Genomic DNA, 46,050 nt, shown 5'->3' on the forward strand with positions numbered 1-46,050 from the left:
CGTCGAGGAAACCGTACGGATCTTGGTCCACTCGGAGGTCAGGACCGCGGGTACCGATGCCATCGCCGTCACACCCCCGTTCCGGTGCCGGAACCGCCGGAAGCCCCCGGGGCGGAGCCGGGCGGCTGGTTCCACTGATCGCCCCAGTGCGGCCCCACCGGCGGCACGGCGCCGCGCTCCGAGTGCGCGTGGTACTCCACCGAGTCCGCCGTCATCTGCATGAACGCCTCCTCCAGAGAGGCCCGCTGGGAGCTCAGCTCGTGCAGCACGATCGTGTGCCGGGCGGCGAGCTCGCCCAGGTCCTCGGTGGTGGCGCCGTCGATCTCCAGCGTGCCGTTGCCCGACTCGACCGCGATGATGCCCTCCGCGTGCAGGACGTCACGCAGCCGCTCCTGCTGCGGGGAGCGCAGCCGCACGTAGCTGCGGGAGTTCTGATGGATGAAGTCGGCCATCGAGGTGTCGGCGAGCAGCCGGCCCTGACCGATCACGATCAGATGGTCGGCGGTCAGGGCCATTTCGCTCATCAGATGGGAGGAGACGAAGATCGTCCGGCCTTCCGCGGCCAGCGCTTTCATCAGATTGCGGATCCAGTGAATTCCCTCGGGGTCCAGACCATTGACGGGTTCGTCGAACATCAGAATCTCGGGATCGCCGAGCAGTGCCGACGCGATTCCCAGCCGCTGGCCCATCCCGAGGGAGAAGCCCTTGGATTTCTTCTTCGCCACCGCGGTCAGGCCCACGGTGTCCAGAACCTCCGCCACTCGGCTCTCCGGAATCCGGTTGCTCTGGGCCAGGCAGAGGAGGTTGTTGTACGCGCTGCGGCCGCCGTGCATCGATTTGGCGTCCAGGAGCGCACCGATGTGCTTCAGGGGCTCCGACAGATCGCGGTAGTGCTTGCCGTCGATGCGCACCGATCCGCTGGTGGGATTGTCGAGATCGAGCATCATCCGCATCGTGGTGGACTTGCCCGCCCCGTTGGGTCCCAGAAAGCCCGTCACCATCCCTGGCCTGATCCGGCACGACAACTGGTCGACGGCAACCTTGTTGCCGAAGCGCTTGGTGAGGCCATCGAGCTCGATCATGCGTTCACGCTAGAACGGCCGCGCGCCCGGCGCCACCACAAAGGCGGAACCGGGCGCGCAAAGGCTGGGCCGAACAGGTGATCAGCGGGTCTGCTGCGCCGGCACACCGCGGGTGGCGGGCTCCTCGTCGGCGGGCGAGCCGGCGGCTGCCACCGCGGCACCCGTCAGCGTCGCCAGCATCTCGCGGACGTTGGTCAGCTGCGCGTTGATCGAGTCGCGGCGGTTGGTGAGCGCCGCCAGCTCGCGCTCCGACTCGCTGCGGATCCGGTCGGCCTTCGCGTTGGCGTCGGCCACGATGTCCTCGGCCTGGCGCTGAGCGGTCTCCACCGTCTGACGGGCGCGGCGCTCGGCGTCCGTGCGGAGCTTCTCGGCCTCCAGGCGGAGCTGCTCGGCGCGGTGCTCGATCTCGGCCAGACGCTTCTCGGCCTTGGCCTGACGGGACGCGAGGTCGCGCTCCGACTGGTCGCGGCGCTTGGCCAGGTTGGTCTCGAAGTCCGCGGCGGCCTGGGCGGCCTTGGCGCGGGTCTCCTCGAAGAGGGCGTCGGCCTCCTCGCGCTTCTGGGCCGCGTCCTTCTGCGCGTCCGAACGCAGCGTGGTGGCCTCACCCTTGGCCTTCTCGACGATGCGGACGCCGTCGTCCTCGGCCTTGGCCTTGCGCTCGGCGGCGAAGGTCTCGGCGTCGTTGCGCACCTGCTGGGCGGCGGACTCGGCGAGCTCACGGTGCTGCTCGGCGGCGCGACGGGCCTCCTCACGCAGGTCCTTGGCCTCCTCCTCGGCAAGGCGGAGAATCTTCTCCACACGCGCGCCGAGACCCGCGTACGACGGCTCGGCGTCGTTCACCTGGGCCTGGGCGTTCTGCGTTTCGAGGTGGAGCTCCTCGATGCGCTTTTCCAGAGACGTGATGCGGGCGAGAGCACTATCACGGTCGGCGACGAGCTTGGTAATGCGGTCATCCACCTGACCGCGGTCGTAACCACGCCGCACGAGCTCGAAGCCGAAGGGGGAGGAAGGGTCACTCATGGGGTTCCTGTCGAAGTGAGACCGGTGAGGTGATAGAGGGAATCCTAGGGGCCAGAACGGCGTGTCATCGAGCGGATGCCCGTTTGATCTGGAGAATGACACCCCTTTTGAGTGGCTAACCCCCGTAACCCTTGCCACTCGGAGGGCTGAACGTCCTTGCCGAACCACGGAAGAGCGCCGGGTGGCTACCCATCCGACTGCTTGCCACCCGCACGAGTGCCCGCCGCCGCTGTGGCCTTGACACTGCCCGGCGGACCGGCACCCGCGCCCTTACCGCCCGCCCCGGGGGTCTCGAAAGACTCCAACGCCTCCAGGACGTCCTGGACACGGGAGATCTCCGTGTTGATGTCCGCACGCCGGCGCACCAGGACATCGAGCTCGCGCCGGCCCTCGTCCACCGTCCGCTTGGCCTCGGCCTCGGCGTCGGCCCGCAGCTTCTCGGCCTCGCGCACCAGGCTGGCCTTCTTCTGCTCGGCCTCCTTGAGCAGCGACTCGGCCCGCTTCACGGCGGCGATGCGGACCTTGCTCGCCTCGGAGTTGGCGTCGGACAGCAGTTCCTTGGCCTTCGCGGCGGCTTCCTCGCGCTGCTCGGTCGCCGCCTTCATCAGGTTGTCGACGCGCTCGCCCACCGTCTTGACCTGTTCGGCCGTCTCCCGCCGCGCACGGTCGTGCAGCTCCTGGACCTCGGCCTCCACCCGGTTCCTGAGCTCCTCGGCCCGCTCCCGGATCTGCGTGGCGTCCCGCCGGGCGCCGACCAGCAGCTCGTCCGCGTCCGCCCGGGCCCGCTCCACCAGGGAGTTGCCCTCGACCGTCGCCTCGGAGGTGATCCGCACGGCCTCCTTGCGGGCCGCCCCGACCATCGTGTCGGCCTGTTCCTCGGCCTCGGTGGCGGCGCGCAGCGCCTCCTCCTGGGCCTTGTTGATCAGCTGGTCCGCCTGCTCGGCCGCGTCCGCCCGCCGCTTCGAGGCCGACTCGCGCGCCTCGTCCAGCAGCCGGTCCGCCTCCTGGCGCGCCTCGGCCCGCATCTGCTCGGCCGCCGCCTCGGCGTCGCCCCGCAGCCGCTCCGACTCCTCGCGGGTACGGGCCGCGTGCTCCTGCGCGGAACCGACGGCCGCCGCCGCCTCCGCCCGCAGCCGCTCCGCCTCGCCCGCCGCCTCGTCACCGAGCCGGGCCGCCTGCTGCGCCGCCTCGGTGCGCACCCGCTCGGCCTCGGCCACGGCCTCGTTACGGACCCGTTCGGCCTCGGCCACGGTCTCGTTGCGCAGCCGCTCCGCCTCGGCCGTGGCCTCGGACACCAGGCTGTCTGCCTGCTCCGCGGCCTGGGACCGCATCCGGTTGGCGTCCTCGCGGGCCTCGGCCCGGCTGCGCGACGCGTCCTGCTCGGCCGAGGCCAGGGCGTCGGACGCCTCGGTACGCATCCGCTGGCTGTACTCCGCGGTGTCGGCCCGCAGCTTCTCGGACTCCGCGATCGCCTCGGACACGGTCCGCTCGGCCATCGCCTTCGCGGCGTCGGTCTCCTCCTGCGCCACCCGGCGCACCCGGGCGGCGTCCTCGCCGGCCCGCTCCCGCTCCGCGTACGCGTCGGAACGGACCCGGTCCGCCTCCTCCTGCGCCTCGGACTTCGTCCGCTCCGCGACATGCTCGGCGGTGGAGCGCAGCCCGGCGATCTCCGCCTCGGCCTGCTCCTGGAGCCCGTTGACCGAATCCCGTACCTGCTGGGCGGTCTGCTCGGCCGCGGCGACCATCTCGGTCGCCCGCGCGTCCGCCTCCTCGACCAGGCGCTGGGCCTCGGCCTGCGCCTCCTCGACCCGCTTGCGGGCCGACGCCAGGAGCTCCTCGCTCTGCTCGCGAGCCCGCTCGCGCTCCTGGTTGGCCTCGGTACGTGCCGCGTCGAGGGTCTCCTCGGCCTCGCGGCGGCGCCGGTTCGCCTCCTCCTGGGCGGCGGCCAGCGCCTCGGCGGCCTCCGTGCCCACCCGCTCGGCGGCGGCCGCGGCCTCCGACCGCACCCGGTCGGCACTCTCCTGCGCCTCGGTCTTCAGCCGCTCGGCCTCGGCGGCCGCCTCGCCGCGCAGCCGTACGGCGACGGACTCGCCCTCCGCACGCGACTGCGCGGCATCGGCCGCGGCCTCGTCGCGCAGCCGCTGGGCCTCGGCCTCGGACTGCTCCCGCAGCGTGCGCAGCCGCTCGGCGGCCTCCGCGCGCAGCCGCTCGGACTCCTCGCTCGTCTCGCGCCGGATCCGCTCGGCGTCGGAACGCGCCTCGCCCAGCGTCTGCTCGGCGGTGGCGACCCGGTTCTCGGCCTCGCCGTGCAGGCGGGTCAGCTCGTCGGCCGCCTCCGCCTGCCGGGCCGCGACCGCCCGCTCGGTCTCCTCGCGCAGCTCGGCCGCCGCCTGCTCGGCCGCGGCGGTCACCGACGCCGCCTGCTCCTCGGCCTCGGTACGCAGCTGCTCGGCCTCGGCGCGGGCCCGCTCCAGGGCCTCCTCCGCCTGCTTGCGCAGCGCCGCCGCCCGCTCGGTGGCCTCGCTGCGGACCCGCTCGCTCTCGGTGCCCGCGGCGCCGCGCAGCTCCTCCGCGTCCGCCTTCGCCTTGGCCAGCAGCTCCTCGGCGGTCCGCGCGCCCTCCTCGATCTGCTGGAGGGCCTCGCGCCGGGCCTCGCCACGGATCCGCTCGCCCTCGGCGACCGCCTCGGAACGCAGCTGCTCGGCCTCGCCCCGCAGCCGGCGCGCCTCCTCCTGGAGCTCGACTGTCTTGGCCCGGTACTCCTTGGTGTCGTCCTTGGCCGCGCCCTTGAGCTGGTCGGCCTGCTCGGCGGCCTCGCCGCGCAGCCGGTCCGCCTCGGCCTCCGCCTCACGGCGGATCCGGTCGGCCTCCTCGCTCGCCGCCCTGGTGGTCGACTTCGCGTCGTCGGAGGCCTTGGTCAGCACCTCCTCGGCGGCCCGGGCCGCCTTGGCGAGCTGGGCGGCGGCGTCCTCCGCCGCGGCGGTGCGCGCGGTGTCGGCCGCCTCGGAACGGAGCCGGTCGGCCTCGGCCCGGGCGTCGGCGAGCGCCTGCTCGGCCTCCGCCTTGAGGGACTCGGCGTCCTTGGTGGCCTCGCCGACCAGCCGGGCGATCTCCGACTTGGCGGTACGGGTGCGCTGCTCGTTCTGCGACTCGGCGCCGGCCAGCCGCTTGACCGCGGCCTCCTTCGCCTCGGACAGCACCTTCTCCGCCTCGACGCGGGCCTCGCGCAGCTGCGTCTCGGCCTCCTGCATGCGCTGCTCGGCGGCCCGGTTCAGCTCGGTCGTCCGCTGCCGTGTCTGCTCGGTCTCCGCCGTCGTCGACGTACGCAGCTGCTCGGCGTGGGTGGTGGCCTCCTGCGCCTGGCTGGAGGCGGCGTTGAGCAGCCGCTCGGCGTCCTTGCGGGCGCGCAGCAGGATCGACTCGGCCTCGGAGCGGGCGGACTCGGCCTCGGCGCCCAGGCGCTGGCGCGTCTCGTCGGCCAGCCGGGAGGCCTCGGCACGGGCGGCGCCCAGCGCCTGCTCGGCCTCGGCACGCGACTCCTCCAGCAGCCTGCGGGCCTGGGACTCGGTCCGGGCGCGCAGCTGCTCGGCCCACGCCACGTTCTCGTTGACATGGGACTCGACGGTCTGGCGGCGCTCCGCCAGTTCCTGGTCGAGCTGCTGGCGGCGCTGCACGGCCTCGTTGTGCAGTTCGGCCTGGAGCCGGGCCTGGTGCTCGGCGTGCTCCTGAAGGATCCGCTGCGTCTGGGCACGGGCGTCGCGCAGCTCGCGCTCGGCGTCGTTGCGCAGCTGGTCGGCCTGGATCTGGGCGTTACGGAGCAGCTGCTCCGCCTGGTAGCCGATATCCGCGCTGTCGTAGGCGGGACGGGTCGCCAGACTGCGTCGGGCCTCGTGCAGCTTGGCACGCAAGACCTCGACCTGGTAACCGAGGTCCTCGGCGTGCTGGACGGCCTTCTCCCGGTCGGTCTTCAGCCGGTCCATCTCGGCTTCGAACCGCGAGAGATGGTCGTCTTCAGCTCGGTGGCTCTCCTGGCGTTCGTAGCCCCGCACTGCGCGGTCCCATCCGTCCCCTGGTCGCAAACTCCAAACGAGTACCGTTCGCCGGCGAACGGTCCCCCGGGGAATGGTGACAGATCAACGGCTGGGGACGCGGCGCGGCCCCGACCCGGCCCCGGCCCGGAACAGCCCACTCTACCGGGCCGGGTATCCCTGAGAAGCTGTTGTCCGGCTCCCGCCGGATCGGCCGGGGTCAGTGCTCCGTCCGCGACGTGACCAGTTCGGTCAGCACACCGTGGCAGTCCTTGGGGTGCAGGAAGGTGATCCGGGACCCCATCGAACCCGTCCTGGGCTCGTCGTACAACACCCTGACCCCCTTCTCCCGGATGTCCGCGGCGTCCGCGTCCACGTCCGCCGTACCGAAGGCGATGTGGTGCACGCCCTCCCCATTCTTGGCCAGCCATTTGCCCACGGCGGAGTCCTCGCGGGTCGGTTCCAGCAGCTGGAGGTACGAGGCGCCGCCGTCGGACGTCTCGTTGATCTTGAGCATGGCCTCCCGCACGCCCTGCTCCTCGTTGATCTCGGAGTGGAACACCTCGAACCCGTAGGTCGAGCGGTAGAACTCGACGGTCTTGTCGAGGTCGAAACAGGCGATTCCGATGTGGTCGATTCGCGTCAGCATGGAACCAGTGCAGCGCCCGGCGGATGGTTACGCAACGTGCGCGCGATCACACCCGTTGCCGGATGACGGGCGGGGTACCGCTCAGTACATTCATGTAAACCCTCGTTCACAATCGATCCCAAGGGGCTGCGCCTCATGTCAGGAACGACCGGAACCACCTCAGTGATCGTCGCGGGCGCCCGTACGCCCATGGGCCGCCTCCTGGGCTCCCTGAAGAGCTTCTCCGGAGCCGACCTCGGCGGCTTCGCCATCAAGGCGGCGCTGGAACGGGCCGGCATCGGCGGCGACCAGGTCGAGTACGTGATCATGGGCCAGGTGCTCCAGGCCGGGGCAGGGCAGATCCCGGCACGCCAGGCAGCGGTCAAGGCCGGCATCCCCATGAGCGTCCCCGCGCTCACCGTCAACAAGGTGTGCCTCTCCGGGCTCGACGCCATCGCCCTGGCCGACCAGCTGATCCGCGCCGGTGAGTTCGACGTGGTCGTGGCCGGCGGCCAGGAGTCCATGACGAACGCCCCCCACCTGCTCCCGAAGTCCCGCGAGGGCCACAAGTACGGCGCGATCGAGATGCTCGACTCGATGGCGTACGACGGCCTGACCGACGCCTACGAGAACATTCCGATGGGCGAGTCCACCGAGAAGCACAACACCCGTCTCGGCCTGGCGCGTGCGGCCCAGGACGAGATCGGCGCCCTGTCCCACCAGCGCGCCGCCGCGGCGCAGAAGAACGGTCTCTTCGAGGCCGAGATCACCCCGGTCGAGATCCCGCAGCGCAAGGGCGACCCGGTCCTCTTCTCCAAGGACGAGGGCATCCGCCCCGAGACGACCGTCGAGTCCCTCGGCAAGCTGCGCCCGGCCTTCGCGAAGGACGGCACGATCACGGCCGGCACCTCCTCGCAGATCTCCGACGGCGCCGCGGCCGTCGTCGTCATGAGCAAGGCCAAGGCCGAGGCGCTGGGCCTGGACTGGATCGCCGAGATCGGCGCCCACGGCAACGTGGCCGGTCCGGACAACTCGCTCCAGTCGCAGCCTTCGGGCGCCATCCGCCACGCCCTCAAGAAGGAGGGCATCGGTGTCGAGGACCTCGACCTGATCGAGATCAACGAGGCGTTCGCGGCCGTCGCCGTCCAGTCCATGAAGGACCTCGGCGTCACCACGGACAAGGTCAACGTCAACGGCGGCGCCATCGCGCTCGGCCACCCCATCGGGATGTCCGGCGCCCGGGTGGTGCTGCACCTGGCGCTGGAGCTCAAGCGGCGCGGCGGCGGCACCGGCGCGGCGGCGCTGTGCGGCGGCGGCGGCCAGGGCGATGCGTTGATCATCCGCGTTCCGGGCAAGTAGTAGTACGCAGAACAGGCAGCGAGGAGGCCGAGCGTGAAGGTGGACGTCCCCACCCTGGTCGAGCAGGCACGGGAGGGCAGGCCACGGGCCGTGGCCCGGCTCATCTCCCTGGTGGAGGGCGCGTCGCCGCAACTGCGCGAGGTGATGGCGGCGCTGGCACCCCTGGCGGGGAACGCCTGCGTCGTCGGCCTGACCGGATCCCCGGGTGTCGGCAAGTCGACATCGACATCGGCGCTCGTCTCCGCCTACCGGCGCCGCGGCAAGCGGGTCGCCGTACTCGCCGTCGACCCGTCGTCGCCGTTCTCCGGCGGCGCGCTCCTCGGGGACCGGATCCGGATGTCGGACCATGCCTCGGACCCGGGCGTCTACATCCGTTCCATGGCCACGCGCGGTCATCTGGGCGGTCTCGCCTGGTCGGCCCCGCAGGCGATCCGGGTACTGGACGCGGCGGGATTCGACGTGATCCTGGTGGAGACGGTCGGCGTCGGCCAGTCGGAGGTGGAGATCGCCTCGCAGGCCGACACCTCCGTCGTCCTCCTCGCCCCCGGCATGGGCGACGGCATCCAGGCGGCGAAGGCCGGAATCCTGGAGATCGGCGACGTGTACGTGGTGAACAAGGCCGATCGGGACGGTGCCGACGCCACCGCCCGCGAGCTCAACCACATGCTGGGCCTCGGGGAGTCCCGGGGTCCCGGCGACTGGCGCCCGCCGATCGTGAAGACGGTCGCCGCCCGGGGCGAGGGCATCGACGAGCTCGTGGAGGCCCTGGAGAAGCACCGGGCGTGGATGGAGGAGCACGGCGTCCTGGCCGAGCGGCGCACCGCCCGTGCCGCCCGCGAGGTCGAGACGATCGCCGTCACCCGCCTCCGCGAACGCATCGGGGACCTGCACGGCGACCGCCGTCTGGACGCCCTCGCCGCACGCATCGTGGCCGGCCGCCTCGATCCGTACGCGGCGGCGGACGAACTGGTGGCGGGACTCACCGGCGAGGCCTGACCGGACTGTTCCCCGGCCCCGGTGCGGCGTGCGGCCGCACCGGGGCCGGGGCTTCTCGGTCGTCGTGTGCGGCCGCACGGGCCGGGGCTACTCAGTCGTCGTCGGAATCGCGGTCGTCGTCCGACCGGTCCACGGTGACCGCGCCCGACTTCGCGTCCACGTGCAGCTCGCGCGCCGTGCCGTCCTTGCCCCGGACGTCCACCTCCCAGCGCACCGCCTTGCCCGCGTGACCCTCCAGCTCGACCGAGGTCACCGTGCCCGGGGCCGTCCTCAGCGCGGCGGCGGCCGCCGCGTCGAGTGTGACGGGGGCCGACCGCGGGGCGTGGCGGTCGCGGTCGTCGTCGTCGGACGTGTGCTTCCCGAGCACCTCGCCGTTGCCCGCGTCCACCGTCACGTCGTGCCAGACCCGGTCGGAGCCGTACACGTCCAGCTCCCAGACCGGCCCACCGTCCTCGTCGTCGAGCTCCGCCTCGGTCACCGTGCCCGGGACGGCCCGGACGGCGGACGCGGCCGCCTCGCCGGCGGAGACACGGGCCGTGGCGCCGCCCGCCGTCCGGCTGTCGTCGTCCGCGAAGGCCACGGCCGTCGCGGCCGTGCCGCCGACGAGTACGGCCGCGGTGACGGCGGCGATGACGATCTTTCGGTTCATGAGGGTTCCTCCCCGATCGGATGGGTCCGTTGCGATGCGGTCCACCCTGCCGGGACGAGGCTGAACGCAGCCTGAAGCCACCTGAAGCCTTCTTCAGCTTCCGTTTGCGACGCTGTGCACATGCGCCTGTTGATCGTGGAGGACGAGAAGCGGCTGGCGATCTCCCTGGCCCGGGGGCTCACCGCCGAAGGCTTCGCCGTGGACGTGGTCCACGACGGCCTCGAAGGGCTGCACCGGGCCTCCGACGGCGCCTACGACCTCGTCGTCCTCGACATCATGCTGCCGGGCATGAACGGCTACCGGGTCTGCGCCGCCCTGCGCGCCGCGGGCCATGAGGTGCCCATCCTCATGCTGACCGCGAAGGACGGGGAGTACGACGAGGCGGAGGGCCTCGACACCGGCGCCGACGACTACCTGACCAAGCCGTTCAGCTACGTGGTGCTGGTCGCCCGGGTCCGGGCGCTGCTGCGCCGCCGGGCGGGGGCCGGCTCCCCGGTGGTCACGGTCGGCTCCCTGCGCATGGACACCGCGGCCCGCCGGGTCCAGCGCGGCGAGGAGGAGATCGCCCTCACGGCCAAGGAGTTCGCCGTGCTGGAACAGCTCGTGCTGCGGGCCGGACAGGTGGTGAGCAAGGCGGAGATCCTGGAGCACGTCTGGGACTTCGCCTATGACGGCGACCCGAACATCGTCGAGGTCTACGTCAGCACCCTGCGCCGCAAGCTCGGCCCGGCGTCCATCCGCACCATGCGCGGCGCCGGCTACCGGCTGGAGGCGCTGTGAGGTCCGTGCGGGCCAGGGCCGCGCTCGGCGCCACCGTGGTGGTCGCGCTCGCGCTGGCCGCCGCCGGGCTCGCCGTCCTCCTGGTCCTGCGCGCCAACCTTACCGACCAGGCCGGGCTCCAGGCCGAGGTCGCGGCCCGGGAGGTCGCGGGGCAGCTGGCCCTGGGCGTGCCGTACGACCGGCTGGACATGGGCGACGAGGAGGACCACCCCGTTCAGGTGACCGACGAGGACGGCCGGGTGGTGGCCGTCTCCAAGGACCTGGAGGCGATCTCCGGCACCGGCACGGACCGGGTCACACCCGCGCCCGCACCCACGCCCTCCGCCTCCGCCTCCGCCTCGGCCGAGGACGACGACGGCGATGACGACGACGACCACGGGACGGACAGCCCCGACCCCGCCCGCCGTGAGGTCTCCACCGACGACCCGGACTTCGCCAACGGCACCGCCACGGTCGACGGCGACCCCGCCGACTACCGCTTCGCCTCCGTCGAGGCCACGAACGCGGCCGGGCTGACCCTGACCGTGCACGCGGGCGCCCCGCTCGCCGCCGAGCAGCGGGCCGTCGGCAGTGTGCGCGGGGCGATGCTGACGGGACTGCCCGTCGTGCTCCTCGTCGTCGCCGGCGTCACCTGGCTGGTGACGCGGCGGGCGCTGCGCCCGGTCGAGGGCATCCGGCGCGAGATGGCCGCGATCACCGCGTCGGAGGATCTGAGCAGGCGGGTGCCGGAGCCCGGCTCGCACGACGAGATCGCCCGCCTGGCCCGTACGACGAACGAGACGCTCACCGCCCTGGAGGCCTCCGTCGAGCGGCAGCGGCGCTTCGTGGCCGACGCCTCGCACGAACTGCGCAGCCCGATCGCGTCGCTCCGCACCCAGCTCGAGGTGGGCGCCGCGCACCCGGAGCTGCTGGACGTGACGGGCGCGGTCGCCGACACCGTACGGCTCCAGGCGCTGGCCGCCGATCTGCTGCTGCTGGCCCGGCTGGACGCGGGGGAGCGGCCGGGCACGGCCCTGCTGGAGCTCGGCGCGCTGGTGCGTGAGGAGGTCTCGCAGCGCACCGGTGACCGGATCCCGGTGACCGTGTCCGTACCGGATGAGGAGGAGGCGGCCGGGGGCCTGGAGGTGACCGGTTCCCGTACGCAGCTGGCCCGGGTGGTCGGCAATCTGCTGGACAACGCCGAGCGGCACGCCCGCCATGCGGTGGCGGTCGCCGTGCGCGCGGAGGGCGGCGGTGTGGCCGTCGAGGTCACCGACGACGGGGACGGGGTTCCCGAGGCGGAGCGTGAGCGGATCTTCGAACGCTTCGTCCGCCTCGACGACGCCCGCACCCGTGACGAGGGCGGGGCGGGACTGGGCCTGGCCCTCGCCCGCGATGTGGCCGTGCGGCACGGGGGCCGGCTGACCGTGGCGGGTGCGGGGGAGCGGGGCGCCCGGTTCACGCTCTGGCTGCCGGGCGCCCGCTGAACCCCGGGTGGGTCAGAGCTTGCCGCGCCGCCCGCGCAGGTGGTCGGCGACCGGGGTCAGGGCCGCGTGCAGCTGCTCCAGGGCCTCCGGCGTCAGCAGGTCCATGAAGTGCTTGCGGACCGACGCCACGTGGTGCGGCGCGACCTTGCGCATCGTCTCGGCGCCGGTCTCGGTGAGGACCGCGTACAGTCCCCGGCGGTCGGACTCGCAGTTCTCCCGGCGGACCAGGCCCGCGCTCTCCATGCGGGTGATCTGGTGCGAGAGCCTGCTCTTGGACTGAAGCGTGGCACCGGCGAGGTCGCTCATCCGCATGCGCTGGTCGTCCGACTCCGAGAGATTGACGAGGATCTCGTAGTCGTTCATCGTCAGGCCGAACGGCTGGAGGTCCTTCTCCAGTTGGTGCGTCAGCAGCCTGCCGACGTCCAGGTGGGTGCGCCAGGCGCACTGCTCCGCGTCGCTCAGCCAGCGGGTGGCCGTCTCGGTCTCCATGTATGGATTCTACCTAAGAAGTTGAAAGCCGGACGAAGTGGGGGTGTGTGATGCCCGGCACCTGCTCACCGCAGGGCGCAGACGTTCGACGTCACACTCCGCAGACTACCGCTCACAACCCGAAGTGATGTTGGAAGTCCCCCCGCTGACCGGGCCTGCGGGTGCCGGACCCAGGTTGACCGCCGCCCGGGACCCCCGCCTGGTTGGGTACGGCTCCCGTCGCCTGTTCGGCCATCAGCGTCTCGCTGGACTGGAGCAGTACCGTACCGGCGCCGACGAACTCGAACTGGTGCTCCTCGCCCGAGGCGCCCCCGATGCCGGTGAACGCCCGCAGTCCGCCGAGCACGCCCGTCATGTAGCCGTGGTCGTAGTGATGGCACGGCGAGGGACAGTCCGCCCAGCCGACCAGCGCCTGCGGGTCGACCCGCAGTGGCGGCTCCATGAAGACCACCGGGCCGTTGGACGCGGCGACGAACTTCCCCGTACCGATCAGCGTCAGGAACCCCGGCACGATCGACTGCTTCAGCGCCAGCGTCGGCTCGTAGGCGAGGAGGTTGCCGGACCGGATCGTCAGGTTCCCGTCGTCCAGGTCGTAGGAGTTCACATCGAAGGCCCGGTCGGCGAGCAGCATCTTGCCGCTGCCCTCGGCCACCACCCAGTCACCCGCGTGCAGCGGCGAGTGGAAGCTCGTGCGGACCAGGCCCTGGAAGCGGCCGTGCCCGATGCCGTTGAACTCGATCCGCCCGTAGTAGGCGATCATCTTGCCCTTCTGAAGGAACCACTGGCTCCCCTTGAGCTCCACACAGAAGGTGTACGCGTTGACGTTGTCGTCCGACGGCAGCGTCATCGGGTCGAACACCACGGGCCCGCTCACAGCTTCTCCTCCGACGCCTGGACGTACACCGCACCACTGCCGCTGAGCTCCAGCTGGAACCCCTCGCCGGAACCGCGCCCCACCATCTCGCGCCAGCCCAGCGCGGTGGAGAGCTTGTTGGTCACGTCGCCGTGGTGCGCGACGTACGCCTGCGGGTCCACATGCACCTCACGGCCCGGCGTGATCGGCAGCTCGATGACCCCGCCGTGCGCCATCACCGCGACCGCGCCGTGCCCCTTCAGCGTCGTGGTGAACAGGCCCTGCCCGCTCACCTGGCCGCGCACCATGCCCATCACGCCGCCCTGCGAGCCCATGAACATCGTGCCCTGCTGGAGCGTCCCGTCGAAGGCGAGCAGCCGGTCGGCCTCCACATAGAGGGTGTCGCCGGTCAGGTTGATGACCTGGATGTGGTGGCCGCCGTGGCCGAACATCACGGTGCCGCTGCCCTCGACCGTCATGAGCGGGGTCGCCTCGTTCGCCATCCGGCGGCCGATCATCGACATGACACCGCCCTGACCGCCCTGGATGTTCGGCGTGAACGAGACCTCGCCCCGGTAGGCGAGCATCGCGCCGCGCTGGCTGAACATCTTCTGGCCGGGGATCACCGTCGCCTCGACCATCTTCGAGTTGATCTCACGGAACGGCATCAGACATTGCCCCCGATCGTGTTCCGCTCGCTGGGCTGGACGTAGACGAGACCCTCGCCCTCGAACCGGATCTGGAAGGACTCGCCCGATCCCTCGCCCATCAGCGTCCGGAAGTTCACCCCGGACTGGAAGTGCTGCTGGAGGTTGCCCTGGTGGGCGATGTAGGCGCCCGGGTCGACGAAGAGCGGGTACTGGGCGGAGACCCGCAGGGCCACGGCCGAGCCGTCCGACATGATCGCCGCCTGGCCGGTTCCCTCGACGGTGGTGGTGAACAGGCCGTTGCCGGCCGCACTGCCGCGCATCCCGGTGAAGGTGGTGCCGGTGCGCAGGCCGGCGTCGGTGCAGAGCAGATTGCTGGCCTCGACGTACAGCTTGTCGCCGTGCAGCGAGACGAGACTGATCTCGCTCGCGCGGTCGGCGAAGAAGCAGGTGCCCTGCCCGGTCACCTCCATCACGGCCATCTGCTCGCCGGTCAGCCGGCGGGTCACCATGCCACGCAGGCCCTCGCCCCCGCCGGTCATCTTCTTGAACGTCATCCGGCCGTCGTACGCGACCATCGAGCCGTTCTTCGCCTTGACCGCGTCGCCGCTCAGGTCGACGGCGAGCGTCTTGCTGCCTTGGAGTCGGAACATCGCCACCCGGCGAAGGTAACGGCAGGGGCCGCCGCCGGAACAGGGCCTGCGGCACGAATCGGCCCCTGAACCGCCCCTGATACGCATCCGGTACCGGATGCGGACGCAATCGGGACGTATCTCTTACGGAACGAGCGCCGCGGGCCCGCCCCCGCCGCCGGACGCCGCGGGCGGCGATGCCACAATGGGGGCCGCTTGTGCCTGCGTTCACAAGCTGTCACCGTCCTCCCACCGAAGGTGCCCCCGTGGACATCAAGACCGCTACCGCCCTGCACCGGCTGCGCCTCATCTCGATTCCCGAGGCGCTCTCGTTCCCGGCGCTGATCCTCTTCGGCTCGGTGCTGAGCCGGGTCTCCGACATCGACTTCCTGATGATGCCGCTCGGCATGCTGCACGGCGTGCTCTTCGTGATCTACGTCGTGGCGCTGCTGGACGTCTGGGCGAAGACCAAGTGGCCGCTCAAGCGCGTCGCGTTCTTCTTCCTGCTCTGCGTCCTGCCCTTCGGCGGTCTGTACGGCGACAAGGTCCTGAAGCGCTACGAGGCCGACGGCGTCATCGCCGCCCGGGCCCGCCGTGAAGGCACGGTCAGCGCATGATCGTCGCCTTCTCCGTCAGCCCGCTGGGTGTCGGCGAGGACGTCGGCGAGTACGTCGCCGACGCGGTCCGGGTGGTCCGTGAGTCGGGGCTGCCCAACCGCACGGACGCCATGTTCACCTCCGTCGAGGGGGAGTGGGACGAGGTGATGGACGTCGTCAAGCGCGCCGTCGCGGCCGTCGAGGCGCGCGCCGGACGGGTCTCCCTCGTCCTCAAGGCCGACATCCGCCCGGGCGTCACCGACGGTCTGACCTCCAAGGTCGAGACGGTCGAGCGCTACCTCGCGGACTGACGCCGCCCCACGCACGTACGGAGCCCCCTGCCGAAATGCCGGCCGGGGGCTCCGCCCATCCCCACCCCATTCGGGATTCGGACCGAAGTTCGAGACGGGGAGGAGCGGAAAGTTCCTCATGGGTAAGGTCGTGGCCGTGCCGAAGCCCCTCAGCCTTCCCTTCGATCCCATCGCCCGCGCCGACGAGCTCTGGCAGCAGCGCTGGGGTCCGGTGCCCTCCATGGGAGCGATCACCTCGATCATGCGGGCGCAGCAGATCCTGCTCGCCGAGGTCGACGCGGTCGTCAAACCGTACGGACTGACCTTCGCGCGGTACGAGGCGCTGGTGCTGCTCACCTTCTCCAAGGCCGGCGAGCTGCCGATGTCCAAGATCGGTGAGCGGCTGATGGTCCACCCGACCTCGGTCACGAACACCGTGGACCGGCTGGTGCGCTCCGGTCTCGTCGACAAGCGCCCCAACCCGAACGACGGCCGCGGAACGCTCGCCTCCATCACCGACAAGGGCCGCGAGGTCGTCGAGTCCGCGACCCAGGACCTGGTCGCGATGGAGTTCGGACTCGGCGTGTACGACGCCGAGGAGTGCGCGGAGATCTTCGCGCTACTGCGTCCGCTGCGCATCGCGGCCCAGGACTTCGAGGAGATCTGAGAGGGTCTGTTCCGGCCCCGGGCCCGCTGCAAGATCGCCCCGGGCGGCCGGTTACGCTCGATGGCATGAAACGCAGTGTGCTGACCCGCTATCGGGTGATGGCTTACGTCACCGCCGTCATGTTGCTGATCCTCTGCGTCTGCATGATCTTCAAATACGGCTTCGACAAGGGTGAGGGCCTGACCCTCGTCGTCTCCCAGATCCACGGCGTGCTGTACATCATCTACCTGATCTTCGCCTTCGACCTGGGTTCCAAGGCGAAGTGGCCGATGGGCAAGCTGGCCTGGGTGCTGCTCTCCGGCACGATCCCGACGGCCGCGTTCTTCGTCGAGCGCAAGGTCGTCCGCGAGGTCGAGCCGCTGCTCGCGGACGCGGCGCCCGCGGCCCCCGCGAACGCCTGACCGCTCCACCCGAACCGCCCCGTGCCGAGCACCGGGCGGTTTGTCATCGACATTTACTAGGACGTCCTAGTAAATTGGTGGCATGGACGCTGACGCGATCGAGGAAGGCCGCCAACGCTGGCAGGCCCGTTACGACAAGGCCCGCAAGCGTGACGCGGACTTCACCACACTCTCCGGTGACCCGGTCGACCCCGTGTACGGCCCCCGCCCCGGGGACACGTACGAGGGCTTCGAGCGGATCGGCTGGCCCGGCGAGTACCCCTTCACCCGGGGCCTGCACCCGACCGGGTACCGCGGCCGCACCTGGACCATCCGCCAGTTCGCCGGCTTCGGCAACGCCGAGCAGACCAACGAGCGCTACAAGATGATCCTCGCCGCGGGCGGCGGCGGACTGAGCGTCGCGTTCGACATGCCGACGCTCATGGGCCGGGACTCCGACGACCCCCGGGCGCTCGGCGAGGTCGGTCACTGCGGAGTGGCCATCGACTCGGCCGCCGACATGGAGGTCCTCTTCAAGGACATCCCGCTCGGCGACGTCACGACATCGATGACGATCAGCGGCCCCGCCGTGCCCGTCTTCTGCATGTACCTGGTCGCCGCCGAGCGCCAGGGCATCGACCCCGCCGTGCTCAACGGCACGCTCCAGACGGACATCTTCAAGGAGTACATCGCACAGAAGGAGTGGCTCTTCCAGCCCGAGCCCCACCTGCGCCTCATCGGCGACCTGATGGAGCACTGCGCCCGCGACATCCCCGCCTACAAGCCGCTCTCCGTCTCCGGCTACCACATCCGCGAGGCCGGGGCCACGGCCGCGCAGGAGCTCGCCTACACCCTCGCCGACGGCTTCGGCTACGTGGAGCTGGGCCTGTCCCGCGGCCTCGACGTCGACACCTTCGCCCCCGGCCTCTCCTTCTTCTTCGACGCGCACCTCGACTTCTTCGAGGAGATCGCCAAGTTCCGCGCCGCCCGCCGCATCTGGGCCCGCTGGATGAAGGAGACGTACGGCGCGCAGACCGACAAGGCGCAGTGGCTCCGCTTCCACACCCAGACCGCCGGTGTCTCGCTCACCGCCCAGCAGCCGTACAACAACGTCGTACGGACCGCGGTCGAGGCCCTCTCCGCCGTCCTCGGCGGCACCAACTCCCTGCACACCAACGCCCTCGACGAGACCCTGGCGCTTCCCTCCGCGCAGGCCGCCGAGATCGCGCTGCGCACCCAGCAGGTGCTGATGGAGGAGACCGGCGTCGCCAACGTGGCGGACCCGCTGGGCGGTTCCTGGTACGTGGAACAGCTCACCGACCGCATCGAGGCGGAAGCCGAGAAGATCTTCGACCAGATCCGGGAGCGCGGCACCCGCGCCCACCCCGACGGGCAGCACCCGATCGGCCCGATGACCTCCGGCATCCTGCGCGGCATCGAGGACGGCTGGTTCACCGGCGAGATCGCCGAGTCCGCCTTCCGGTACCAGCAGTCGCTGGAGAAGGGAGAGAAGCGGGTCGTCGGCGTCAACGTCGCCCACGGCTCGGTCACCGGCGACCTGGAGATCCTCCGCGTCAGCCACGAGGTCGAGCGCGAGCAGGTCCGCGAGCTCGCCGGCCGCAAGGAGGGCCGCGACGACGCCCGGGTCACCGCCGCGCTGGACGCGATGCTGGCCGCCGCCCGCGACGGCTCCAACATGATCGCGCCGATGCTCGACGCCGTACGCGCGGAGGCGACCCTCGGCGAGATCTGCGGGGTGCTGCGCGAGGAGTGGGGCACCTACACGGAGCCGCCCGGCTTCTGACGGCCCGGCGGGGCCCGTGCCCGGCCGGCTACCCCGCCGCGGCCGCGCCCAGCCCCGCGAGCAGCAGCAGCGTGAAGCGCCGGGCCCAGTCCTCGTCGACGGGCTCGGCGCTCACCAGCGCCCGGTGGACCACCGCACCGGCGATCACATCGAAGATCAGGTCGGCGGTCAGCGCCGCCGTGGCCTCGTCCTGCTCGGCGGGCAGTTCGCCGCGCTCCTGCGCCCGCTGCCGGCCCTGGAGGACGAGGCGCTTCTGCCGGTTCACGATCGAGTCGCGGATCCGGGTCCGCAGCGCCTCGTCGCGCGTCGACTCCGCGACCACCGCCATCAGCGCGGTCTGGGTCTCCGGCCGCTCCAGCAGCGCGGCGAACTGCAGCACCACCGCCTGCACATCGGCGGACAGGCTGCCCAGGTCCGGCAGTTCCAGCTCGTCGAAGAGCACCGCGACGGCGTCCACGACCAGTTCGTTCTTGCCCGCCCAGCGCCGGTACAGGGTCGTCTTGGCGACCCCCGCGCGCGTCGCCACATCACCCATCGTCAGCTTCGACCAGCCGAGGTCGACCAGCGAGGCTCTGGTGGCCTCAAGGATCGCCTCGTCGGCCGCGACACTGCGCGGACGTCCCGTTCGTGAGGGTTTGGGGTGGCTGCGGCTCAGCATCCCGCGACCATACCCGCCAGTAGCCAGAACCGGCCGACCCCGTGCCCCGTGAGACAGATCACCGAACACTCTTGTGCATCGAGGGCGGGGGCCAGTTACGCTACGGGTCGTAGCGTAAGAACGACGGTCCTGCCGTCGTGGCGCTGCGAACGAGCTACAGCCACAGGCGCCGGGTGGGGACCGGGCGCCGAACCGGGCCTTTCAGGGGTCCTCGGACCGTGTCTGTCCGTGCACCTCGCACACCGGCGGGGGCAGCGGACGGACGCGGTTCCCGTATCGCTTTCCGGAACGGTGTGCCGAGGGGGGAGGATGTACGTATGCAGCCTAGGAACATGTCCATGAGCGGCGTCGTCGACCTCGCCGCGGTGAAGGCGGCCGGTGAGGCCAAGGTGAAGGCGGAGCAGGCCCGTGCCGAGTCCGCCCGGCAGGGCGGCCCCGCAGCCGTGCCCCCGTCCTCCCTCGTGATCGACGTCGATGAGGCGGGCTTCGAGAACGACGTCCTCCAGCGCTCCGCCGAGGTCCCGGTCGTCATCGACTTCTGGGCCGAGTGGTGCGAGCCGTGCAAGCAGCTGGGCCCGCTCCTGGAGCGCCTGGCCCACGAGTACAACGGCCGGTTCGTCCTGGCCAAGGTCGACGTCGACGCCAACCAGATGCTGATGCAGCAGTTCGGGATCCAGGGGATCCCGGCCGTCTTCGCCGTCGTCGCCGGACAGGCGCTGCCCCTCTTCCAGGGCGCGGCCCCCGAGTCCCAGATCCGCGAGACGCTCGACCAGCTGATCCAGGTCGGCGAGGAGCGGTTCGGCCTCACCGGTATCGCGGTCGACCGGGACGCGGCGGGCCCGGAGGTGGCCGCCCAGGCCCCCGAGGCCCCGGCGGGACCGTACGACGCGCTGCTTGAGGCGGCCGCGCAGGCGCTGGACGCGAATGACTTCGCCGGCGCCGTCCAGGCGTACAAGAACGTCCTGTCCGACGACCCTGCCAACAGCGAGGCCAAGTTGGGCCTCGCGCAGGCGGAACTGCTGGGCCGCGTCCAGGAGATGGACCCGAACCAGGTCCGCAAGGACGCCGCCGAGAACCCGGGGGACGCGGACGCGCAGATCGCCGCGGCCGACCTGGATCTGGTCGGCGGTCATGTCGAGGACGCGTTCGGGCGCCTCGTCGAGACGGTCCGCCGCAATTTCGGCGACGACCGGGACCGCGTACGGGTCCGTCTCCTGGAGCTCTTCGAGGTGATCGGCCCCGACGATCCGCGCGTCGGCGCCGCGCGCACCGCCCTCGCGCGCGTCTTGTTCTGATCTGACAACCCGGCCGTGGCCCCCGATGGGGGTCACGGCCGTTTTCGCGTTCAGGCGCTAAAAGACCCCTCCGCTTTACCAAATCTTGATAAAAGGACACCCTGTTACTCGCAGTAAATCGATCATTGCGATGTGTCCGTTTTCGCTCACCAATGGTGGCTTTCGTCTGCCGGGTCGGGGCAACCCTGTGTGGCCGCTCGGTGCCGCCCGGTCGTGGGTCGGTTATCGGGCCGTTACTAGTGAGTAACGAACCCCCTTGTGTCACGGCCGCGAATGGACCACGATCGGCCACGCTCGGTCCAATAACGCCAGTCCGGCTGCCAGTCGGTGCGGCGGCTCCGTTGGGTCCCCACCGAGTGGATCGGCGGCAGTGGCGCCGATTCCGGACAGGGGGGTTCCTGCTGACCGGCAGGGCCTGTCCGAAACAGGTTGCGCGAACGCGTGGCCAGTGGTTGTCGCTCGGGGGTGATCGCCGGTGATTCGGGCGCGGTTCAAGCCCCGTCCGCAGGCGCTCTCCTTCCCGAGGACGTAGCACTTCTCCCATCCCAGGTCGGGCAGGATGCCAGGCCGGAGATGTACGTCCGAGAAGGAGGAAAAGTATGAGTTCCCAGGTTCGCGGTGGCACGAGATGGAAGCGTTTCGCTGTCGTCATGGTGCCGAGCGTCATAGCCACCGCCGCGGTGGGTGTCGGCCTGGCACAGGGCGCGCTCGCCGCGTCGTTCAGCGTGTCCGGCCAGGAGTTCAAGGTCAGCGCGGATGAGCTGGTCGGCCAGAACTTCGTCCAGTACGGCAGTGTCGCGACGGGCAAGGACCTCAAGGGCAAGGACCAGGCGGCTCCGGTCGCCGTGTCCGGGTTCAGCGAGGCCACCATCACGAACATGTGCCAGTCGGTCGTCACGCCCGACCTGCCGTTCGGCCTCGGCAGCATCACGCTGCAGCTGAACGCCGGTACCGGCAAGGACAAGGTCTACGCCAAGGACCTGTACCTCGACGTGTCGCAGCTCGACGCGGACGCCGAGTTCAAGAACATCGACATCGGTGTGGCTGCCGGTTCGCTGAAGAAGGACCGGCCCGGGAGCATCGGCATCCAGCCCGGCACCCAGGCCAACCCGTACGGGTTCTCGCAGCGTGCCGACGAGGCCAAGCTGTCGGACGTTCGTCAGCAGGCGTGGGCCACCACGGCAGGAACGTTCAAGCTTCCCGACCTGTCGCTGAAGCTCCACAAGGGCGTCAAGGAGTGCTACTAAGCACTCGCCCGGGTGGCCGGGGTACGCGTCGCAGCGGACCCCGGCCGCCCACCCTTCTCTTTCTCACAGCAGTACCGGTTCCAGGGAGCTGTTTTCCATGAGCCCCGAATCCCAAGGGCAGAACGAGCACTACCTCAGCGTCTACCGGCGGAACTTCCGCACCTGGCGGGGTAACCGGCCGTTCTGGGCGGGCCTGTTCACCATGCTGGGCGGTGTACCCATCGCGTACTTCCCGTACGCGAACATGCACCTCGGCAACATGACGCTGGCCATGTCCACCACCGCGGGCGCCGGATCGCTCATCATCGGGGTCCTGCTCGTCACGCTGGGCCTGACGATGTGGTTCCACAGCATCGTCCGCGTGTTCGCCGGCGTCGCGGCGATCCTGCTGGCGCTGATCTCCATACCCGTCGCCAACATCGGCGGCTTCCTCATCGGCTTCCTGTTCGCCCTGCTCGGTGGCGCGCTCTCCGTGTCCTGGGCCCCGGGCGAGCCGAAGACGGACCAGGCCGAGCCGGACCAGGGCCTCCTCGGCGAGGCGGAGGAGCCGGAGCTGCTCGGCGCGGAAGCACCGGACGGCTTCCCCTTCGCGAAGGACCCGCACGCCCCGGTCCATCCGGAGGGCGCGTTCCACGGGATGGGCGTCCCGGAGCAGCAGCCGGCTCCGTACGACACGACAGTCGAGGCCGACGGCGGGAGGCATCGTGCGGGGTGACGACAGGCAGGTGAACGCCCTGGGCGAGGGCGGGCTCGACGAGCGACGAGGGCCGCGGCACGCCGCGCCCAGGAAGTCGCTGCTGACGAAGCTGCACATGCCCTCCGGCAAGAAGGCGTTCGCGCTCGCCGCGATGCCGACGGCCGTCTTCGTSGGGRTGGGACTCACCCCCAAGCTCGCGATGGCCGACGACAGCACGGACATCCCGTTCGCCCCCGGCCCCTGTGTGACCCGCTCCGACGAGCCGAGCGAGTCGGCGGAGCCCTCGCCCTCGGCGTCGAAGACGCCGTCCCCGTCGGCCTCCGAGAGCGGCAAGCCCGCGCCGGACACGAGCGACGAGGCGACCCCGGAGCCCACGGCCACCCCGTCGGCGTCGGCGAGTGCCACGGACGACGCGCCGGCCGGTACGGCGAAGACGAGCGCCGACGCGCCGGCCGCCACGGCGAGCCCGAGTCCCACCCCCACGAAGTCGACGAACCCGCTCGACCCGCTGGGCCTCGGCGACGCGCTCAAGGACCTCTTCGACGGACCGGACAAGGAGACGGCGAGCCCGTCCCCCAGCGCCACCACGGCGACCCCGGAGCCCTCGAAGTCCGCCACCGCGGAGCCCACGGAGAAGGCCGCCGACCAGCCCGTCGAGAAGGCCACGGACGCGGCGAAGGACACGGTCGACAAGACCGCCGACGCCATCCGTGACGCGGCGGACAAGGCCGGCAAGCCGGTCGAGGAGCTCGACGAGGACGTCAAGGGTCTCGACCCGAAGGCGGACGAGGACATACCGGACGGCGCCAAGCCCGCCTTCCCGTGTCCGACCGCCGACCCCGAGGCCCTGGCCGCGGCAGATCTGGAGCAGGGCATCCCCCGCCTCCCGAACGAGCCGTGGGTCCTGGAGAGTTCGCTGCTGACGCTGGCCGGGCTCGACTACAAGGGCATCGTGGAGGTGGAGAAGGGCGACGGCAGCACGAAGAAGGTGCTGAAGTTCACCGCCTCCTCCATCGACATCAAGGACCTCCACCAGCTGACCGTCGGCCCGATGCCGGGCGTGACGGGCCATGTGAAGGCGCGGAAGGGCTCCACGTCCACCATCCGCGACGGCGAGGTGACGATGTACACGGACGAGCTGAAGGGCAACCTCTTCGGTCTCATCCCGATCACCTTCAGCCCTCAGACCCCGCCGCCGCTGAACGTGCCGTTCGCGTTCTTCACCAACGTGAAGCTGAAGCAGGCGGGCCAGTTCGGCGGGACGCTGAAGGTGCCCGGTCTGCAGAACTACTTCACCCAGGACGGCGCCTGACACACCCCGGACCCGTTCGGGAGCCGCACAACGACGGTGGGCCGCATCCCTCTCGGGATGCGGCCCACCGTCATGTCCGGGGCGGACGCCGTCAGTCGCGGCTCTGGCCGCCCACGTGGTGCACGCGCACCATGTTGGTCGTGCCGGGGATGCCGGGAGGCGAGCCGGCCGTGATGACCATCGTGTCGCCGTTGCTGTAGCGGTCCAGCTTCAGCAGCTCCGCGTCGACCAGGTCCACCATCGCGTCCGTGGTGTCCACGTGCGGGACCACGTAGGCCTCGACGCCCCAGCTGAGGGCCAGCTGGTTGCGGGTCGACTCGTCCGTGGTGAAGGCCAGGATGGGCTGGGCCGCGCGGTAGCGGGAGAGGCGGCGGGCGGTGTCGCCGGACTTGGTGAAGGCGACCAGGGCCTCACCGTTCAGGAAGTCCGCGATCTCGCAGGCCGCGCGGGCCACCGAACCGCCCTGGGTGCGGGGCTTCTTGCCCGGCACCAGCGGCTGGAGGCCCTTGGAGAGCAGCTCCTCCTCGGCGGCGACGACGATCTTCGACATCGTCTTGACCGTCTCGATCGGGTACGCGCCGACCGAGGACTCCGCGGACAGCATGACCGCGTCCGCGCCGTCCAGGATCGCGTTGGCGACGTCGGACGCCTCGGCGCGGGTCGGGCGCGAGTTGGTGATCATCGACTCCATCATCTGGGTCGCCACGATCACCGGCTTGGCGTTGCGCCGGCAGAGCTCCACGAGGCGCTTCTGCACCATCGGGACCTTCTCCAGCGGGTACTCGACGGCGAGGTCGCCACGGGCGACCATCACACCGTCGAACGCCGCGACGACGCCCTCCATGTTCTCGACGGCCTGCGGCTTCTCGACCTTGGCGATGACGGGGACCCGGCGGCCCTCCTCGTCCATGATCTTGTGGACGTCCTTGACGTCGCTCGCGTCCCGCACGAAGGAGAGCGCGACCAGGTCGCAGCCCATCTTCAGGGCGAAGCGCAGGTCGTCGATGTCCTTCTCGGACAGGGCCGGGACGTTGACCGCCGCACCCGGCAGGTTGATCCCCTTGTGGTCGGAGATCACCCCGCCCTCGATGACGATGGTGTGGACGCGGGGGCCGTCCACGGAGACGACCTTGAGCTCGACGTTGCCGTCGTTGATCAGGATCGGGTCGCCCTTGGTGACGTCGCCGGGCAGACCCTTGTAGGTCGTGCCGCAGATCGACTTGTCCCCGGGGACGTCCTCGGCGGTGATGACGAACTCGTCCCCGCGGACCAGTTCGACCGGACCCTCGGCGAACTTCGCGAGGCGGATCTTCGGGCCCTGGAGGTCGGCGAGCACGCCGACCGCCCGCCCGGTCTCGGCGGCGGCCTTGCGGACCCGGTCGTAACGACCTTGGTGCTCCGCGTGGGAACCGTGACTGAAGTTGAATCGGGCCACGCTCATGCCGGCCTCGATCAGAGCGACGAGCTGCTCATGGGAGTCGACGGCGGGACCGAGGGTGCAGACGATTTTGGAACGGCGCATGAGGCGGATCCTATCGGTTTGTTTCGCTGCGGAATATTCCGTCTGGTGGAAGATACAAAGGGGCGCGGGGGTGCTCAGTTGTCGACCAGTGCGAAGGTCTGGCCGGCGATCTCCAGCTCTTCGTCCGTCGGCACCACGGCGACCGCGACCCGTGCGTAGTCCGGCGAGATCAGCCGGGGTTCGCCGGACCGTACGGCGTTGAGATCCGCGTCCACCACGAGGCCGAGCTCCTCCAGACCCGCGATGGCAGCCTCGCGTACGGGAGCCGAGTTCTCACCGACCCCCGCCGTGAACACCACGGCGTCCACCCGGCCGAGGACCGCCGAATAGGCGCCGATGTACTTCTTCAGCCGGTGCACGTAGATGTCGAAGGCGAGCGCCGCCCGCTCGTCGCCCTCGTCGACCCGGCGCCTGATCTCCCGCATGTCGTTGTCCCCGCAGAGGCCGACCAGACCGCTCTTCTTGTTGAGAAGTTCATCGATCTCGTCGGCCGACATGCCCGCCACCCGCTTGAGGTGGAACGTGACCGCCGGATCGATGTCTCCGGAACGCGTACCCATGACCAGCCCTTCCAAGGGGGTCAGTCCCATCGAGGTCTCCACGCACCGGCCGCCCGCCACCGCCGAGGCGGACGCGCCGTTGCCCAGGTGCAGCACGATGACGTTGACGTCCTCCGGTGCGCTGCCCAGCAGCTCGGCCGCCTTGCGGGAGACGTACGCGTGCGAGGTGCCGTGGAATCCGTAGCGGCGGATCCGGTGGGCGTCCGCCGTCTCCACGTCGATCGCGTACCGCGCCGCGTACTCCGGCATCGTCGTGTGGAACGCGGTGTCGAAGACCGCCACCTGCGGCAGATCGGGGCGCAGCGCCTGGGCCGTACGGATACCGGTGATGTTCGCCGGGTTGTGCAGCGGCGCCACCGGCACCAGGCGCTCGATCTCCTTCAGTACCTCGTCCGTGATCACGGTCGGCTCGGTGAAGCGCAGCCCGCCGTGCACCACCCGGTGGCCGATCGCGGCGAGTTCGGGGGAGTCCAGCCCGAGTCCGTCGGCGGCCAGCTCCTCGGCGGCGGCCTTGAGGGCCGCGTCGTGGTCGGCGATCCGGCCGGTGCGCTCACGGCTTTCGCCACCGCTGCCGGCCAACGGGGTGTGGACGAGGCGGGATGTCTCCTCGCCGATCCGCTCGACCAGCCCGGACGCGAGCCGGGTGTGGTCGCGCATGTCGAGGAGCTGGTACTTCACGGAGGAGGAGCCGGAGTTGAGGACGAGTACCCGGCTCGCCCCGGGGGTGGTGGCTGCGGTGTTCGGGGTGGTCATGCGGGTCGCTCCTCGCCCTGTGCCTGGATCGCCGTAATGGCCACGGTATTGACGATGTCCTGGACGAGCGCGCCCCTGGACAGGTCGTTGACGGGCTTGCGCAGTCCCTGGAGGACCGGTCCGACGGCCACGGCGCCCGCCGAGCGCTGCACCGCCTTGTACGTGTTGTTGCCGGTGTTCAGGTCCGGGAAGATCAGGACCGTCGCCTGGCCCGCCACCTCGGAGCCGGGCAGCTTCGTCGCGGCGACGCTCGGCTCGACCGCGGCGTCGTACTGGATGGGGCCCTCGATCATCAGGTCCGGCCGGCTCGCGCGCACCCGGTCCGTCGCCTCGCGGACCTTGTCGACGTCGGCGCCCGACCCCGACGTGCCCGTCGAGTACGAGAGCATCGCGATCCGGGGCTCCACGCCGAAGCGGGCGGCGGTGACCGCGGACTGCACGGCGATGTCCGCGAGCTGCTCCGCGTTCGGGTCCGGGTTGACCGCGCAGTCGCCGTACACCAGGACCTTGTCGGCGAGGCACATGAAGAACACCGACGAGACGATCGAGGCATCGGGCTTGGTCTTGATGATCTCGAAGGCCGGCCGGATCGTCGCCGCCGTGGAGTGCACGGCTCCGGAGACCATGCCGTCCGCGAGCCCCTCCTGGACCATCAGGGTGCCGAAGTAGTTGACGTCCGAGACGACGTCGTACGCGAGCTCGACCGTCACGCCGCGGTGGGCGCGCAGCTGTGCGTACCGCTCCGCGAAGGTCTGGCGCAGTTCGGAGTTCTGCGGGTCGATCAGCTGGGTGCTCGCCAGGTCGATACCGAGGTCGGCGGCCTTCTTGCGGATCACGTCGGGGTCGCCCAGCAGGGTGAGGTCGCAGACGTCGCGCCGCATCAGTACGTCGGCGGCGCGCAGCACCCGTTCCTCGGTGCCCTCCGGCAGCACCACCCGACGGCGGTCCGCGCGGGCCTGCTCCAGCAGTTCGTGCTCGAACATCATCGGCGTGACCCGGCCGCTGCGGGCGACCGAGATCCGGTCGAGGAGCGCGGCCGTGTCGACATGTCGCTCGAAGAGTCCCAGGGCGGTCTCGGCCTTGCGCGGCGTCGCCGCGTTCAGCTTGCCCTCCAGGGCGAAGAGCTCCCCGGCCGTGGGGAAGGAGCCGCCGGCCACCGAGACGACCGGGGTGCCGGGCGCGAGGCGCGCGGCCAGCGTGAGTATCTCCTCGCCCGGCCGCTCGTTCAGCGTCAGCAGCACGCCCGCGATGGGTGGTGTCCCGGCGCTGTGCGCGGCGAGCGAGCCGACCACCAGGTCCGAGCGGTCCCCGGGCGTCACCACCATGCAGCCCGGCGTCAGCGCCTTCAGCAGGTTCGGCAGCATCGCGCCGCCGAACACGAAGTCCAGCGCGTCCCGGGCGAGCCCGGCGTCGTCGCCGAGCAGCACCGTGCCGTCCAGTGCCGCGGTGATCTGCGCGACTGTCGGCGCCGAGAGGGCCGGGTCGTCGGGCAGCACGGAGCAGGGCACCGGCAGCGTGGCCGAGAGCCGCTCCGCGATCACCTCGCGGTCCGCGGAGGCCACCCGGTTCACGATCATCGCCAGCACGTCGCAGCCCAGGCCGGCGTACGCGCGGTAGGCGTTGCGCGTCTCGGCCCGCACGGACTCCGCGTCCTGGTCCTGGCCGCCGACCACCGCGATCACCGAGGCGCCGAACTCGTTGGCCAGGCGGGCGTTCAGGGCCAGCTCGTCGGGGAGCTGGGTGGCGGCGAAGTCGGTGCCGAGGACGAGGACGACCTCGTAGTCCGCCGCCACCCGGTGGAAGCGCTCGACGAGCCGGGAGACGAGCTCGTCGGTACCCTGCTCCGCCTGGATCGCGGAGGCCGCGTGGTAGTCGAGACCGTAGACGGTCCCCGGGTCCTGGGAGAGCCGGTAGCGGGCCCGCAGCAGCTCGAACAGCCGGTCGGGGTCGTCGTGGACCAGGGGCCGGAACACCCCGACCCGGTCCACCTGACGCGTCAGGAGCTCCATGACTCCCAGATCGACGACCTGACGGCCGTCTCCCCGGTCGATCCCGGTCACGTACACGCTGCGCGTCACGCGTGCTCTCCCGTCATCTCTTGTCCGGTATGTTGTCCGGTTCGAGTGGTATCGCCTGTTTGACGATACCTGCGGGGACCGAGAGGCCGCCCGCCGGGCGAAAGTCCCTGGTCGCAGCCGTCGTAGCCACCGCGGGAGCTGCTCCGGCCGCCCATGGAGCAGCCGAAAGCGCGGGGTGCGGACGTGACGTGGGACAATCGTCGTGACTCACGGTACGGGGGATCATGCCGTTGCCCCCGGCCCGTACGGCATACGACGGGCCCCAGCGAGCAGGAGATACAGCACGATGCGCATCGGAGTTCTCACCGCAGGCGGCGACTGCCCAGGCCTGAACGCAGTGATCCGCTCGGTCGTGCACCGTGCCGTAGTGGGTCACGGCGATGAGGTCATCGGCTTCGAGGACGGCTTCAAGGGCCTCCTCGACGGTCACTTCCGCCCCCTCGACCTCAACGCGGTGAGCGGCATCCTCGCCCGCGGCGGCACCATCCTCGGCTCCGCCCGCCTGGAGCGCGACCGGCTGCGCGAAGCGGCGGAGAACTGTGCCGAGCTGAGCCGCCGTTACGGCATGGACGCGCTGATCCCGATCGGCGGCGAGGGCACCCTCACGGCCGCCCGGATGCTGTCCGACGCGGGCATGCCCGTCGTCGGCGTCCCGAAGACCATCGACAACGACATCTCGGCCACCGACCGCACCTTCGGCTTCGACACCGCGGTGGGCGTCGCGACCGAGGCCATAGACCGGCTGAAGACCACGGCCGAGTCCCACCAGCGCGTCATGGTGGTCGAGGTGATGGGCCGGCACGCGGGCTGGATCGCACTGGAGTCCGGCATGGCCGGCGGCGCGCACGGCATCTGCCTGCCCGAGCGGAAGTTCCAGGTCGAAGACCTCGTCAAGATGGTCGAGGAGCGCTTCGCGCGCGGCAAGAAGTTCGCGGTCATCTGCGTCGCCGAGGGCGCGCACCCGGCCGAGGGCTCCATGCCGTACGCCAAGGGCGAGATCGACCAGTTCGGCCATGAGCGCTTCCAGGGCATCGGCAACCGCCTCGCCGTCGAGCTGGAGACCCGCCTCGGCAAGGAGGCCCGGCCGGTCATCCTCGGCCACGTCCAGCGCGGCGGCACGCCGACCGCGTACGACAGGGTGCTCGCCACCCGCTTCGGCTGGCACGCGGTGGAGGCGGCGCACCGGGGCGACTTCGGGCGGATGACGGCCCTGCGCGGCAACGACATCGAGATGGTGCCGCTGGCCGACGCGGTCACCCAGCTCAAGACCGTGCCCGTGGCCCGCATGCACGAGGCCGAGTCGGTCTTCTGACCGGTGGCTGTACCGGCGCCTGTACGGGTGCCGGTGTGCGGGGCGAGTGGCGGACCGACGGGTCCCGATCGCCCCGCACGGAACGCCTGGCACCCCGGAACGCCTGGCACCCCGGAACGCCCGGTCGCCGCGCGCGGAACCCCGGAACGCCCGGAACGCCTGATCCCGGCTCCCCGCCCCAGGTCCCGGGAGCCGGGCGGCCGCCGGTCAGCCCGGCTGATCCGTCGTCGAGCCCGGTGCGGTGATACCCCGGGTGATCGCCTCCGCGGCGAAATGGATGAGGTCCGACTGGTCGAGGTGCGGGGCCCAGTTGTTGACCAGCGTCTCGGAGACGCCGATCAGTCCCGCCACCACGAACCGCAGGAGCGGGGCATCGTCCCGGAGGCGGCGGCCCTCCTGTGACGCCGCCTCGATGACCGCCGCGTGGAGCGCCTCGTCGTAGAGCCGCGACGTATGGCGCAGCTCGACGACTGATGTGCGGTCGTAGCGGGCGTCTCCCTCGGTCGCGCTCCAGGTCGCGGTCAGCCGGCCCACCCGGCCCCATTGGCGGGCTGACTGCGGGATCACCGAGGCGATCAGTGCCGCGACGCCCCCGTCCCGGGGGAGTGCCTCGACGAAGGCCGTGGACTCGATCTGGCTCTCGATGAGCAGAGCGATGAAGATCTCCTCCTTGTCGGCGAAGTACTGGTAGATCAGCCCGGTGCTGGTGCCCGAACGCTGCGCCACCGACCGGATGGTGAGCGCGGTGTATCCGCCCTCGTCCAGCAACGCGGCCGCCGCGTCCAGCGTCATCCGGCGTCGCGCCTCCGGGTCGCCGTAGGCGGACTTCCTGCTCGATTCCTTCATGAGCTCACAGTATCCGTGGGAGAAAACAAGGAATGAACCTTGTTCAGAATGGATTGAACAACGTTCATTCTAGGGCTACAGTCCTGTCCATGACGAACCCAGCCGCCTCATCACCCCTGCTCTCCGCGTCTTCCGGGGCCACTTCCCGCCGCGCCGCCGACGGGCGGGCCGCGGCCGGGATCGCCGCCGCGGCCGGTGCTCTGCTGCTCGCGCACCGGGCGGACCGGGAACGCGCCGGGGCCGATCCCGCCGACATCCGCAAGGAGGGGGATCAGCTCTCGCACGACTACCTGGCCGCCACCCTCGGCGAGCGGTTCCCCGGTGACGCGGTGCTCTCCGAGGAGGGCGCCGACGACCGCGCCCGGCTGACGGCCGACCGGGTGTGGATCGTCGACCCGCTCGACGGCACACGCGAGTTCGGTGAGCCGGGCCGGTCCGACTGGGCCGTCCACGTCGCGCTCGTCGAGGCGGGGCGGCTGGTCGCCGGCGCGGTCGCGCTGCCCGGACTGGGCGTCACCTTCTCCACGGCGGACCCGGCCGCCCCGCTCTCCGCGCTGCCCGCCGTTCCCCGCGTGGTCGTCAGCCGCACCCGCCGGCCCGCGCCGGTGATGGCTATGGCCGAGGCGCTCGGTGCCGAACTGGTCGAGATGGGTTCGGCGGGCGCCAAGGCGATGGCCGTGGTGCGCGGCGAGGCCGATATCTACGCCCACTGCGGCGGCCAGTACGAGTGGGACTCCGCGGCCCCCGTCGCGGTCGCCCGCGCCGCCGGACTCCACGTGTCCCGGATCGACGGATCCGGACTCCACTACAACCAGGAGAACCCCTGGTTGCCCGACCTGCTGATCTGCCGTCCCGAACTGACCGATCGCGCACTGGGGGTACTCGGACGATGACACCCACCCTGACCCACCTCGAACGGCTCGAGGCCGAGAGCATGCACATCATGCGGGAGGCCGTCGCGGGGAGCGAGAACCCCGTGATGCTCTACTCGGTCGGCAAGGACAGCGCGGTGATGCTGCACCTCGCGCGGAAGGCGTTCTTCCCGTCCAGGCTGCCGTTCCCGTTGCTGCACGTCGACACCACGTGGAAGTTCCGCGAGATGTACGCCCTGCGCGACGAGACCGCCGCCGCCGGGGACCTGGACCTGCTGGTCCACAAGAACCCCGAATGCGTGGAGAAGTCGATCAACCCGTTCACCCACGGGTCGGCCACCCACACCGACATGTGGAAGACGGAGGGGCTCAAGCAGGCCCTGGACCTCCACAGGTTCGACGCCGCGTTCGGCGGCGCGCGCCGGGACGAGGAGAAGTCGCGGGCCAAGGAGCGCGTCTTCTCGATCCGTTCGCCCGGGCACCGGTGGGACCCGAAGCGGCAGCGCCCCGAACTGTGGCGGATGTACAACGCGCGGCGGTCGCCCGGCGAGAGCCTGCGCGTCTTCCCGCTGTCCAACTGGACCGAACTCGACGTCTGGGAGTACATCCGGCAGGAGCGGATACCGATCGTGCCGCTGTACTTCGCGGCGAAGCGGCCGGTCGTCGAACGCGACGGGGCGCTGATCATGGTCGACGACGAACGGATGCCGCTGCTGCCGGGGGAGGAACCCGAGCTCAGGAGCGTGCGGTTCCGGACGCTCGGCTGCTACCCGCTCACCGGGGCCGTCGAGAGCACCGCCGACTCCCTGACCGGGATCATCCAGGAAATGCTGCTGACCTCCACATCCGAGCGCCAGGGGCGCGTCATCGACCACGACAGCAGTGCGTCGATGGAGAAGAAGAAGCAGGAGGGCTACTTCTGATGACGCACTCGACCGATCTGATAGCCGGCGACATCGAGCAGTACCTGGAGCGGCACGCCCACAAGAGCATGCTCCGCTTCATCACCTGCGGCAGCGTCGACGACGGCAAGTCCACGCTCATCGGCCGGCTGCTCTACGAGTCGAAGCTGGTCTTCGAGGATCAGCTCACCGCACTGGAGGCCGACTCCCGCAAGGTGGGCACCCAGGGCGAGGGCCTCGACTTCGCGCTGCTGGTCGACGGGCTGGCCGCCGAGCGCGAACAGGGCATCACCATCGACGTCGCCTACCGCTACTTCTCCACCGAGCAGCGCAAGTTCGTCGTCGCCGACACCCCGGGCCACGAGCAGTACACCCGCAACATGGTCACCGGCGCCTCCACCGCGGACCTCGCGGTGATCCTGGTCGACGCCCGCAAGGGCGTGCTCACCCAGACCCGCCGGCACTCGTACTTGGTGTCGCTGCTGGGCATCCGCCATGTGGTGCTCGCGGTCAACAAGCTCGACCTGGTCGACTACGAGCAGGAGGTCTTCGAGCGGATCGTCGGCGAGTACGCCGGGTTCGCGAAGGAGACCGGGCTGACCGACGTCGTGGCCATCCCGATGTCGGCGTACCTCGGGGACAACCTCACCGAGCGCAGCGCCAACACCCCCTGGTACGAAGGCCCGACGCTCATGGGGCACCTGGAGACCGTGGAGATCGACGACGGCCTCCTCACCCGTCCGTTCCGGATGCCCGTGCAGTGGGTGAACCGGCCGGACCTCGACTTCCGCGGGTTCTCCGGACAGATCGTGAGCGGTGCGGTGCGGCCCGGCGACCGGGTGCGGGCCCTGCCGAGCGGCCGGGAGTCCTCGGTCGCCCGGATCGTCACCCGGGACGGCGACCTCACGGAGGCCGTGGCCGGTCAGTCCGTCACGATCACGCTGGCCGACGAGATCGACGTCAGCCGCGGGGACGTGCTCGCCGTCGCGGACGCCCTGCCCGGTGTCGCCGACCAGTTCGAGGCGCACCTGGTGTGGATGGGCGAGGACGAGATGCTGCCCGAGCGGCCGTATCTCTGCCGGATCGGCACCATGACGGTGCAGGCGCGGATCACCAGGCCCAAGCACAGGGTCAACGTCAACACGCTGGAGAAGGCGGCCGCGAACACCCTCGCGCTCAACGAGATCGGCGTCTGCAACATCAGCTTCGACCGCCCGGTGCCGTACGACGCGTACACCGCCAACCGGGACACCGGCGGCTTCGTCCTGATCGACCGGCTGACCAACAGCACGGTGGGCGCCGGCATGATCGCGCACGCGCTGCGCCGTTCGGACAACGTCCACTGGCAGGCCGTCGACGTCGACGAACGCGCGCGCACGGAGCTGATGGGACACGGCCCGCAGATCCTGTGGCTGACCGGGCTCTCCGGCTCCGGGAAGTCGACGATCGCGAACGAACTCGAGCGCCGGCTGCACGCCTTGGGCGCGCACACCTACCTTCTGGACGGCGACAACGTCCGCCACGGCCTCAACCGCGACCTCGGGTTCACCGACGCCGACCGGGTGGAGAACATCCGGCGCGTCACCGAGGTCGCCCGGCTGATGGCCGATGCGGGCCTGATCGTCATCGCCTCGTTCATCTCGCCCTTCCGCGCGGAACGGGAGGCGGCTCGCGAACTCATCGGGCCCGAGCAGTTCTGCGAGATCCACGTGGACACCCCCATCGCGGTCGCGGAGGAACGGGACCCCAAGGGGCTCTACCGGAAGGCCCGGCGCGGCGAGCTGCCGAACTTCACCGGAATCGACTCGCCCTACGAGCCACCCCGCTCGCCCGAGGTACGGATCGACACCACGTCCGCCTCCCCGGAGCAGGCGGCCGGCCGGATCGTCGACTTCCTCCGGGCACGCGGCGTCATCGCCTGACCGAGCGCACCACCCGCCCGCACCGCTGGTACCGCGTCAAGCCAAGGAGATCCATGCCCAGTCGGGACGAAATCCGCTCTGCCGTCGAGGCGTACGTGAAACACCTCGGGAACCACGACGTCGACGCCCTGCTCGCGCTGTTCGCCGAGGACGCCGTCCAGCACGAGCCACTCGGTGTCGCCAGCTATCGGGGCATCGACGAGATCCGGAGGTTCAGCACCGGCAACGCGAAGGTCGACTTCACGGTCAGTCTGCTCTCCCCGATCACCGTGACGGGCAGCTACGCCGCGATGCAGCTCCGCGTCGACCGCGCCGGGATGCCCGCGTTCGCGGCCACCGACCTGATCGAGTTCGACGACGCGTGCCGGATCGTCTCGCTCAGCGCGGTCATCGATCCCCAGGCACCGGCCGGTCCCGCGCAGGCGTCGGCATGACGCAGACCCGCATCCCGTTGCTGGAGGGAAAGGTCGTGCTGGTGTCGGGCGTCGGCCCCGGTCTCGGCCGGTCACTCGCCGTACGCAGCGCCCTGGCAGGAGCTCAGGTGGTACTCGCGGCCCGCACCCGGTCCAGGCTCGAAGCGGTGGCCGACGAGATCCGCGGCCTCGGCGGGCAGGCGGCGGTGGTGCCGGCCGATCTCACCGACGACGCGTCGGTCGAGAACCTCGCGGAGCAGGCGTGCGGCGCCTTCGGCCGGCTCGACTCGGTGATCCACAACGCGTTCGTCCAGCCCGCACAGGTCCGGCTCCTGGACGCCGAGCCGGACGACGTACGGCAGGGCCTGGAGATCAACCTGATGGCGGCGCTCAACCTCACCCGCCGGCTGGCGCCCGCGCTCGTCGCGTCACAGGGCTCGATCGTGATGATCAACTCGATGGTGCTCCGCAACCAGCTGCCGGGCTTCGGCGCCTACCGGATCATGAAGGCCGGTCTGCTGGCCCTCGCCCGGAGCCTGTCCGTGGACCTCGGGCCCCAAGGGGTGCGCGTGAACTCGGTCGCCCCCGGCTACATCTGGGCGGACTCCGTCAAGGCGTGGTTCGAACGCCGGGCGGGCGAGCGCGGCGTCGACCCGAGCGTGGTCTACGACGAGATCGCGGCCGGGGCCGACCTGCGCCGCCTCCCCGAACCCGACGACATCGCGAACACCGCGGTCTTCCTCGCCTCCGACCTCGCGCGGGCGATCACGGGCCAGTGCCTGGACGTCAACTGCGGGCACGCCCACCACTGAACTGGAGAGGGACATGACCACACAGGAATCCGCAACGGTCGGCACCGCCGACGAACTCCTCGCCCTCGCGGCCGACGCGACCGGGCTCACCGACTTCGGTGACTCACGTGACGACGGCTTCCGCGAAGGGCTGGACGTACTGATCTCCAGCCTCGACGGTGACTCACGGCTCACTCCGCACGGGGTGACGATCGCCCGGTCGCTGCTGACGAAGGCCCTGGCCGGCAGGGCGCGCAGCGAGGCGGCGTTCGCCCGGCACCCCGAGCACACCGAGGTCGTCATCGACCGCCCGGTCTTCGTCTGCGGTCTCATGCGCACGGGCAGCACCGCGCTGCACCGGCTGCTGTCCGCCGACCCCGCCCACCAGGGCGTCGAGACCTGGCTCGCCGAGGCACCCCAGCCCAGGCCCGCCCGTGCGGACTGGCCCGCGCATCCCGACTTCCAGCGCTCCCAGGCCCACTTCGCCGCCCGTCAGGCGGCGGAGGCGGAGCTGATGAAGGTCCACTTCATGGACGCCGACGAAGTCGAGGAGTGCTGGCAGCTGTTGCAGCAGTCGATGAGGTCGGTGGCCTTCGAGTGCATCTCGTACCTCCCGACGTACTCGAAGTGGCTCGCCGGACAGGACTGGACCGCCACGTACGCCCGGCACAAGCAGAACCTGCAGCTGATCGGCATGAACGACCCCGACAGGCGCTGGGTGCTCAAGAACCCCAGCCATGTCTTCGCGATCGACGAGATCATGCGGGTCTACCCGGACGCCCTGATCATCCGGACGCACCGCGCGCCGAGGACCGCGATGGCCTCGACCTGCAGCCTGGCCGAGCAGGGCAAGCACGACATGTCCGACGCGTACGACCGGGAGACCATCGGCCGCACCCAGCTCGCCCTGTGGTCGCGGGGGATCGAGCACTTCGAGACCGCCCGCCGCCGCTACGACCCCCGGCAGTTCCTCGACGTCGAGTACCAGGACTTCGTCACCGATCCGCTGGGCACCGTCGGCGGCATCTACGACCACTTCGGCCTGGAGTTCACCACACGGGCACGCGAGGCGATCGAGGCCTCGCACCGCAAGAGCCTGGGCGCCCACCGCCGCCCCGACCACCGGTACTCCCTCCAGGACTTCGGTCTGAGCGAGGCCGACGTCGACCAGGCCTTCGCGGCCCGCGCCTGACCCGGCGCCGTCACCCGACCGACCGACCGAAGGAGAAGACCGTGAACGCTGTGTGGGAGAAGTTCTGCTCCGACCTGCTCGACGCCGGGAACATCCTGCACGACGAGATCGTGCCGCAGGATCCGCTGACGCAGGCCGAGGGTGTCCGCTACCTGAGCCGTCTGCTGAGGTACGCGACGATCAACTGCGTCGAGTACACCGATCCGCGCTGGCCGAGCTTCACCTCGGCGCCCAACCCGAACATGAGGACCAAGATCGGGGCCGACAATCCCGACAACGTCTACCTGCGCGCCAACATCTCCGGCACGTACAGCTACCGGATCACCGGCACACGCGGCAACGTTCCGCTGTTGACGTTCGGATCGCGCGTCAACCGGTACCACATCGACGGCACCATGCTGCAGACCGGCGATCTGCACGGCCACGACCTCCCGGTCGACGAGCACGGCCGGTTCTCGTTCACCGCGAGCGTCGACAAGCCGGCGGACGGCGCCTGGCTGCCGCTCGCGCCGGACAGCAACCTCATCTCCGTACGGCAGACCTATCAGGACCGCGTCAACGAGACCGCCGCCGAGCTCTCCATCGAATGCCTGGACCCGGACGGCGAGTTCACCCCGCTGACCCCGGAGCAGATCGGCGCGCGCCTCACCGCGGCGGTCGGCAACGTGAGCGGCACCGCGAAGACCTTCCTGGAGTGGAGCCGCACGTTCCAGCCGCGGGCCAACGAAATCGTCGACTGGGGGCAGGACTTCTTCCAGAACGCCGGTGGCGATCCGACGATCTTCTACCTCCACGGGTACTGGAAGCTGGCCGAGGACGAGGTCTGGGTGATCGAGACCGAGGTACCGGACTGCGAGTACTTCAACTTCGTCCTGCAGAACTTCTGGGTGGAATCCCTCGACTACCACCGCACCACCGTCTACATCAACAACCACACGGCCAAGCTCAACGACGACGGCACCCTGACCATCGTGGTGGCCGCGAAGGACCCGGGCTACGGCAACTGGCTCGACACCGACGGACACCGCGAGGGCACCTTCGCGATGCGCTGGATCAAGGCCGACTCGCACCCGATCCCGACGTCCCGGGTCGTGAAGGCGCAGGACGCGTAGGGCCGAACTCCTCCGCACGGGAAGAAGGGCCTCGCCGACCGCCGGCGCAGCGACGGCGGCGAGGCCCCGTGAGGCCGGCCGCCTCATCCGCGCGCGCATCCCCGCCACCGTCCGACGAACCCGGTACGGCCTACGCCTGGGCCGTCTCCCAGAACCGGTCCACGATGCCCACGAGGTACGCCCGGCCGGCGTCCCCGGTGGCGCCCGACGGCTCCGTGCCCGTACTGCTCCAGCTGAGCGTGGACACCATCAGCGCCTGGTAGTCCGCGTGCAGCCGCTCCAGCGAGCTCTGGACCAGCGGACGGTCCAGGGGCGCGAGCTTCGCCACCGGCTTCACGTACGCCTGCCAGCGGGTCTTCACCGCGCTGCGCAGCAGCTCCGCCAGTTCCTCGTCGCGGCCGGAGACCGTCACGAACGCGGCGGGGCCGAGGCCCAGCGCCTCGCTGAGGGCGGCGGACTGGCGCTCGTTGCCCCGCCACCGGCCCGACTCCTCCATCCGGAGATACGCGGACGCGGAGATCCCCAGCTGCCCCGCCAGCTCCTCCGCGGTCATCTCCCGGGCGACCCGGTGCTCGCGCAGCGTCCGGGCGGCGGTGAGGAGTTCGCCCGGGGCGCACCACAACACACCTGCCAGGGCCGTGAGTTCGTACTCGGTCGGCCAGGCGAGTCCGCGCTCCCAGGCGGCGACCGTCTCGGCGCTGATCCGGAGGCCGTACTGGGCGCCGAGCCCGTAGGCGACATGGCCGGGAGCCATCCCCAGGGCCTCGCGCAGTCGGCGCGCGGCGGGGGCGTTGAAAGGCGGGGTGGGGTGCACGGCCCCACCGTAGGAGGTCAGAGACGGTATGACCACGGTGTGTTCACACGATGACCACAGCTCATAGGAACCTCCAGACGGCCGGGGGCCCCGTCCCGGGCCGCCGCGTACCCGTTCAGCGCCCCTCCGCCAGCCACCGGTAGTGCAGTTCCGGGCGTCCGATCTGTCCGTACTGTGGACTGCGCACCGCCCGCCCGGCGGTCACCAGGTGTTCCAGGTAGCGGCGCGCGGTGATGCGCGAGATCCCGAGCTCCACCCCGGCCGCCGCCGCAGTCACCCCGTCCGGGGCCGCCCGCAGCGCGCGGGTCACGGCCTCCAGCGTCGGGCTGCTGAGGCCCTTGGGTAGACGGGCGGGCTGCGGGGTCCGCAGGGTCGCCAGCGCACGGTCCACCTCGTCCTGGCCGCTCGCCTCACCGGCCGCCGCGCGGAACTCGGCGTACCGGACGAGCCGGTCGCGCAACGTGGCGAAGGTGAAGGGCTTCAGTACGTACTGCACGACGCCGAGCGACACGCCCTCACGGACCACGGCCAGATCGCGGGCCGAGGTCACCGCGATCACATCGGCCCCGTGCCCGGCCGCACGCAGCGCACGCAGCAGCTGCAGCCCGTGCCCGTCGGGGAGATACAGATCCAGGAGCAGGAGGTCGACCGGGACACGGTCCAGAGCCCGCACCGCCTCGGCCCTGGAGTGCGCCACGGCCGCCACCGTGAACCCCGGGACGCGGTCCACGTACAGCTGATGGGCGTCGGCGGCGACGGGGTCGTCCTCGACGACCAGTACCTGGATCACGGGGTCCTCTCCCCCTGCACGCCGCCGCCCCGCGCGAGCGGCAGCCGTACCGTGAACTCCGCGCCACCGTCCGGCCCCTGTTCCAGCACCACCGCACCGCCGTTGCGGTGCGCGGCCTGCCGCACGAGCGCCAGGCCGAGCCCGCGGCCCGCTCCGTGGGTCGACCAGCCGCGGCGGAACACCTCCGCGGCGTCGTCCGGTCCGACGCCCGCCCCGTTGTCGGCGACGCGCAGCAGGAGCTCCCCGTCGTCGGCGAGCGCGGTGACCGTGACGCGGGCGCGGGCCGGGCGCGGGCCCGTGCGCTGCGCGGGCACCCCGACGCCGGAGCCGGTCACCGCCTCCGACGCCGCGTCCACCGCGTTGTCGATCAGATTGCCGAGGATGGTCACCAGATCGCGCTGCGGCAGCGTCGCGGGCAGCGCCCCGTCGTCGATCAGGCTGTCGTCCGCCAGCACCAGCTCCACCCCGCGCTCGTTCGCCTGCGCGGCCTTGCCGAGCAGCAGCGCCGCCAGCACCGGTTCACCGACCGCGCCGACGACGCGGTCGGTGAGCGCCTGCGCCAGCTCCAGTTCCGCCGTGGCGAAGCCGACCGCCTCCTCCTCGCGGCCCAGCTCGATCAGCGAGACCACCGTGTGCAGCCGGTTCGCCGCCTCGTGCGCCTGCGAGCGCAGGGCCTGGGTGAACCCGCGCTCGGAGTCCAGCTCGCCGGACAGCGCCTGGAGCTCCGTGTGGTCGCGCAGCGTGACGACGGTGCCGCGCCGCTCCCCGCCCACCACCGGGCGGGTGTTGACCACGATCACCCGGTCCGCCGTCAGATGCACCTCGTCGACCCGCTCCTCGGAGGCGAGCAGCGCCCCGGTCAGCGGCGCGGGCAGATCGAGCTCGGCGACCCGGCGTCCGACCGTGCCCGGCGCCAGACCGAGCAGTTCGCGGCCCGCGTCGTTGATCAGGGCGATCCGGCGCTGCCCGTCGAGCATCAGCAGCCCCTCGCGCACCGCGTGCAGGGTGGCCTCGTGGTAGTCGTGCAGCCGGCTCAGCTCGGCGGCGTTCATCCCGTGGGTGTGCCGCCGCAGCCGGGCGTTGATCACGTACGTGCCCAGGCCGCCGAGCGCCAGCGCCGCACCCGCCGCGAGCCCCAGCGCGCCCAGTTGCGCCCGCACCTGCGAGGAGACCCGCTCGACCGTGATGCCCGCGCTGACGAGGCCGACGATCCTGCCGCCGTCCCGGATCGGTGTGACGACCCGTATCGAGGGGCCGAGCGTGCCGGTGTACGTCTCCGAGAACGTCTCGCCGCGCAGGGCCCGTGCGGTGTGCCCGAGGAAGCTCTCGCCGATCCGCTCGGTGTGCGGGTGCGTCCAGCGGACCCGGTGCGGATCCATGATGGTGACGAACGCGATCCCGGTGTCCTTGCGGACCTGCTCCGCGTACGGCTGGAGCACCGCCGACGGGTCCGGGGTACGGATCGCCTCCCGTACCGAGGGCGACCCCGCTATCGCCAGCGCGGCCGTCCGCACCTGCCGGGTCGCGGTCTCCTTGGCCTGGCCGCTGCCGGAGACGTACGCGAAGAAGGCGCACCCCGCCACCACGGCCGCGACCAGCACCACCTGCATGGCGAAGAGCTGGCCCGCCAGGCTGCGCGGGCGGGTACGGGGGAAGCGCATCTCCCCAGTCTGCCTGGCCGAAAACCTATGAACGAAATGCACACAAGGGTGACCGGCGTCACAAGGGGCGGGATAGTCACCGAGGCCCCCAGGGACGGGGGAGGGACAAGGACGAGCCGAGGAGACCCCCGTGGGAGTGGCCGCCGCCAAGCGGGACCGTACGAAATATCTGTATCTCGCCGTGATCGCGGCGGTGGGGCTCGGCATTCTCGTCGGCCTCGTCGCCCCGGACACCGCCGTCGAGCTCAAGCCGATCGGAACCGGCTTCGTCAACCTCATCAAGATGATGATCTCGCCGATCATCTTCTGCACGATCGTGCTGGGCGTCGGCTCCGTACGCAAGGCCGCCAAGGTCGGCGCCGTCGGCGGTCTGGCCCTCGGCTACTTCCTGGTGATGTCGACCGTCGCCCTGGCCATCGGCCTGGTCGTCGGCAACATCCTGGAGCCCGGCTCCAGCCTCCACCTCACCGAGGCGGCCCGCGCAGCGGGCGAGGCGCAGGCGGGGGACAGCGAGTCCACCGCGGACTTCCTGCTCGGCATCATCCCCACCACCATGGTGTCGGCCTTCACCGAGGGCGAGGTCCTCCAGACCCTGCTCATCGCGCTGCTCGCGGGCTTCGCGCTCCAGGCCCTGGGCTCGGCGGGCGAGCCCGTCCTGCGCGGCATCGGCCACATCCAGCGCCTGGTCTTCCGCATCCTCGCCATGATCATGTGGATGGCCCCGGTCGGCGCCTTCGGCGCGATGGCGGCCGTGGTCGGCGAGACCGGCGTGGACGCGCTGAAGTCGCTCGCGGTCATCATGATCGGCTTCTACGTCACCTGCGCGCTCTTCGTGTTCCTGATCCTGGGCACGATCCTGCGGCTGGTGGCCGGGGTCAACATCTTCGCCCTGCTGAAGTACCTGGGCCGGGAGTTCCTGCTCATCCTCTCCACCTCCTCGTCCGAGTCGGCCCTGCCGCGGCTGATCGCGAAGATGGAGCACATGGGCGTCAGCAAGCCCGTCGTCGGCATCACCGTGCCGACCGGCTACTCCTTCAACCTCGACGGCACGGCGATCTACCTCACGATGGCCTCGCTCTTCATCGCCAACGCGACGGGCGACCCGCTCAGCATCAGTGAGCAGATCTCGCTGCTGGTCTTCATGGTGATCGCCTCCAAGGGTGCCGCGGGCGTCACCGGCGCCGGACTCGCCACCCTCGCCGGCGGCCTCCAGTCGCACCGCCCCGAGCTGGTGGACGGGGTCGGCCTGATCGTCGGTATCGACCGCTTCATGAGCGAGGCCCGCGCCCTGACGAACTTCGCGGGCAACGCGGTGGCCACGGTGCTGGTCGGCACCTGGACCAAGGAGATCGACCGGGCACGGGTGGACCAGGTCCTCTCCGGGGCCCTGCCCTTCGACGAGACGATGCTCACGGACGAGGGCCACGCCGAACCGCACGTTCCCGAGGCCAGGGACGGCGGCGAGGAGCAGCCCTCGCTCACCAAGGTGTAACGCGACGCCGATGCGGCCGGTACGGGACTCCCGTACCGGCCGCATCCGTGTCTGCCGGTCCGTCCGGCCTTGCCTTGACGCCGACGTCAAGGATTACCGTCGGGGCATGCGAATCGGGGAACTGGCCGAACGCGCCGGTACGACGACACGGACGCTGCGGTACTACGAGTCACGGGGCCTGCTGCCCGCACGCCGGGCGGAGAACGGCTACCGCACCTACGACGAGGGCGACCTGCGGCTGATCCAGCAGATCCGGACCCTTCAGGACTTCGGGTTCGACCTGGAGGAGACCCGTCCGTTCGTCGACTGCCTACGCGCCGGTCATCCGGCGGGCGACTCCTGCCCGGCCTCGCTGGCCGTCTACCGGCGCAAGCTCGGCGAGCTGGACGCGCTCATCGGCCAGTTGCAGTCGGTTCGTACGGAAGTGGGCGCCCAGCTGGCCCGCGCCGAGATCGAGGCCTCCGCGGGTGTGCCCGGCGGTCCCGAACCACGTTGTGAACTGAATGGGGAGGACGGCAGATGATCCACGCAGAAGGTGTCGCGGAAGTCACCGACACGACGTTCGACGCGGAGGTGCTGGCCGGCGGTCTGCCGGTCCTGGTCGAATTCACCGCCGACTGGTGCGGCCCGTGCCGCCAGCTGGCCCCGGTGCTCAGCGCGATTGCCGCGGAGGAGGCCGGCCGGCTCAAGGTGGTGCAGATCGACGTGGACCACAACCCGGGGATCACGAGCCGCTACGCGGTGCTGTCGATGCCGACCCTGATGGTGTTCCAGGACGGCGAACCGGTGAAGTCGATGGTGGGGGCCCGCCCCAAGCGGCGGCTGCTCCAGGAACTGGAGGATGTCCTGCCGGCGGCGGTCTGACCCGCCCCGGGCACGCGGGGGCCCGCACCACCGGTGAGTGGTGCGGGCCCCGGACCCGTGGTGACGCCGCGAGGTCAGGCCGGCCGCAGCCACACCGTCGCCAGCGGCGGGAGCGTCAGCGTGATGCTGGTGTCCCGGCCGTGCGCCGCCACCGCCTCCGGCTTCAGCGGCTCCGCGTTGCGCACATCGCTGCCGCCGTACTGCAGTTCGTCCGTGTTCAGGACCTCCACCCAGGCCTCCGGCCCGTCCGGGACCCCGATGCGGTAGTCGTGCCGCACCACCGGGGAGAAGTGGGAGACGGCGATCAGCGGTGATCCGGCCGCGTCGTACCGGACGAACGCGAACGCGTTGTCCTCGGCGGCGCCGCCCTCGATCCAGCTGAAGCCCTCCGGCACGGTGTCGCGCTGCCACAGCGCGGGCGTCGCCCCGTACACGGTGTTGAGGTCGCTCACCAGGGTCCGTACGCCCCGGTGGTCGCTCTCCGCCGCGTACGACGGGTCGAGCAGCCACCAGTCGGGGCCGTGTCCCTCCGACCACTCCGCACCCTGGGCGAACTCCTGCCCCATGAAGAGGAGCTGCTTGCCGGGGTGGGCCCACATGAAGCCGAGATAGGCGCGGTGGTTGGCGCGCTGCTGCCACCAGTCGCCGGGCATCTTGCTGACCAGCGACCGCTTGCCGTGCACGACCTCGTCGTGCGAGATCGGCAGGACGTAGTTCTCGCTGTACGCGTACACCATCGAGAAGGTCATCTCGTTGTGGTGGTACTTGCGGTGCACCGGCTCCTTCGACACGTACTCCAGCGAGTCGTGCATCCAGCCCATGTTCCACTTCAGACCGAAGCCGAGACCGCCGAAGCCGCCGGGGCCCACGTGGTGGGTGGCGCGGGTGACGCCGTCCCAGGCGGTGGACTCCTCCGCGATCGTCACGACACCGGGGTTGCGGCGGTAGACCGTCGCGTTCATCTCCTGGAGGAAGGCCACGGCGTCCGGGTTCTCCCGCCCGCCGTGCTCGTTGGGGGACCACTGCCCGTCCTCGCGGGAGTAGTCGAGGTAGAGCATTGAGGCGACCGCGTCGACCCGCAGCCCGTCGATGTGGAACTCCTCGCACCAGTACGTGGCGTTGGAGACGAGGAAGTTGCGCACCTCGGTGCGGCCGTAGTCGAATTCGAGCGTGCCCCAGTCCGGGTGGGCGGCCCGCTGCGGATCCGCGTGCTCGTACAGCGGACGGCCGTCGAACTCGGCGAGCGCCCATTCGTCGCGCGGGAAGTGCGCGGGCACCCAGTCGATGATCACGCCGATCCCGGCGCCGTGCAGCGCGTCCACGAGGAAGCGGAAGTCGTCGGGCGAGCCCATCCGGGACGTCGGGGCGTAGAAGCCGGTGACCTGGTAGCCCCAGGAGCCTCCGAAGGGATGCTCGGAGACCGGCATCAGCTCGACATGGGTGAAGCCCAGATCGCGTACGTACGCCGGGAGTTGCTCCGCGAGCTGGCGGTAGGTGAGACCCGGGCGCCAGGACGGCAGATGCACCTCGTAGACCGAGAGCGGCGCCTCGTGCACGGGCACGTCCCCGCGATGGGCCATCCACTCCTGGTCCTGCCAGACGTGGTGCGCGGCCGTGACGACCGAGGCGTTGGACGGCGGGACCTCGGCGTGCCGGGCCATCGGGTCGGCGCGCAGCGTGTGCGAGCCGTCCGGGCGGCAGATGTCGAACTTGTACAGCGCGCCCTCGCCGATCGCCGGCAGGAACAGCTCCCAGACGCCGCTGGAGCCGAGTGAACGCATCGGGAACCCGGTGCCGTCCCAGTAGTTGAAGTCCCCGGCGACCCGGACCCCGCGGGCGTTGGGCGCCCACAGGGTGAACCGGGTCCCGGTGACGCCCTGGTGCTCCATCACCCGGGCACCGAGCGCGGTCCACAGCTCCTCGTGCCGGCCCTCGCCGATCAGATGCAGGTCGAGCTCGCCGAGCGCGGGCAGGAAGCGGTACGGATCGTGGATCTCGATCTCGTTGTCGTCGTAGGCGACCAGGAGCCGGTACTCGGGGACGGACGGCATCGGCAGGAGCCCGGAGAAGAACCCGTCGCCGTCGTCCAGCAGCTGGGCCCGCAGCCCCTTGGCGAGGACCGTGACGGAGCGGGCGAAGGGACGCAGCACCCGGAAGGTGACCCCGCCGCGGATCTGGTGGGCGCCGAGCAGCTCGTGCGGGGCGTGGTGCTCGCCCGACAGGAGGCGTGCCCGGTCGCCGTCGTCGAGCGCACCGGCGGGGCGGACGCCCTGCCCGCCCGCGCGGCGGGGCCGCGGCGGCGCCGCCCGCTTCGCCCGCTTGGCCGGTGGGGGCGCCGCCGGCGGCTCGGCGGCCGGTGCGTCCGCCTCCACCGGTGCGAGGGTTCCGGTGGCCGGGCACGCCTCCTGTCGGGCGAGCACCACGCCCCGCACGAGCTGCTCGGCGCCCACCAGATCCGCGGCGGGGTCACCTTCCGGGTGCTGCGTCCCTTCGCCCGCTCCGTCACGGTCCTCGCCAAGGGGCTGCGGGCCCAGCTGCTGGACGACGGCGACGGGTTCTTCTCCGGGCTCCTGCCGATG

Annotated in this window: 43 protein-coding genes; 25 read left to right on the top strand and 18 right to left on the bottom strand. The window is 70.9% G+C overall.

All coding sequences use genetic code 11. The features are described from left to right. Positions 1–68: 68 nt before the first annotated feature. From EAO72_RS33265 to mce, 4 genes are all read right to left on the bottom strand, one after another. Entirely contained in the window at positions 69–1,082 is a 1,014-nt protein-coding gene (locus EAO72_RS33265; RefSeq protein ID WP_148020759.1) for an ABC transporter ATP-binding protein, read from the bottom strand. Between the two features lie 81 nt (positions 1,083–1,163). Further along, positions 1,164–2,102 carry a coiled-coil domain-containing protein gene (locus EAO72_RS33270; protein WP_148020760.1) on the bottom strand — a complete coding sequence of 313 codons (939 nt, stop codon included), beginning with the start codon at positions 2,100–2,102 and terminating at the stop codon, positions 1,164–1,166. Between the two features lie 185 nt (positions 2,103–2,287). After that, complete coding sequence (scy, locus tag EAO72_RS33275) at positions 2,288–6,151, bottom strand: polarized growth protein Scy (RefSeq protein ID WP_148020761.1); 3,864 nt, start codon at positions 6,149–6,151, stop codon at positions 2,288–2,290. A gap of 199 nt (positions 6,152–6,350) precedes the next feature. Next, positions 6,351–6,779: a methylmalonyl-CoA epimerase gene (gene mce, locus EAO72_RS33280; protein ID WP_136328730.1), complete on the bottom strand. Its 429-nt coding sequence runs from the start codon at positions 6,777–6,779 to the stop codon at positions 6,351–6,353. A gap of 135 nt (positions 6,780–6,914) precedes the next feature. Between mce and EAO72_RS33285 the strand changes: the two genes are divergently transcribed. Together EAO72_RS33285 and meaB are read left to right on the top strand one after the other, a co-directional pair. Further along, on the top strand, positions 6,915–8,117 hold the full coding sequence (locus EAO72_RS33285) for an acetyl-CoA C-acetyltransferase (protein WP_148020762.1): 1,203 nt from the start codon (positions 6,915–6,917) through the stop codon (positions 8,115–8,117). Between the two features lie 33 nt (positions 8,118–8,150). Then, a complete protein-coding gene (gene meaB / locus EAO72_RS33290; RefSeq protein ID WP_148020763.1) occupies positions 8,151–9,113 on the top strand; it encodes a methylmalonyl Co-A mutase-associated GTPase MeaB in 963 nt (320 codons plus the stop codon). Positions 9,114–9,204: 91 nt separating this feature from the next. Here the strand turns inward: meaB and EAO72_RS33295 are convergent, their stop codons facing one another. Beyond that, positions 9,205–9,762: a PepSY domain-containing protein gene (locus EAO72_RS33295; RefSeq protein ID WP_148020764.1), complete on the bottom strand. Its 558-nt coding sequence runs from the start codon at positions 9,760–9,762 to the stop codon at positions 9,205–9,207. Positions 9,763–9,882: 120 nt separating this feature from the next. Between EAO72_RS33295 and EAO72_RS33300 the strand changes: the two genes are divergently transcribed. Next, entirely contained in the window at positions 9,883–10,542 is a 660-nt protein-coding gene (locus EAO72_RS33300) for a response regulator transcription factor (protein ID WP_148020765.1), read from the top strand. Next, positions 10,539–12,008 carry a sensor histidine kinase gene (locus tag EAO72_RS33305; RefSeq protein ID WP_148020766.1) on the top strand — a complete coding sequence of 490 codons (1,470 nt, stop codon included), beginning with the start codon at positions 10,539–10,541 and terminating at the stop codon, positions 12,006–12,008. Before EAO72_RS33300 ends, EAO72_RS33305 begins: the two co-directional genes overlap by 4 nt. A gap of 12 nt (positions 12,009–12,020) precedes the next feature. On the opposite strand, the gene EAO72_RS33310 is transcribed toward EAO72_RS33305, so the two are convergent. From EAO72_RS33310 to EAO72_RS33325, 4 genes are all read right to left on the bottom strand, one after another. Then, positions 12,021–12,497: a MarR family winged helix-turn-helix transcriptional regulator gene (locus EAO72_RS33310; RefSeq protein WP_148020767.1), complete on the bottom strand. Its 477-nt coding sequence runs from the start codon at positions 12,495–12,497 to the stop codon at positions 12,021–12,023. Between the two features lie 112 nt (positions 12,498–12,609). Further along, positions 12,610–13,371, bottom strand: a complete 762-nt coding sequence (locus tag EAO72_RS33315) for an AIM24 family protein (protein WP_148020768.1) — start codon at positions 13,369–13,371, stop codon at positions 12,610–12,612. Beyond that, positions 13,368–14,018 carry an AIM24 family protein gene (locus EAO72_RS33320; protein WP_148020769.1) on the bottom strand — a complete coding sequence of 217 codons (651 nt, stop codon included), beginning with the start codon at positions 14,016–14,018 and terminating at the stop codon, positions 13,368–13,370. Before EAO72_RS33320 ends, EAO72_RS33315 begins: the two co-directional genes overlap by 4 nt. After that, positions 14,018–14,650, bottom strand: coding sequence for an AIM24 family protein (locus EAO72_RS33325; protein WP_148022187.1), 633 nt, complete (start codon positions 14,648–14,650; stop codon positions 14,018–14,020). Before EAO72_RS33325 ends, EAO72_RS33320 begins: the two co-directional genes overlap by 1 nt. 245 nt (positions 14,651–14,895) lie before the next feature. Here EAO72_RS33325 and EAO72_RS33330 point away from each other — a divergent pair, with 245 nt between their 5' ends. The 5 genes from EAO72_RS33330 (at position 14,896) to EAO72_RS33350 (ending at position 18,366) form a co-directional block, all read left to right on the top strand. Further along, entirely contained in the window at positions 14,896–15,246 is a 351-nt protein-coding gene (locus EAO72_RS33330; RefSeq protein WP_148020770.1) for a DUF3817 domain-containing protein, read from the top strand. After that, on the top strand, positions 15,243–15,536 hold the full coding sequence (locus EAO72_RS33335) for an MTH1187 family thiamine-binding protein (protein ID WP_014048385.1): 294 nt from the start codon (positions 15,243–15,245) through the stop codon (positions 15,534–15,536). The genes EAO72_RS33330 and EAO72_RS33335 overlap by 4 nt, the downstream gene beginning before the upstream one ends. A gap of 136 nt (positions 15,537–15,672) precedes the next feature. Beyond that, positions 15,673–16,182 carry a MarR family winged helix-turn-helix transcriptional regulator gene (locus EAO72_RS33340; RefSeq protein WP_148020771.1) on the top strand — a complete coding sequence of 170 codons (510 nt, stop codon included), beginning with the start codon at positions 15,673–15,675 and terminating at the stop codon, positions 16,180–16,182. A 65-nt stretch (positions 16,183–16,247) separates the two neighbouring features. Beyond that, positions 16,248–16,583 (top strand): DUF3817 domain-containing protein, encoded by a 336-nt coding sequence (locus EAO72_RS33345; protein ID WP_148020772.1) that lies wholly within the window; start codon positions 16,248–16,250, stop codon positions 16,581–16,583. An 82-nt stretch (positions 16,584–16,665) separates the two neighbouring features. Continuing rightward, positions 16,666–18,366: an acyl-CoA mutase large subunit family protein gene (locus EAO72_RS33350; protein ID WP_148020773.1), complete on the top strand. Its 1,701-nt coding sequence runs from the start codon at positions 16,666–16,668 to the stop codon at positions 18,364–18,366. A gap of 28 nt (positions 18,367–18,394) precedes the next feature. Here the strand turns inward: EAO72_RS33350 and EAO72_RS33355 are convergent, their stop codons facing one another. Beyond that, positions 18,395–19,024, bottom strand: coding sequence for a TetR/AcrR family transcriptional regulator (locus tag EAO72_RS33355; RefSeq protein WP_148020774.1), 630 nt, complete (start codon positions 19,022–19,024; stop codon positions 18,395–18,397). A gap of 332 nt (positions 19,025–19,356) precedes the next feature. Between EAO72_RS33355 and EAO72_RS33360 the strand changes: the two genes are divergently transcribed. The 4 genes from EAO72_RS33360 (at position 19,357) to EAO72_RS33380 (ending at position 23,575) form a co-directional block, all read left to right on the top strand. Further along, positions 19,357–20,319 carry a tetratricopeptide repeat protein gene (locus EAO72_RS33360; RefSeq protein WP_148020775.1) on the top strand — a complete coding sequence of 321 codons (963 nt, stop codon included), beginning with the start codon at positions 19,357–19,359 and terminating at the stop codon, positions 20,317–20,319. 599 nt (positions 20,320–20,918) lie between these two features. Next, positions 20,919–21,566 carry a DUF6230 family protein gene (locus EAO72_RS33370; protein ID WP_148020776.1) on the top strand — a complete coding sequence of 216 codons (648 nt, stop codon included), beginning with the start codon at positions 20,919–20,921 and terminating at the stop codon, positions 21,564–21,566. A gap of 97 nt (positions 21,567–21,663) precedes the next feature. After that, positions 21,664–22,281: a DUF6114 domain-containing protein gene (locus tag EAO72_RS33375; RefSeq protein ID WP_148020777.1), complete on the top strand. Its 618-nt coding sequence runs from the start codon at positions 21,664–21,666 to the stop codon at positions 22,279–22,281. Then, positions 22,271–23,575, top strand: a complete 1,305-nt coding sequence (locus EAO72_RS33380) for a hypothetical protein (protein WP_148020778.1) — start codon at positions 22,271–22,273, stop codon at positions 23,573–23,575. The genes EAO72_RS33375 and EAO72_RS33380 overlap by 11 nt, the downstream gene beginning before the upstream one ends. Positions 23,576–23,666: 91 nt before the next feature. On the opposite strand, the gene pyk is transcribed toward EAO72_RS33380, so the two are convergent. The 3 genes from pyk to pta form a co-directional block, all read right to left on the bottom strand. Continuing rightward, positions 23,667–25,097 (bottom strand): pyruvate kinase, encoded by a 1,431-nt coding sequence (pyk, locus tag EAO72_RS33385; protein WP_148020779.1) that lies wholly within the window; start codon positions 25,095–25,097, stop codon positions 23,667–23,669. A 74-nt stretch (positions 25,098–25,171) separates the two neighbouring features. Continuing rightward, positions 25,172–26,410 (bottom strand): acetate kinase, encoded by a 1,239-nt coding sequence (locus tag EAO72_RS33390; protein ID WP_148020780.1) that lies wholly within the window; start codon positions 26,408–26,410, stop codon positions 25,172–25,174. After that, positions 26,407–28,488 (bottom strand): phosphate acetyltransferase, encoded by a 2,082-nt coding sequence (gene pta, locus EAO72_RS33395; protein WP_148020781.1) that lies wholly within the window; start codon positions 28,486–28,488, stop codon positions 26,407–26,409. Before pta ends, EAO72_RS33390 begins: the two co-directional genes overlap by 4 nt. 286 nt (positions 28,489–28,774) lie before the next feature. Here pta and EAO72_RS33400 point away from each other — a divergent pair, with 286 nt between their 5' ends. Next, positions 28,775–29,800, top strand: coding sequence for an ATP-dependent 6-phosphofructokinase (locus tag EAO72_RS33400; protein ID WP_148020782.1), 1,026 nt, complete (start codon positions 28,775–28,777; stop codon positions 29,798–29,800). Between the two features lie 207 nt (positions 29,801–30,007). Here EAO72_RS33400 and EAO72_RS33405 read toward each other — a convergent pair whose 3' ends face one another. Then, positions 30,008–30,646 (bottom strand): TetR/AcrR family transcriptional regulator, encoded by a 639-nt coding sequence (locus tag EAO72_RS33405; protein WP_148020783.1) that lies wholly within the window; start codon positions 30,644–30,646, stop codon positions 30,008–30,010. A gap of 89 nt (positions 30,647–30,735) precedes the next feature. Between EAO72_RS33405 and EAO72_RS33410 the strand changes: the two genes are divergently transcribed. From EAO72_RS33410 to EAO72_RS33440, 7 genes are read left to right on the top strand one after another with little or no spacing between them, the layout of a single operon-like run. Further along, on the top strand, positions 30,736–31,539 hold the full coding sequence (locus tag EAO72_RS33410; RefSeq protein WP_148020784.1) for a 3'(2'),5'-bisphosphate nucleotidase CysQ: 804 nt from the start codon (positions 30,736–30,738) through the stop codon (positions 31,537–31,539). Beyond that, a complete protein-coding gene (gene cysD, locus EAO72_RS33415; RefSeq protein WP_148020785.1) occupies positions 31,536–32,441 on the top strand; it encodes a sulfate adenylyltransferase subunit CysD in 906 nt (301 codons plus the stop codon). Before EAO72_RS33410 ends, cysD begins: the two co-directional genes overlap by 4 nt. Then, positions 32,441–34,342: a sulfate adenylyltransferase subunit CysN gene (gene cysN, locus EAO72_RS33420; protein ID WP_148020786.1), complete on the top strand. Its 1,902-nt coding sequence runs from the start codon at positions 32,441–32,443 to the stop codon at positions 34,340–34,342. Before cysD ends, cysN begins: the two co-directional genes overlap by 1 nt. Positions 34,343–34,395: 53 nt before the next feature. Beyond that, complete coding sequence (locus EAO72_RS33425; protein WP_148020787.1) at positions 34,396–34,776, top strand: nuclear transport factor 2 family protein; 381 nt, start codon at positions 34,396–34,398, stop codon at positions 34,774–34,776. Next, positions 34,773–35,567, top strand: coding sequence for an SDR family oxidoreductase (locus EAO72_RS33430; RefSeq protein WP_148020788.1), 795 nt, complete (start codon positions 34,773–34,775; stop codon positions 35,565–35,567). Before EAO72_RS33425 ends, EAO72_RS33430 begins: the two co-directional genes overlap by 4 nt. A 13-nt stretch (positions 35,568–35,580) precedes the next feature. Beyond that, positions 35,581–36,738 carry a sulfotransferase family protein gene (locus EAO72_RS33435; protein WP_148020789.1) on the top strand — a complete coding sequence of 386 codons (1,158 nt, stop codon included), beginning with the start codon at positions 35,581–35,583 and terminating at the stop codon, positions 36,736–36,738. Positions 36,739–36,779: 41 nt separating this feature from the next. After that, complete coding sequence (locus EAO72_RS33440; protein ID WP_148020790.1) at positions 36,780–37,850, top strand: DUF1214 domain-containing protein; 1,071 nt, start codon at positions 36,780–36,782, stop codon at positions 37,848–37,850. A gap of 130 nt (positions 37,851–37,980) precedes the next feature. On the opposite strand, the gene EAO72_RS33445 is transcribed toward EAO72_RS33440, so the two are convergent. From EAO72_RS33445 to EAO72_RS33455, 3 genes are all read right to left on the bottom strand, one after another. Next, positions 37,981–38,604: a helix-turn-helix domain-containing protein gene (locus tag EAO72_RS33445; protein WP_148022188.1), complete on the bottom strand. Its 624-nt coding sequence runs from the start codon at positions 38,602–38,604 to the stop codon at positions 37,981–37,983. A gap of 175 nt (positions 38,605–38,779) precedes the next feature. Further along, on the bottom strand, positions 38,780–39,454 hold the full coding sequence (locus EAO72_RS33450) for a response regulator (protein WP_148020791.1): 675 nt from the start codon (positions 39,452–39,454) through the stop codon (positions 38,780–38,782). Beyond that, positions 39,451–41,115 carry a sensor histidine kinase gene (locus EAO72_RS33455; protein WP_148020792.1) on the bottom strand — a complete coding sequence of 555 codons (1,665 nt, stop codon included), beginning with the start codon at positions 41,113–41,115 and terminating at the stop codon, positions 39,451–39,453. The genes EAO72_RS33450 and EAO72_RS33455 overlap by 4 nt, the downstream gene beginning before the upstream one ends. 130 nt (positions 41,116–41,245) lie before the next feature. Here EAO72_RS33455 and EAO72_RS33460 point away from each other — a divergent pair, with 130 nt between their 5' ends. The 3 genes from EAO72_RS33460 to trxA all read left to right on the top strand — a co-directional run bounded on the left by EAO72_RS33460 (position 41,246) and on the right by trxA (position 43,471). After that, positions 41,246–42,607: a cation:dicarboxylate symporter family transporter gene (locus EAO72_RS33460; RefSeq protein WP_148020793.1), complete on the top strand. Its 1,362-nt coding sequence runs from the start codon at positions 41,246–41,248 to the stop codon at positions 42,605–42,607. A 106-nt stretch (positions 42,608–42,713) separates the two neighbouring features. After that, on the top strand, positions 42,714–43,130 hold the full coding sequence (locus EAO72_RS33465) for a MerR family transcriptional regulator (RefSeq protein ID WP_148020794.1): 417 nt from the start codon (positions 42,714–42,716) through the stop codon (positions 43,128–43,130). After that, positions 43,127–43,471 (top strand): thioredoxin, encoded by a 345-nt coding sequence (gene trxA / locus EAO72_RS33470; RefSeq protein WP_148020795.1) that lies wholly within the window; start codon positions 43,127–43,129, stop codon positions 43,469–43,471. The genes EAO72_RS33465 and trxA overlap by 4 nt, the downstream gene beginning before the upstream one ends. Before the next feature lie 74 nt (positions 43,472–43,545). Here trxA and glgB read toward each other — a convergent pair whose 3' ends face one another. Then, on the bottom strand, positions 43,546–45,891 hold the full coding sequence (gene glgB, locus EAO72_RS33475; RefSeq protein WP_261991828.1) for a 1,4-alpha-glucan branching enzyme: 2,346 nt from the start codon (positions 45,889–45,891) through the stop codon (positions 43,546–43,548). 33 nt (positions 45,892–45,924) lie between these two features. Between glgB and EAO72_RS44190 the strand changes: the two genes are divergently transcribed. Then, a partial coding sequence (locus EAO72_RS44190) for a hypothetical protein (RefSeq protein WP_410090554.1) occupies positions 45,925–46,050 on the top strand: 126 nt, incomplete at its 3' end.

Source organism: Streptomyces sp. OR43, assembly GCF_008042275.1.
Lineage (GTDB): Bacteria > Actinomycetota > Actinomycetes > Streptomycetales > Streptomycetaceae > Streptomyces.

Coding starts and splice junctions, on each gene's coding strand:
- EAO72_RS33360 (WP_148020775.1), top strand. CDS start 19,357: ATGTCCATGAGCGGCGTCGTCGACCTCGCCGCGGTGAAGGCGGCCGGT.
- EAO72_RS33310 (WP_148020767.1), bottom strand. CDS start 12,497: ATGGAGACCGAGACGGCCACCCGCTGGCTGAGCGACGCGGAGCAGTGC.
- pyk (WP_148020779.1), bottom strand. CDS start 25,097: ATGCGCCGTTCCAAAATCGTCTGCACCCTCGGTCCCGCCGTCGACTCC.
- EAO72_RS33400 (WP_148020782.1), top strand. CDS start 28,775: ATGCGCATCGGAGTTCTCACCGCAGGCGGCGACTGCCCAGGCCTGAAC.
- EAO72_RS33425 (WP_148020787.1), top strand. CDS start 34,396: ATGCCCAGTCGGGACGAAATCCGCTCTGCCGTCGAGGCGTACGTGAAA.
- EAO72_RS33265 (WP_148020759.1), bottom strand. CDS start 1,082: ATGATCGAGCTCGATGGCCTCACCAAGCGCTTCGGCAACAAGGTTGCC.
- EAO72_RS33435 (WP_148020789.1), top strand. CDS start 35,581: ATGACCACACAGGAATCCGCAACGGTCGGCACCGCCGACGAACTCCTC.
- cysN (WP_148020786.1), top strand. CDS start 32,441: ATGACGCACTCGACCGATCTGATAGCCGGCGACATCGAGCAGTACCTG.
- EAO72_RS33410 (WP_148020784.1), top strand. CDS start 30,736: ATGACGAACCCAGCCGCCTCATCACCCCTGCTCTCCGCGTCTTCCGGG.
- EAO72_RS33465 (WP_148020794.1), top strand. CDS start 42,714: ATGCGAATCGGGGAACTGGCCGAACGCGCCGGTACGACGACACGGACG.
- EAO72_RS33355 (WP_148020774.1), bottom strand. CDS start 19,024: ATGCTGAGCCGCAGCCACCCCAAACCCTCACGAACGGGACGTCCGCGC.
- EAO72_RS33320 (WP_148020769.1), bottom strand. CDS start 14,018: ATGCCGTTCCGTGAGATCAACTCGAAGATGGTCGAGGCGACGGTGATC.
- EAO72_RS33285 (WP_148020762.1), top strand. CDS start 6,915: ATGTCAGGAACGACCGGAACCACCTCAGTGATCGTCGCGGGCGCCCGT.
- EAO72_RS33345 (WP_148020772.1), top strand. CDS start 16,248: ATGAAACGCAGTGTGCTGACCCGCTATCGGGTGATGGCTTACGTCACC.
- EAO72_RS33375 (WP_148020777.1), top strand. CDS start 21,664: ATGAGCCCCGAATCCCAAGGGCAGAACGAGCACTACCTCAGCGTCTAC.
- EAO72_RS33325 (WP_148022187.1), bottom strand. CDS start 14,650: ATGTTCCGACTCCAAGGCAGCAAGACGCTCGCCGTCGACCTGAGCGGC.
- EAO72_RS33370 (WP_148020776.1), top strand. CDS start 20,919: ATGAGTTCCCAGGTTCGCGGTGGCACGAGATGGAAGCGTTTCGCTGTC.
- EAO72_RS33405 (WP_148020783.1), bottom strand. CDS start 30,646: ATGAAGGAATCGAGCAGGAAGTCCGCCTACGGCGACCCGGAGGCGCGA.
- EAO72_RS33390 (WP_148020780.1), bottom strand. CDS start 26,410: ATGACCACCCCGAACACCGCAGCCACCACCCCCGGGGCGAGCCGGGTA.
- cysD (WP_148020785.1), top strand. CDS start 31,536: ATGACACCCACCCTGACCCACCTCGAACGGCTCGAGGCCGAGAGCATG.
- EAO72_RS33335 (WP_014048385.1), top strand. CDS start 15,243: ATGATCGTCGCCTTCTCCGTCAGCCCGCTGGGTGTCGGCGAGGACGTC.
- EAO72_RS33455 (WP_148020792.1), bottom strand. CDS start 41,115: ATGCGCTTCCCCCGTACCCGCCCGCGCAGCCTGGCGGGCCAGCTCTTC.
- EAO72_RS33300 (WP_148020765.1), top strand. CDS start 9,883: ATGCGCCTGTTGATCGTGGAGGACGAGAAGCGGCTGGCGATCTCCCTG.
- EAO72_RS33270 (WP_148020760.1), bottom strand. CDS start 2,102: ATGAGTGACCCTTCCTCCCCCTTCGGCTTCGAGCTCGTGCGGCGTGGT.
- mce (WP_136328730.1), bottom strand. CDS start 6,779: ATGCTGACGCGAATCGACCACATCGGAATCGCCTGTTTCGACCTCGAC.
- EAO72_RS33445 (WP_148022188.1), bottom strand. CDS start 38,604: ATGGCTCCCGGCCATGTCGCCTACGGGCTCGGCGCCCAGTACGGCCTC.
- EAO72_RS33350 (WP_148020773.1), top strand. CDS start 16,666: ATGGACGCTGACGCGATCGAGGAAGGCCGCCAACGCTGGCAGGCCCGT.
- EAO72_RS33295 (WP_148020764.1), bottom strand. CDS start 9,762: ATGAACCGAAAGATCGTCATCGCCGCCGTCACCGCGGCCGTACTCGTC.
- EAO72_RS33430 (WP_148020788.1), top strand. CDS start 34,773: ATGACGCAGACCCGCATCCCGTTGCTGGAGGGAAAGGTCGTGCTGGTG.
- trxA (WP_148020795.1), top strand. CDS start 43,127: ATGATCCACGCAGAAGGTGTCGCGGAAGTCACCGACACGACGTTCGAC.